The following is a 53,388-nucleotide window of genomic DNA, read 5'->3' on the forward strand; positions in this document are numbered from 1 at the left end:
ACCTTCACGGTATCAACAACAGTGACGCGCGTTAGAATGAAACATTTATAAACGATCAGCACGCCGGCATGTAGATGGGATATACTATGGCTAATTTTTTTTAACATTAAGTATTGGGCCTGCGATGAGTACAACCTGAGGTAGCGTTTTGGCATTCTATCTGTCAGTAATGCGAACTATGATTGGCTCTAGCACATCCTGTTAAGCTCGCACCTGGTGGTACTGCCGGCGTTGTGATGAACGGTTCGATGTTGTTGAACATAGGCGGAGAAAGCGATATTCGTGCATGGGTTGTCGAGGCGGATCTGGTGATCGTGAATAGTCACACTGCCGGAATAACTGTTTAATAGCAATGGAATTCCGACTTTCCTGTTGTTCTTCGCGATAGACAAAACGTGTGGCCTGGATCGATCCGGGCAAGTGCTGTTTATCGAAGTGCGTGGTTTCGGCTATCTGATGGGTCGCGCTGGACGTGCATTGACAGACGATGAAGTCGCCCGTATCGACGACACGTATCATGAATGGTGTGGGTCGAAGTCGGCGGTTGTAAAAGGCATTATCTACGGGAAAGGCTGCCAGCTATTAGCCTTGCGTTGGAAGGTGAAGCCACCAGCGCTCGCCCTGTTGGCCTGGTGGTCGCTAGTCGACAAATCACCGTGTTGGCGGTGCCGATCGCTGGAGTCCAATTCACCCAAGTGGTGTTGACCACCACCGGCTTGGCCATGGTGGGACTTATTATGGTGTGCAAGCCATCGCTGGCGGTGGTTTAACCTTGGCTCTGTACGACATGATGCGAACAACGCGTGTCGGTGTGGTGACTGCGGCGGGGAACTTGGTCGCCAGTGCGGGCGAAACACGCTGCGGAGCCCGACGGTCTGGACGCACCCATGCGAGCCGAACTGGATCGGATCATGAGGTTGGTCGTTTGTGGGAGCGAACGCTGCGGCCGTGTTGCTAGGAGCAACGCTCATCGCGCTCTGCTACATCTTGCCGCTCTTCGGCGTGTACGGGGACGCGTTGGCGCTGGCACGGTCAATAATGACCGCTATAACTCTCGGGTCGGTCCCGATGGTGTGGCTCAATGTGTTGTGCTAGTTCGCAGTTGGCATACGTTGCTCTGTGCCATTGCTAGCGGCCAGCGTCGTCGTAGTCGCAGTCAACTAGGAATCAGTTTGACCACAACGCTTGTATAGGCTCTCATGGCTGGCGTGTTTTGCACCTTGCTGTACCGAGACGATCAGTTTGCCTTGTTACTAGCGATAGACGGCTGGAATGCCCACCTTGCAACGGCTCGCAATCTCCTGGGCCTCGGCATCTCTATCTCGTTGACATACAGCTCAGAGGCCGGCTTAATTTCCCGCGTCGTGGTAATAGTGGTGTATAGGGGTTTTCGGCCCTGCCATGATTGGCCGCGTTTCAGTGTGGTAACCCGCCTGACACACATCGCCTTTCAACTCAACACCGGCCTGTTGCATGCATCGTTCATTCTGGTCAGTAGGATTCTCGGTCAGGGTAACCGAAGACGCGTCCACTAGATCGCCCCAGCCGCGCTGGTCTTTGTCGCGATCACCACAGTCATATTCGGGTTGCTTTATGTGACATCACCAGCCTGGGTGTTGCGATTATTTTTCGATCCTACTGCAGCCTCGGCAACGATGTTGCTAGCCAAGCCTTCCTGCTCTTTGCCATGGCTCGCCAGTGTAGTGGAATTCACGCAAAACATTGCCATCGAGTTGCTCCGGGGTGTCGGGAACACCGCGGCGGGACTAAAGAGTAACCACAATCAGATATTGGGTGATCGGATAGGGTATAGCGCCGTGGCCGAGACCGCGCCGCTGCGCGTGCAACTGATAGCTAAGACTGAGTTTCTGGCGCCTCCTGACGTGTCATGGACTACTGACGCTGACGGCGGTTCCGCTCTGGTCGAATTCGCCGGCCGAGCCTGCTACCAGAGCTGGTCAAAGCCCAATCCGCTCACCGCAACCAACGCCGCGTACATCAAACACATCATCGATGTCGGGCATTTTTCGGTGCTTGAGCATGCCAGTGTTTCATTCTATATCAGCGGCATCTCGATATCATGCGCTCATGAGCTGATCCGACATCGGCATTTCTCCTACTCGCAGTTGTCGCAGCGCTACGTGCCGGAAAGGGATGCTCGGGTCGTCGTGCCACCGGGCATGGAAGATGACAACGAACTTCAGCAGATCCTTATCGCGGCCGCAGATGTCAGCCGGGCCACCTACACCGAACTGCTGGCCAAGCTGGAAACCAAGTTCATGGCTGGTGAGCTTGTCGGGAACAGGGCCGTGCTCTGGCGCAAGCAGGCTCGCCAAGCCGCCCGCGCGGTGCTACCCAATGCCACCGAGACCCGTATCGTTGTGACCGGGAACTACCGGGCATGGCGGCACTTCATCGCCATGCGGGCCAGCGAGCACGCCGACGTCGAAATCCGGCGGCTGGCCATTGTCTGCCTGCGTCGGCTCATCGACGTTGCGCCCGCACTATTCGCCGACTTCGAGATCACTGCACTTGCTGACGGTACCGAAGTCGCGACCAGTCCTCTAGCCACTGATGACTGAGGTTTCAGTGGCTAACGCCCGCGAGGGTACAGCCCAGGCGGTATGTCGTTGGGTAAACACGCGCCCTCGCGCGGTTGCTGAAAGCTGGGTATCGCCAGGTAGCCTAGTACGGTGACCACCGTCGGATTCGACGTGCCTGCACGTTTAGGGACCCTGCTGACCGCGATGGTCACACCATTCGACGCTGATGGCTCCGTCGATACCGCGGCCGCGGTGCGGTTGGCGAACCACCTGGTTGATGCCGGGTGTGACGGTCTGTTGCTCTCGGGCACCACCGGCGAGTCGCCGACCACTGCTGACGACGAGAAGCTTCAACTGTTGCATGTCGTACTTGAGGCGGTAGGTGACCGAGCACGAGTCATCGCCGGCGCGGGTAGCTATGACACAGCTCATAGCGTTCGACTCGCCAAGGCCTGCGCGGCTGAGGGCGCTCACGGACTCTTGGTGGTTACCCCGTACTATTCGAAGCCGCCGCAGACCGGGCTGGTTGCGCACTTCACCGCTGTCGCCGACGCAACTGAGCTGCCAGTGCTGCTTTACGACATTCCCGGGCGGTCGGTCGTGCCGATCGAGCCTGACACGATTCGCGCGCTGGCGTCACATCCTAACATCGTTGGGGTTAAGGAGGCCAAGGCTGATTTGCGCAGTGGCGGCCAAATTATGGCTGAAACCGGCCTGGCTTACTATTCCGGTGACGATGCATTGAATCTGCCCTGGTTGGCGATGGGTGCCATCGGCTTCATTAGTGTGATTTCTCATCTGGCCGCAGGACCGCTTCGAGAGCTGTTGTCCGCCTTTGGTTCTGGGGACATCGCCACTGCTCGAAAGATCAACGTTGGGGTTGGCCCGCTGTGTAGCGCGATGGGCCGCCTGGGTGGGGTGACGATGTCCAAGGCAGGTCTGCGGCTTCAGGGTATCGATGTCGGTGATCCGCGGTTGCCGCAGATGCCGGCAACAGCGGATCAGATCAATGCGTTGGCTGCCGACATGCGTGCGGCTTCGGTGCTCCGATGAGTGAGAAGTGAGCCAAAGGGTGGCCAGCAAGTGGATGTAGACCTAGTCCCACCAGGTCCTCTGGTATCCGGTGGGTTGCGGGTCACTGCGTTGGGCGGCATCAGCGAAATCGGCCGCAATATGATGATTTTCGAGCATCTGGGTCGGTTGCTGATCATTGATTGCGGTGTGCTGTTCCCCGGCCACGACGAACCCGGCGTGGACCTTATCCTGCCGGATCTTCGCCATATCGAAGACCGGCTCGACGACATCGAGGCCCTAGTGCTGACCCATGCGCATGAGGACCACATCGGTGCGATCCCGTTCTTGCTCAAATTACGGTCCGACATCCCAATCGTCGGCTCGAAGTTCACCTTGGCTTTGGTCGCCAGGAAATGCCGGGAACACCGCATCAAACCGGTGTTCATTGAGGTCGCCGGTGGACAGAGCTCTCGACACGGCGTGTTCGAATGCGAATACTTCGCCGTCAACCATTCGGTCCCGGGAGCGCTGGCTATTGCGGTTTACACGGGTGCGGGTACAGTGTTGCACACTGGCGACATCAAGCTCGATCAACTGCCACTCGACGGCCACCCTACCGACCTGCCCGGCCTGTCCCGGCTGGGTGACGCCGGTGTGGACCTCTTCCTGTGCGATTCAACCAACGCTGAGATACCTGGCGTCGGTCCTAGTGAAAGCGAGGTAGGTCCGACACTGCATAGGCTGATTCGAGGCACCGACGGACGGGTCATCGTGGCGTGTTTTGCCTCTAATGTGGATCGGGTGCAGCAGATTATTGATTCTGCAGTAGCATTGGGCCGGCGGGTGTCGTTCGTCGGACGGTCGATGGTCCGTAATATGAGCATCGCGCGGGACCTTGGACTCCTGCGAGTAGACGATTCCCATCTGATTGATATCGCTGCTGTTGCGAGAATGGCGCCAGAGCAAGTGGTGCTCATTACCACTGGCACCCAGGGCGAGCCGATGTCGGCGTTGTCACGGATGTCGCGCGGTGAACACCGGAGTATCACGCTGACCTCGGGGGACCTCGTCGTGTTGTCGTCGTCGTTGATCCCCGGCAACGAAGAGGCGGTTTACGGTGTCGTTGATGCGCTAGCTAAAATTGGAGCCCGAGTTGTCACTAATGCCCAAGCCCGGGTGCATGTTTCGGGCCATGCCTACGCCGGTGAGCTGTTGTTCTTGTACAACGGAGTGCGGCCACGCCACGTTATGCCAGTGCACGGTACTTGGCGGATGCTTCGTGCTAACGCCGAGTTGGCTGCCAGCACCGGGGTACCGCAAGAGTTAATCTTGTTGGCCGAGAACGGTGTCAGCGTCGACCTGGTTGCTGGCAAGGCGTCGGTCTCCGGAGCGGTGCCTGTCGGCAAGATGTTCGTCGACGGACTGATTGCTGGCGATGTTGGCGATACCACCTTGGGTGAACGCCTCATCTTGTCTTCGGGCTTTGTCGCGGTTACTGTGGTGGTGACGCACGGCACCGGGCGTCCGGCCACTGTGCCGCACTTGCATTCACGTGGATTCTCCGAAGACCCTAAAGCACTTGAGCCTGCGGTCCGCAAGGTTGAGGCAGAGCTGGAGTTGCTGGTCGCCGCGAACGTAACCGATCCGATCCGGATTGCTCAAGCCGTGCGCCGAACCGTCGGCAAGTGGGCAGGCGAAACCTACTGTCGGCAGCCGATGATTGTGCCGACGGTGATCGAGGTTTGAATCGTGGGCTAGGTCTTCTCTGCGTATCCAGCTGCGACGCTTTAAGTTTGCGGCCGGCGGGCTCGACATAGTGCTGGACAAGCTCATCGGCTTCGGCCTGTTTCACGAGCTCCCAGTCGTAATCGGCGATCAACCCTGCGACCTCGTAGTGTTGTAAGTCAAAGTGCCACAATTGCCGTCGCTGTCGGATGGTGCAATATAGCGTGTGGGTGTCATACCGATTTGTCCCGTCGATGAAGTCTCGGTGGACGTAGGTAAACATTAATCGGCTGCCCGACGCGACCGTGCGTAGTCTTCCCAAGCTCTGTCGGACACCATTTTCGGCAAGGTACTCGGCCACGTTTTCGCAGGTGAAAAAGGTCTGGTCCATGTGGACCAGTGCTATAGAGCTGACAGTCCGGTTCGCTGTGTACGTCTTCGATGATACGGGTAAGGATACCGCCGGACGGCGCGACCGATTCATGATTTGTGTCATCCGCTCAGCGCCTTATCCACGCATGCCGACAATCGATTGGACGTACGGGAAGCCGCCAAACGTTGCCAGTGTGGCGGGTGGTGTAGATGATGTATTTGCGACTAAACTTGTTGTTATGGCTAGTAAGACCGTCGCCAGCCCCGGAAACCGAACGAGCAGGTCAAAGGTCACCTCGCGTGGTGCATCCCGAAATCGACGACCAACACCACCTCGCCCTAGGGTAAAAGGGCGCGCTAAGCGGCGTAGTCGGTCGCTGCTCCTGGCTGCTGGGCTGACCTGTGGCCGAGCCATGCGTGCGACCTGGTTGATGGCGGCCAAGGGCACCGGTGGTGCGGCACGTTCAATTGGGAGGGCTCGCGATATTGAGTCTGGACATCGCCGTGATGGAATCGCGCTGGCTCTTCTTAGCCTCGCGGTCGTCGTCGCCGCCAGCTCATGGCTTGACGCCGCCCGGCCGATCGGTGCTTGGGTCGACGCCGTGCTGCGGATGTTCATCGGCTCGTCTGTCATGGTATTCCCATTGGGTACCGCTGCCGTGGCGGTGGTGTTAATGCGAACTCCACCCCATCCAGATGCGCGGCCCAGGCTGATCCTAGGTGCGACCCTAATCGTGTTGTCGTTTCTCGGCTTACGGCACCTGTGGGCGGGTTCGCCAGAAACTCCCGAGGCGCGGCAGGGTGCCGCAGGCTTCCTGGGGTTTGCCATCGGGGGACCGCTCTCGGACGGATTGACGGCCTGGATCGCTGCGCCGTTGTTGTTCATTGGTGCGTTATTTGGTCTGCTGCTGTTGACCGGAACCACGATCCGTGAGGTGCCCGACGTGCTGAGTGGCATGTTCGGTACCGGACTTTTCCAGCGTGACTATGACGATCAAGATGATCAATACGATGTTGAGCGTCGATACGATGACGACATTCCGGGTACCCTGCCAGAAAACTTTTCCTTTTCCGGTGGTAACTACGGTGGCTCTCTCGGCGGGGATTTAGACGCTGACTGGGAGCTGCAGGTGTGGCCGGCGGCCCACATCGCTGAGGTTGGGTTACAGGACGACGTTCCCACCACTCCAGAGCGGGCCGTGCAGGCGGACATCGCCAAGAGTCGCTGTTGCAGCCCCCAAGCCGCAGAGGAACACCCGAGCCAGGTGCTGGACCGAGTCATCGAGGGTTCCTACACGCTGCCGTCCATGAGCCTGCTAGTTGCTGGCGATCCGCCTAAGAAACGCAGTGCCGCCAACAATCATATGGCCAGCGCTATCGGTGAGGTCCTCACCCAGTTCAGGGTCGATGCGGCCGTCACCGGCTGTACTCGCGGACCTACCGTCACTCGCTACGAGGTTGAGTTAGGGCCTGGCGTCAAGGTGGAGAAGATCACCGCACTACAGAAGAACATTGCCTACGCGGTGGCTACCGAGAGCGTGCGCATGCTAGCCCCGATTCCCGGTAAGTCCGCCGTAGGCATCGAGGTACCCAACACCGATCGTGAAACGGTGCGGCTGGCTGATGTGCTCATCGCGCCCTCGACGTGTCGTGACCACCATCCACTGGTCATTGGATTGGGCAAGGACATCGAAGGGGACTTCATCTCGGCCAATCTGGCCAAGATGCCGCACTTGTTGGTCGCGGGCTCCACCGGATCGGGTAAATCGAGCTTCGTCAACTCCATGTTGGTGTCGCTGCTGGTCCGGTCGACCCCGGAAGAGGTCCGGATGATCTTAATTGACCCGAAGATGGTGGAACTGACACCATATGAAGGCATTCCACATCTGATTACCCCGATCATCACGCAGCCAAAGAAGGCAGCAGCCGCGCTGGCGTGGCTGGTCGAAGAGATGGAGCAGCGTTACCAGGACATGCAGGCGTCGAGGGTACGCCACATTGACGTGTTCAATGAGAAGGTGCGGTCCGGGGAGATCGCAGCTCCGCTGGGCAGCCAGCGGGAATACCGGCCATACCCCTACATTCTGACTATTGTCGACGAGCTGGCCGACCTGATGATGACCGCGCCGCGTGACGTTGAGGATGCCATCGTGCGGATCACCCAGAAGGCTCGCGCGGCAGGGATCCACCTGGTGCTGGCTACCCAGCGCCCGTCAGTCGACGTAGTCACCGGGCTCATCAAGACCAACGTGCCGTCCCGGTTGGCGTTTGCGACATCATCGCTCATCGACAGTCGGGTGATTCTCGACCAAGCAGGCGCGGAAAAACTGATCGGCATGGGTGACGGCCTGTTCCTGCCAATGGGCGTGAGTAAACCGGTCCGGTTGCAAGGTGCGTTCATTACCGACGAGGAGATTCACGCCGTCGTCACCGCTTGCAAGGACCAGGCCGAACCCGAGTACACCGAGGGGGTCACCATCGCCAAGACCACCAGCGAACGCACTGGCGTCGACCCCGACATTGGCGACGATATGGATGTGTTCCTGCAAGCCGTGGAGTTGGTGGTATCTAGCCAGTTCGGGTCCACCTCGATGCTGCAACGCAAGCTGAGGGTGGGGTTCGCCAAGGCCGGCCGGTTGATGGATCTAATGGAGACTCGAAGCATCGTGGGGCCAAGCGAAGGATCTAAGGCTCGCGAGGTGCTGGTAAAACCGGATGAGCTCACGGCCACATTGGCGCTTATCCGAGGTGGGGCCAACGCTGACAGGTCCGATGAAGACTAGCTTGCACGGTCATAATACCAGAAGCATGCGGGAGTTACCCAAGGTATTTGGTTTGACGTAGCTCAGATCCAGGAATTCGGCGATCCCGATGTCGTATGACCGGCACATCTCTTCGAACACCTCGGTGGTCACGGGGGTGCCCTCGATCTCGATGAACCCGTACTGGCTGAAGAACTCGGTTTCGAAGGTTAACACGAACAGCCGCTCCAGCTGCAGCTCGCGAGCGACTTCGAGCAGTCGATTAACGATCGCGCGGCCGACTCCGTGGCCGGTTATGGTAGGGTCGACGGCGACAGTACGGATTTCGCCGAGGTCGGACCATAACACGTGCAACGCCCCGCAGCCGACCACTTTGCCCGGGATTGCGGGGTGTTCCGCCACCCAGAATTCCTGCACGGCTTCATAGAGTGTCACAAGGCTCTTTTCCAGCAGGATCTTTCCCGCATAGGTGTCGACTAATTGTTTGATCGTCGGGACATCAGAGGTTCGTGCGCGCCTGACCATCGGTAGGCAATTCTGTGTAGTTTTGGTCACGGCAACAGTATCGACATCGGGGACGCGCGAGCCGGCCAACCGTTATTCTGTTTGCCGTGTCGGGGCAGTTTCAATTGGATCCTACGATAGGTCGTGCCCGTATCGCCAACCTTGCCAATAGCCTGACTGGCTTACGGTTGCTGTTGGTCCCGATTTTTTTGGTTGCCTTGTTCGCTGGTAATGGCCATGAAATCGCCGGTCGGGTAGCGGCTTTCGTGATCTTCACGGTGGCTTGCATTACCGACCGGTTAGATGGCCTGCTGGCCCGAAACTACGGTATGGTGACTGAATTCGGCGCGTTTGTTGATCCAATCGCGGACAAGACCCTTATCGGTGCGGCGCTGATCGGTCTGTCGATGCTCGGTGACCTGCCGTGGTGGATCACGGTGCTGATCATGACCCGTGAGCTTGGGGTGACTTTGTTGCGGTTGGCTGTCGTTAACCGCGGGGTCATTCCGGCCAGTTGGGGCGGCAAACTCAAGACTGTGGTGCAGGCAGTAGCGATTGGCCTGTTTTTGCTGCCTTTGACGCAACTGTTGGGATTGTTCCATCTGGTAGCATGGGTAGTGATGGCCGCCGCGATCGTGCTCACGGTGGTCACGAGCGTCGATTATGTGGCTGGGGTGATCAGGGCCTTCCGGGAAGTTCGCCAGACAGCCAGCTGATTGCGGGAATCACGCCACGACCACCCACGTTCTGATTGGACGAAGGAGAACGTGATGGATGGTGTCATCGGTATGCAATAGTGCCGTATTCCGTATGGCGTGCATCTCAGTTATCTATCGGAGCTTGAGTGTGACCGGAAAGAGCTCTCTAGTGAGTTGCTCAACGTGATTTCCAGACGTATTGGAAGGGCCGTTATCAGAGCTGCTTACCGACACCGGCGAGTGGATGGTGTATGCGGGACGCGCGGCCCGGAGCGCGCCAAGCGACGTTACCATTGACGCCAGCACTAAGGTTGTTATTTCTCCGGTGGCGTTGTTAGCGATGGCGTGAATGCGGCCATGTGCCGGGGCCGTTGGGTCGACGTTGCCGGGGGTGGGGAAATCCGCGCTAACCCTAATAAATATCCCTATAAATATTGCAGTGTCAGGGTAAACGCTGTGTCTATTCGGCACATAAGAAATGAAGGCGGAGCTAAGTCATAGCTAGTCTGTTCCTGAAAGCGTGGAGGTATATCGTGGTACTGTTCAACGCCAAGATCGACGATCGCGCAGACCACAAGGTGCAGGTTCAGCAGGCCATTGAGGCAGTATAGCGCACCCACCAGGCGCTGATCCAACAGGCGGCGTGGGTGATTGGCAACCAGCGGCAACTGGAGATGCGGCTCAACCGGCAGCTGGCAGACATCGAAAAGCTCCAGTTCAACGTACGTCAGGCGCTGACGTCGGTGGACCAGGCCACTGCTGCAGGGGACTCCGCCAAGGTTACCGAGTACGACAACGTTGCCGGGGTGTTCGCAGCCCAGCTAGTGACCTCCGAGCAGAGCGTCGAGGATCTCAAAATCTTGTCTGATCAGACGCTCAGTGCAGCGGCTCAGGCTAAAATACTGTTGAACAAAATGCGATGGTTTTACAGCAAAAATCGCCGAGTGCACCAAACTGTTGAGTCAACTCAAGGAGGCGAAGCTGCAGGAGCACGTCAGTGTCTCGCTACGGTCGGTGAATGGGATCCCGATGCTCAGCAACATTCCGATGCTCGATGAGGTGCGGGAAAAGATCGAACGTCGGTACGCTAATGCGCTCAGTGTGGTCGACCTTGCGCAGAGTTCCGTGCAGGGTGGCATGATCGAGGTCGAACAGGCCGGCGTACGGATGATTGACCATTCGCGGCTAGAGCAGATCCACGCGTCGGTGCGCGGTGAAATTTTGCCGACGAGAGGTACAGCTGCGTTGCCCGGAATCACCCCAGTTAGTCTCGCGGACAGCCAGGCCAGCGGCGAGCACGTTGCCGAGAAACTCCTTAGTCAGCAAGCAACGCGGTCGGTTTGAGATAACGCTGAGGTCGCTGTGAATGGGGGTAAGAGTGGGCTGTGGCGCGTGTTGTTGCGGCATGGATTGGACACCGCTGCCGATTTGTTCGACTTAGTCGCCCAAAAGATCAGCGCCGTGTCGGAGCCGCGTGCCCGCCTGCTCCGCCGTCGCCGCCGCGCGCTGCGGTGGGGTTTGATCTTCGGCTTCGGGTGCCTGTTTTGGGGCGTGGTGACAGTATTACTGGCGGCCTGGGGCTGGTTCGCGTTGTTGCTGCAGATCACCGGCTTCATTGCGGTTATACAGGCTATTCCGGCGACGTTGCTGCTGTTTCACTACCGCTGGCTACGATCGAAGCCGCTGCCGACACGGCGGCCCGTGGGAGTTCGTCGGTTGCCGCCGCCCGGTTCGGCGGCTCGACCTGCGATTTCGGCGCTGAGTGCCTCCGAACGCGGGTTCTTTTCGTTGTTGGGTGTGATAGAGCAAGGTAAGATGTTATCCGTGGCCGAAATCCGTGACCTGACCGCCGCGGCTAACCAAACCGCGGTGACGATGGTGGCCACGGCTGCCCAGGTGGTGTCGATGGAGCGGGCGATGCGTTACTCTGCAGCGCCGCGGTCTTATCTGGTCCCCATTATTGATGCGTTTGCCGCGCAGTTGGGCGCTGGTGTCCGCCAGTACAATGAAATGGTCACCGCTGCAGCGCAATTAGTCTCTTCGGCGAACGGCAGTGGTAGTTCTGGAGGCGGTTTCGGTGTGGGGCTGGCCCCATGTTTACAGCAGTGCTACCGATCCTGGCCGGTTGGACACAGGCGTTCGACGAACTCGGCGGAATGCCACGGCGTTAGACAGGGTTAGTCCTTGGGTCGCAGGCCGTAACGATTGACGTATGCCTGGCGGATGTGGGCGTCGTGCTTGTGGGCGAGTTCGTCGACGAGCTCGGGGTCTAGGTTGCGCACGTCCAACATATGAAGGCGCCATGCTTTGCTGAGCATATGCGAGAAGTACACGAAACGGAATAAGGATCGGCAGTGTCATGCTCAAGTGGACGTCGGGTGTTGTTGGGGCCAACCAGAATAGTGCGAGCATCAGCACAGCCGGAACCGCGACACAGATCATCATCCGGACAACAGCGCCCTTGCCCGCCGGATCGTTGCACACCCCCCCAGTCTTGCATTGATTCAGGCAATCGTCTCCCAATAGCAATAGCGGACGTATTGTGGCGCGTTGGGCTTGGTGTAGGCGGGCTTGCCGCTCATTGTTCGGACGTTGCTTTATAGTGATGGGATCACCAGTGCAGCCACGCCTCGCACTGTCGCTTTGAACAGATCGAAGAAATCCAAGTAGTCTCGTCACAGCGTGATTCGTCTGTTGTGCACTTTGAAAAACGCCACAGACCCAGAATTGAACCGGCAGCAGGCTGACGATCATTGCGTCGGTGCGTTCGCAGAGTACGGTGTAGCCACCGGCGGCAATATTGTGGATCTTTATTCTCGAACTCTATACGGCCTTCCATCTTGCGCCATAGCGTGATCGTTCTGCTGCGGCTATGGATTGTTGTCAGTCCGACGTTCTGGTAGATGAGGTTGTCGGCCAACCCCGCATCAGCAGTTTCGTAATCCTCGTCCTGCAGAGCAGGTCAAGACAATTTCGACCGTGCGAATGTTTTTAACAACCGTGCGAATGTTTTTAACATTTTATGCAGATGTCTCGGTCAGCTCAACCATAGCTGCTAGCCTAGGGGAAACATGGTAGTAACGACGTTCTGGCGACTATGGCAAAGCGGATGTGTGTCGCCGTGGTAGCTGGGTTAGATCTCGGGTACTCGTTTTCCCGCTATCGTGCTGTGTCAACAGCTTCGCCGAAGAGGGATACATTACCTATTACTGTTTATCGGAGCGGGTAGACATCGCTCAGACCGCCGGTGTCGAGATTGCCCTGCTTGATGAGCTCGTGGCTGTCGGGGTCAGGGTCCACCGGCGTGTTGCGCAGATGGCCGTACTCAATGTGCCGGTGCTGCGCGACTTGGTGCCTGATCTGGTGGTATCCGACGTCATAACCGCGGTCGGTAATATGGCTGTTTAATTGCTGGGGATCCTGTGGGTTGAACTTAACCCGCATCCACTTTGCCTGTCGTTCAAGAGTCTGCCGCCGATAGGCAGCGGACTAGCCACCCAGGCCGGCATTCGCGGCCGAATACGATGATGTCATCATGCGGGCGCTCACCGCGCGCTCCTGGCGCGTTGGCCTGTGACAGCGAGCCGCTGTGACGACTGATCGCCACGTTGCCTGCGTTGGAAGCCCTTCGTCCAGACTGGCTGACGAAGCTGTGGGTGGTGAGTTGGTTGCATTTCGAGCCGACCAGTCGGGTGCTGCAGATCTCTGTAAGGCTCCGGGCCGGTGGTGGTCGTGGCACCGTCCACGGCGTGTAGGGCATGGCACAGACCACCTTGGACGCTCTGGTGCCCCGGGTATCCGCTGTTATCGGAGTTGCGTATGGGGTGGTGTCTCGGCTGAACGGTTCCGAGCTGGCAGTGCTGCCCTGGGCGATGGCTGGGTGGGAATACCAGGCGAAGCTGTTGACGCATACCTACGTGGTGATCTGCGGTGGAGGTCATGGTATAATAGCCAGAAAGTTGTTGGCCGGGATGCTGCTGGCAGGTGGTTACTGGCGGTTGGAATTAATGGGAGATAGCCAATCGGGTGGTGCGGCAGGGCAGTGGGCAGTTGATTTGGCCGTTGACCGCTGCGGCGTTGATGGCCGCGGTTAACGAGGTGCTGTTGTCGCCGGGACATTGCAAGGCCGCACAACGAGCCGCCGTCAGCATCGCTGGAGTCGCCGATCCAGTCCGGGTGTGTCACGAAGCGCTGGCGTTCACTGGGTAACTGGCTGGGTAAGTTTGTTGGCGTGCGGCTGGCGGAATTCCACGAACAAGTCATCCTGCGATTCGGCGCCGCGTACGGCGCGTCTGTGCTGGTCGATCATGTGTTGACCGGCTGCGGTGGCCGTACCGCCGCCCAGGCGATCGAAGACGGTGTCGAGCCACGCGACGTTTGGCGGGCGTTATGCGTCGACTTCGACGTGCCCCGCGATCAGTGGTGATTTCGTGGATTGCAGGGACGGTGTGTCGATACTTGAATCGAACAAATGTTCTTCTACTGTAGTGGTTACTCGGTGATATCGACTTGTCGGTGGCCTTCTCTAGTGTCACGGCCAACCGGCCGGTACCGGTCACTGAGCATCGACTACAGGAGAAGCAACATGGCGCAAGTTCCCGACCGTGAGAAAGCTCTTGAGCTGGCGATGGCCCAGATCGAGAAAAATTACGGCAAAGGCTCAGTGATGCGTCTCGGTGACGAGGTGCGTCAGCCAATCTCGGTCATTCCAACCGGGTCCATCGCACTGGATGTGGCCCTAGGTATCGGCGGTTTGCCGCGTGGCCGGGTAGTGGAGATATACGGTCCGGAGTCCTCGGGTAAGACCACTGTTGCCCTGCACGCGGTGGCCAACGCCCAGGCGGCGGGCGGTGTTGCGGCGTTCATCGATGCCGAGCACGCCTTGGACCCGGAGTATGCCAAGAAGCTCGGTGTTGACACTGATTCCCTGTTGGTCAGCCAACCAGACACCGGTGAACAGGCCCTCGAGATTGCCGACATGCTGGTCCGTTCCAGTGCGCTCGACATTTTGGTCATCGACTCGGTGGCGGCGCTGGTGCCGCGCGCGGAACTTGAAGGTGAGATGGGGGACAGCCATGTCGGACTGCAAGCCCGGCTGATGAGTCAGGCGCTGCGGAAAATGACTGGTGCGCTCAATAATTCGGGAACCACTGCGATCTTTATCAATCAGCTTCGAGAAAAAATTGGCGTGATGTTCGGCAGTCCTGAAACTACGACGGGTGGAAATGCTTTGAAGTTCTATGCGTCGGTGCGCATGGACGTACGTAGGATCGAGACACTCAAGAATGGCACCGAGGCGGTCGGTAACCGGACTCGAGTCAAGCTCGTCAAAAATAAGTGCTTTGCCCAGGGTACTCGGATCTTCGATCCGGTCACCGGGAGAACGCATCGCATCGAGGATGTTGTCGATGGGCGAAAGCAAATCCATGTCGTCGCTGTGGCCAAGGATGGAATGCTTTATGCGCGGCCCGTAGTGTCCTGGTTCGACCAGGGGATGCAGGATGTAATCGGGTTGCGGATTGCCGGCGGTACAACTGTGTGGGTGACACCTGATCACAAAGTGTTGACAGAATGCGGGTGGCGTCAGGCTGGGGAACTCCGCAAGGGAGACCGGGTGGCGCAACCACGGCGCTTTGAAAGATTTGGTACCAGTGCGCCGATTCCGGTGGATCATGCACGGATGCTTGGCTATCTGATCGGAGACGGCTACGTGGGAGGTAAGACGCCGATCAATTTCATCAATGTTCAGCCGATACTTAGCGACGACGTGACGCGAATCGCAGCGGCGCTTGGTCGCGTGACTCCTTCACAGGGGCATATGTCATTTGCAACCGTGCATCGACCTGGTGAACGCAACGGTGCCCTCGACCTTTACCGGCAGACTAGTACCCACGGCAAGCCCGCATGGGAGAAGACAGTTCCAAATTGGTTTTTCGAGCCGGATATCGCTGCCGATATAGTCGGGAATCTGCTCTTCGGTCTGTTTGAGAGTTATGGTTGGGTGATTAAAAAACAGACCAGGGCGCTTTGTGTCGGTTTTACGGCGACTTCCGAACAGCTCGCGTACCAGATTCATTGGTTGTTAATGCGGTTTGGCATTGTGAACTCTGTTAGAGAATACGATCCGACTCAGGAGCGGCCGAATGTCGTCAACGGTCAACGGGTTCAGAGCATGCGCCAAGTGTTCGAAGTCTGGATCTCGGGTATGGAGAACATCACGGCATTCTCGGAATCAGTTCCCATGTGGGGGCCGCGCGGTATCGTCTTGACGCAGGCGATTCTAGAAGCGATGCAGGGGTGTCGGCGCAAATCGCAGGTGATGTATTTGTCCTCGGAGATAACCGATGCAGTGCTGAATTATCTTGACGAGCGGGGCGTGACCGCGCAAGAAGCTGCTGCCGTGATCGGTACGAGTTTCGGGGATCCTCGTGGTGGGATGAAGCAGGTTCTGGGTGCTGGTCTTTTACGTCGGGATCGTGTGCAGGTTCTCGCAAACGCTTTGGACGATAAGTTCCTACATGATGTGCTGGCAGAAGAACTTCGGTACTCGGTGATTCATGAAGTGCTGCCACCGCGGCGGATGCGGACATTCGACCTCGAGATCGAGGAACTGCATAATCTTGTCGCGGACGGGGTTGTCATGCACAACTGCTCACCGCCTTTCAAGCAGGCCGAGTTCGACATCCTTTACGGCAAGGGCATAAGCAGGGAGGGGTCGCTGATCGATATGGGTGTGGACCAGGGCTTTATTCGCAAGTCCGGGTCCTGGTTCACTTACGAAGGCGAGCAGCTGGGCCAGGGCAAGGAGAATGCGCGCAACTTCTTGTTGGAAAATGCCGATGTGGCAAACGAGATCGAGAAAAAGATCAAGGAGAAGCTCGGCATTGGCGCGGTCGTGACCGATGGCGACCTCCTGCCCGCCCCCGTTGATTTCTGATCGTGGTGAGCAGGCACGGGTATTGTGTCTGCGCCTGCTCACCGCAAGGTCGCGAACTCGAGCTGAGTTATTCGGCCAGTTGGCGAAACGTGGATACCCCGACGATGTCAGTAACCAGGTACTGGATCGGCTGGCTGCCGTTGGCCTGGTGAATGACACGGATTTCGCCGAACAGTGGGTGCGATCTCGGCGCGTGAACGCGGGAAAGAGCAAGCGCGTGTTGGCTGCTGAATTGCACGCCAAAGGGGTTGATAATGACGTCATCGCCGCCGTGTTGGACGGGATCGATGCTGGTGCCGAGCGGGAGCGGGCTGAGCAGCTGGTATGGGCCAGGCTACGGCGAGAGGTGTTAGACCAGGACGACGCACGGGTGAGTCGCCGACTAGTGACGATGTTGGTGCGCCGTGGATATAGCCAGATTACGGCGTGTGAGGTGGTTGTCGCCGAGCTAGCTACTGAACGGGAGCGACGTCGGGTCTAAATAAGCTGCGGGTTAATCCGATGGGCCCCGGTCGCGTACCATATCTCCGTGACTTCGGTGGTGACATGTGATGCCACGAGCGTGGCGGACCCCAATGCCCAGGCTGGATATCCGTCGGCGCGCGCCTATCGGGTCCGCACCTACAGATGCCAAATGAACATTCAAGATTCCGAGCGGTTAGCGGGTCTGCTCAAAACCGCTGGCTACCAGTGGATGGTTGACGACTCAGATGCTGGAGATGCTGACGTGGCGGTCGTCAACACCTGCGTTGTTCATGAGAACGCCGACAACAAGCTCTACGGCAACCTCAGCCACTTGGCTGAGCGCAAGCGACACAATCCTGACATGCAATCACGGTCGGTGACTTCCTGGCTCCGAAAGACCAATACGCAGTGCTGAGCAAAGCACTGTGGGTCGATGCCGTTTTTGGCACTCATAACTTGGGATCGTTGTTCACGCGACTCGAACAGACGCTCCACAACAAGGTCGCCCAGGTGGAAATCGTCGCGGTGCTGCAGCAGTTTCCGTTAGCGCTGCCGAAATGCCTCGAATCGTCTTGTGCTGCTTGGGTTTTTATATCCTTTGGTTGTAAAAAAGTTGTAACTTCTGCATCGTTCCGTCGCTGCGGGGTAAGAAGGTTGACTGCAGTCCGGCGGACATCCTGGCCGAGGTGGGAGCACTGGTGGCTAACGGCGTGCTCGCAGTAACTCTGCTGAAGCAGAACGTCAATGCTTACGGGGTCTCTTTCACTGACCCGGCGCTGTCCTGCAATCGTGATGCTTTCGCCGAGTTGCTGCGAGCCTGCGGGCGTATCGACGGACTTAAACGCGTGCGGTTCACCTTTCTGCATCCTGCCGAGTTCACCGACGATGTCGTCGAACTGCTAGTCACCGCCGACGAAGGACGCAAAGACGTCCGCATCACGTGCAGGAACGAGGGTGCGCGACGGCTGGTTGGTGCATTTCACCTTGGACAAGCTTTGGTACACACAGGTGCGGTCCGGCGATATCATCACCGTGATGGTCACTGCAGTAGCGTCGCATCATCTGATCGTCGGTGCGGAACATGTTGACCGACCACCGCGCGCGCGTTGGGGACGCACACGTTGCCGGGCAGCGCCCGCGCAGTACCGGGCTCGGTATACCGGGTGTCGGGCGGTCTTCAGCTTCGGTCGGGCTTGTCGGGCGTGCCCGATGAGCAAAGATCGTAATGTCGCGGATTTCTTCAACGGCTTATGTGCTGAAGTTGAGGCAGCGGAGCGTCGGATCGAACGTGAAATCGAGCCCGGTGCAAGGGGTTTTGTGGTAGCGATCTTGGTATTTGTGCTGCTGGGATCGTTCATTCTGCCGCACACCGGCCAGGTGCTGGGTTGGGATGTGCTGTTCGGCAGCCACAGCGCCGACATAGCTGCGGTGGCGTTGCCTTCGCGGCTATTCGCCTGGCTAGCGCTGGTATTTGGTATTGGTTTCTCGATGCTGGCGTTGATGACACGGCGCTGGGCTCTGGCCTGGGTTGCCCTGACGGGTGCGGCGATGGCCAGCATTGTTGGTCTGCTGGCTGTATGGTCGCGTCAGACTGCGGCTGAGGGTCAGCCGGGTCCCGGGGTGGGACTCATCGTGGCGTGGATCACGTTAATTTTATTGACGTTTCACTGGTCCCGTGTGGTGTGGTCGCGCACGATCGTGCAACTCGTCGCCGAGGAGTAGCAGCGTCGAGTTGTTGCGTAGCAGTCAAATACGATGTTGGACGGTCTGGACAGCGTCAGCAACCCGGACACTAGGGTGCCGCCGGATCCCCAAGGCGGCTGCTAAAATCTGCGGGCCAGCGCATCAGCGGCGGTTTCAGCCCACTGTCGCCACTGTGCGGCATTAGCCTCGGCTTCTTTGGCTTCTTTGATCCGGCCGGCAGCCGCTGCCTTCTGGGCCTGTCGTTCGAACTGCTCGGCCCGGGTTCGGAATTGTTCAGCGCGGACCTGCGCCTGGGGGTCGGCCCAATCTGATGTGCCTGCGTCGCGTATTCTCTTTTCGACGGCGCGCAGCCGCCGCTCCAATTCGGCGGATCGTTCCCGGGGAATCCGGCCAATTGCATCCCATTTTTCGGTGATCGAGCGCAGCGCCGTTCTCGAGGCTTCGTAGTTAGCGGTGTCGAGTTTTTCCGCTTCAGCTAGCAACGCCTCTTTGGCGGTGGCATTGGCCCGCAATTCGGCGTCTTTTTCCGCTGACGCGGCATTGCGAGCCGCGAAGAAACAGTCTTGTGCCGCTTTAAAGCGGCACCACAGTGCATCGTCGATATCTCGGGTTGTACGTCCCGCCGCCTTCCATTCGGTGAGTAGCTTTCGGAACTCCGCGCTCGTGGTGGTCCACTCCCTGGAGTGGGACAGCTCTTCGGCTCGTTCGCAGAGCCGTTCTTTGTGTTGCCTGACCTCAGAACGCTCTCGGTCGAGCTCGGAGAAATGCGATCCCCGTCGCCGGTTGAAGGTTTCTCTGGCTGCCGAATAGCGTTTCCATAGCGCGTCGTCGACCTTTCGATCCAGGCCGCTGATCGTCTTCCATTCATCGAGGATCGCACGCAGCCGGTCACCGGCGACTTTCCAGTGGGTTGAGTTGTCGGCCAGATCCTCGGCCTCGGCGGCCAGCGCCTCCTTGCGTGCGGTCTGTGCGGCCCGATGCTCGTCGCGTCGGGAGCGATCCGCAACGACGATAACGTCGACGCGCGCCAGTAGGTCTGTCAACCGGGTCGCGAGTGCGTCGATGTCGCCCAATACACATGCCGTCGGCAACGCCTCGGCCAGCGCTGCCGCATTGGCCTGGATCTTGCGGGCGTCGCCGGCTCCCGTGGCCAGTCGCTCTTCCATTAGCGTGATCTCGGTGCACAGATCGTCGAATCGGCGGCCAAAATGAGCAAACGCGGCTTCGCGATCGCCGGCTTGCCAGGAGCCGACGATACGTTCACCGGCCGCGCTGATCAGCCACACCGTGCCGTCGTCATCCATGCGTCCGAATCGGTGTGGGTCGTTGGACGGGGGTGTTGCCACCAGGTGGGTGGCGGATCGCGGCATTGGCCGGGGGCCGGGACGTGGTGCCGGCTTGGGCGAATCGTTGGTCCGGGATTCGTCGGCCGTCATGCGTTGGTCACCTACCTTTGTCACCCTTCGCGCGATCGTTGTCTCGCGCGCCTGCTGCGCGTAACGGCATCTTGCACGGTCGTAGACGCCTGGTGTGACCGTGTAACTGTCATCCGACCATTAGCCGCTCCCAACAGTATTGAAGCAGCTTGACGGACTGTATGTCGCCACCATTATTGTCGGTGTTAGTCACTACCTGCGTCGGTAGCTTTCCGACGGGCGCGAGCTTTTCCACCAGCTGTAGAGCTGGTTGCGGTTGGGTCCCACTGGATCTTCTTGGACCAGACCGATCATCAGTTAGGCCCCGTTGATCTGTGCCAGCGCCGGGCTGCTGCTTTGGACCGCGCAAAAGACCATGCCGCCTAGATGGGGGTTGTCGGGGCGGTGTCAACCGGTTGATGACTTAGGATTCCTCGGGATAACTCACTAAAATGTGTTTGTGCGTAGGCTATCGTCAAATAAGTGGCACAATGTGCAAGAGTTACCCTGAACACCGTGGAGATCGCTCTGGACGAGCCGCGGGCGTCTACTATATAAAATCCTGACCAATAAAATCCTGACCAGCGTTTTTATGAGTGGTAAGAACGGTCGGCCACGTACCCTGGTCTATAGCCAAACGGCAGCAGGTTGAGTAGCCCGATCTAAGGCATCGGCGGACTCTGTCGTGGATGCGGCTGCCGGCGGGCTCGTGACTGTTGTGGGAATAGCCGAATTTATTTGGTAGAAGATCCAGCCCGCGTTACCCTCTGCTGCTAGGACGGTGAGGACTATTCAGGCGGCGCCGATCAGTAGCTATCGGCGGGGTTAGCTGCGAGTGGCGTGAGGGTGGTGCGCCAGACGGACTGGGCCAGATTGTTGGGGTTACCTAGATAGCCGCACACCGACGACGTGGAAGAGGCGGCGCAGAAACCTGTCTGGGTCGGATTGGGATGTCGGTGCGGAACATGGGAGCATTATGGAGGCTAAATAAGTAATTCCCATGTCGGCAGTTGATGCCCAGTGCAGCTCGGCTTCCTCGCTGCGTTGGAGAATGCGAAACTCTTGAGCCTGATGAAGTTTGCTGAGCGCTTGATGTGCGGCCTGTGCTACATTGCTACCGCTGGCCGTAGTGGTCCTCTGGCTTTTTGGCCATCCTGCGTGTGATCATTGCGTCGAATGTGGCAGGGGTCCCGGCCGGCAGTTGGCTGAATTGCGGTGTGGACGCTATCAGGTGGGTTGTGGTCAGCATGTCGGCGCTGTCGGTTCGGCACGCCGGGGCTCCGTTCAGACATTCGTGCAAGCACAACAGGTCAGCGAATAAACGTCGGCACAGTGGGTGACCTCAGCGTTAAAAATCACTCCGGAGCCATGGATTGCTAGGTTCCTACACGCCCTGCCGCTTTAGGTCAGCTTTTCGTCGGTGACCATGTTGGCGATCCCGCAATCCACCAAATAGACGGAGTTGTTAGTGGTGGTGAGAATGTTTCCTAGCTTCATATCGTAGCGCATTGCCCCGGCGGCGTGGGCGGCGTCCAACACCGAGGAGACTTGATGCACCAGTGTGACCGCCCACGGTGGGGTTACTGGTCCGAATCGTTACAGCAGCACTGCAAAATGGGTTCCTTTGACCAGGCGCATGTTCAGTTACAGCTGTCCGTCGGTTTCGTCGTAATCGTAGATGGGCACCACATGAGGCTCTTGTAACCTGTCGGGGTTACGGGCTTTGCGTTGCATGCGCATGCGAAACACTGGGCCTTGGCTGAGCGCCTCTGGCATCAGCTTTAGTGCCACCACCGGCTGTTGGACGGTGTCGACGGCCTTATGGACTTTGCTCATGTCGCCGTTATTTAGTTGCCGCGTGAGATAGTAGGGCCCAAACCGGGTCTCCACTCGCGAACCACGCGTGGTGGCGCTCGTCGCTGACTTCTTCAACCAACAGGCAATCACACCAACAAGGTGCCCTAGCCACCCGACCACCGACCGCACTATCCTGTTCTAGCAGCCATGATGGTGATTCTGCGCCAATTTGGGCACACGAAAAATTTCGTATCCGAAACTGTTCTGTAACTGTGGCCTAGTGCGGTGAATCAGCGGTTCGCATCTTGGCAAGAAAACCATGCTCGGTCAGCGGCAATGCGGTGAGTTCACGCGTTGTGGTGCAAGTATTTTCAGATTTGAACCGACTGCCGGTGCGGAAGTTCCAACCAATATCTGCAGTGGCCGAGCTGCAGCTGCCGGAGCCCGTCATGCGCTACGTGGCGCATTGGGCTGATACGAGCGCCGTTGCGTCAGGCTGGGATCATTTGCGCTGCAGGTACGTTGTCAAAGGGCAGGCCAGCCGGACTGTTGGGTACGTCCCCTGTCGACTTGGGCTGAAGTTGCCATGGTGGTCGTTCCGGCTGTTGCTGTTGTGCGTGGCGAATGCCCGGATCTGCTACGGTACGGAGACCTCTATCCGCGGTGCTGCTAGTGGTGGTCTTAGCGGCGACGCTGGCCGTGTTCACGGAATTGACCAAGGCAGTGGTGGAGGGGCTCGGCAAGGATTTTGCCATCCTAATTCGCACCCCAAACTGTACATTTACTTCCTGGTCTTGCCGGTTGGCGTGATACTTTGGCAGTCGTTGTTGTATGCGGGCGTGCTGACCGCTTCGTTGTCGACATCGGTCGTGGCTCAACCTTTGGGTGGATCGGTGCTGGGCATCGTTGTGCTCGGCGAAACGCTGGACAGTCGTGGGCCACGCGCGTTTATTCTGATCGTCGGGGTTTTGCTGATGGTCATCGCAACTGTGGCGTTGGCCTATGGCGAGCCTGAATCCATGTCGACGAAGGTTGCCCGGAGAAACTCTCCAGAAAAGCGTCAGGAGAAGCAACTGTGGGGGCGAAGGAGAAATCACCAATCGGCGTGGTATACTAAGATTTCATTCTGGCCTCGAGCCAACTTCTGTGGTTCGTTGCATCGTTGAAACGTTAGTTTGGTGGCGTGCTGAGCGCTATCGCTATAATTCCGTCCGCGCCGGTGCTTGTTCCCGAGCTCGCCGGGGTGGCGGCCGCCGAAGTGGCCGACCTTGGAGCTGCAGTGTTGGTGGCGGCCGCCTGTTTGCCCCCGCACTGGATCGTTGTCGGAACGGGGTACACAGACGACGTTGTGGACCCCGACGGCTACCTGGGAACCTTCGCGGGTTTCGGCGCTGACGTGCGGGTTCGACTGTCACCGCAGGCCAGTGGTGGGGCTGAGTTGCCAGTCGAATTACCGGTGTGTGTACTGCTCGCTGCCTGGGTGCGGGGCCAGGCCCAGCCGTACGCCAGTGCACAGGTGCGGGTGTATTGCGGTGACCACGATCTTGACATTGCGCTGGCCCGCGGTCGGGAATTGCGCATCGAGATTGACCAGGCACCCGATCCGATCGGAGTGCTGGTTGTCGCCGACGGCGCCACCACCCTGACGTCGAGTGCCCCCGGTGGCTATGACCCCAGTGCCGCCGATGATCAGCTAGCTCTCGATGACGCGCTGGCAAGCGGTGACGTCGCGGCCTTGACCCGGCTGCCACGTCAGATCCCGGGGCGGGTGGCATTCCAGGTGCTGGCTGGTCTGGTCGAGTCAGGGCCGCGATTGGCCAAAGAGTTATACCGGGGAGCGCCCTACGGTGTGGGGTATTTCGCCGGTGTCTGGCAGCCATGAGGCCACTCGCGATTGTCGGTCCGACGGGTGTCGGCAAGTCGGAACTGGCCCTCGACGTCATTGAGCGACTCAGCAGCCAGGTTGGCGCGGAGATCGTCAACGCCGACGCGATGCAGCTCTATCGCGGTATGGACATCGGAACAGCGAAGCTGCCTGTCGCGGTGCGCCGAGGCATCCCGCACCATCAACTCGACGTCCTAGACGTCACCGAAACCGCGACGGTCGCCAGCTATCAGCGAACTGCTGCCGCCGATATCGAGGCGATCGTAGCTCGTGGAGCAGTGCCGGTAGTGGTGGGTGGTTCGATGCTCTATGTCCAGTCGCTGCTCGACAACTGGTCGTTTCCGGGGACCGATCCGGCCGTACGCGCGCGGTGGGAGCAGCAGCTTGCTGAAGTCGGGGTCGGCAAGCTGCACGCGGAACTGGCCCGTCGTGACCCGGCGGCAGCAGCGGCAATCTTGCCTACCGATGGCCGGCGCACCGTGCGGGCACTTGAGGTGGTCGAGCTCACCGGAAAGCCCTTCGTCGCGTCCGTGCCACGCATCGGCGCTCCGCGGTGGGACACCGTCATCGTTGGGTTAGATTGTGACAAAACGATTCTCAGTGAGAGATTAGCGCGACGCGCTGATGTGATGTTCGAGCAAGGCCTGGTCGATGAAGTACGTGTATTGTTACGCTGTGGCCTGCGCGACGGAATCACCGCCTCGCGTGCATTGGGCTATGCCCAAGTGCTCACGGCACTCGATGCCGGAGGGGGCACTGGCCGTTGGAGTGAAGCGTGCCAGCAGACCTACCTGGGCCACCGACGTTACGCGCGACGGCAGCGGTCGTGGTTTCATCGAGACCACCGAGTGCACTGGCTTGACGTGGGTACAACCAATCGCAGCGGTGTCGTTGACGACGTGTTACGGGTGTGGCGGAACGTATCCTGATCTGGTGATCTGCGTCGACGACGATGCAGAGCGCAACGATGAGGAGGGGCGGCGCACGTGATCTTCGCCAAGGGACACGGCACCCAAAATGATTTTGTGCTGCTGCCTGACGTCGAGGCCGATGTGACGCTTACTGCTGCCCGGGTCGCCACGTTGTGCGATCGGCGCCAAGGCCTGGGTGCTGACGGGGTGCTGCGGATCACCACTGTGGGCGCCGCCGTGATGGCTGGCGTGCTCGATAGCCTGTCCGACGGTGTCAACGGCTCCGATTGGTACATGGACTACCGCAACGCTGACGGGTCGACTGCGCAGATGTGCGGCAACGGTGTACGGGTTTTCGCGCATTACCTGCGCGCCAGCGGCTTAGAGTCCCGCGACGAGTTCGTCGTTGGTTCACTGGCTGGCCCGCGGATGGTCAGCTTGCATCACGTCGATGCTACCAATGCGGATGTCACCGTCGACATGGGCAAGGTTAATAGGCTAGGCGCGAGTGAAGCAATCGTCGGTGGAAGGCGGTTCACCGGGCTGGCGGTGGATGTTGGCAATCCGCACCTGGCGTGTTTCGATCCGCGGCTGAAAAGCGAAGAGCTTGCGACCCTGGACATGGATGCGCCGGTACATTTCGACCGTGTGCACTTCCCAGACGGGGTCAATATCGAAGTGCTTACTGTACTGGCCGGCGGCCTGGTTCAGATGCGGGTCCACGAGCGCGGAGTGGGTGAAACCCAGTCGTGTGGTACCGGAGCGGTCGCAGCCGCGGTGGCCGCGCTGGCAAATACCGGCGTCGACACCGGAACGCTCACCGTCCGGGTGCCGGGCGGTGATGTCGTCGTCACCATCACCGACGCGACCAGCTACCTGCGCGGACCGTCAATGCTAGTGGCGCGCGGCGAGATTGCGGACGCGTGGTGGGCCGTGCTGGCGTGATGTTCTCAGTGCTGCAATTCATTCGGGTGCGCCGCTGTCCACGACTTGCCACCATCGGGTATTGGCCATGGCATTTCCAGATTAGCCTCAGATGGGCACTCTAAATTCTTCGCCCAGTGTCGGTGAACTTGCGCTCGAGGACCGATCGGCACTCCACCATGTCGCTGAGCTGTCCACCGGACTCGTCGATGTTTCCGAGGTCGAGTACCCCCAGCTGCGGTTGGAACGGGTGGTTTTGGTTGATGTGTGGACCAAGGGCGGCGCGCCAACAATCAGGCCAGCATGGCCTAACTCGTGTCCCTGGCTGAGACCGCCGGTTCGCAGGTCCTCGAAGGTCTGATCCAGCGCCGCGATCAGCTTGATCCGTCGATCTATCTCGGCTCCGGTAAGGCTGCTGAATTGCGTGCGGTAGTGCTGACCACCTGTGCCGACACTGTCATCTGCGACGATGAACTGTCTTCACGCAGCTGGCCGGGCTGGAGAAGGTAGTAAAGGTCAAGGTTATCGGCTACACCACCGCTCATTTTGACATCTTCATTGCTCAGCACGTGATCAGCTGGGAGGGCAAAGCGCAGGTGCTCTTGGCTCAGACTAGAGTATTACTACCTTGATCGCACGGTTGCGGTGAGTCGATGTCGCAGTATTCTGGTGGTCGCGCCGGTAGCAACGGTGAAGGAGTGGGCCTGTGCGGTTCCAGTGAGACCAAAATCGAAACTGACCTGGTGTCGCATGTGGGAACGGATGGTCAAGTTGCCTAGTGATATCAGCGTCATGAAGCATCGGGTGATACCCACCTCAGCCGCCGGCTACACAGCGACATGCCCTCGGTCGCTAGTGTGGGTTACACTAACACCCGCAAGTATAGCTTACTGAACGTACTGGCCAGGGTGGGGATGGGCTGGTGTAGGATATGCTGTTTGGCGCCCTCGAACCCCATCATCCGGCGCGCGGAATTTCATAACGGTGAGCCGTTCGTGCTCGCCGACACTGTGGGGTTCGTTCGTCACCTGTTCACTCAGCTGGTTGAAGTATTCCGTTCCGCGCTGGAGTGAGATCGTTGATGCCGATCTGTTGTTGCATGTCGTCGACGGCTCAGGTGCCAACTTGTTGACCCAGATCAATGCGGTCCGTCAAGTGATCTCTGCAGTTATTTACCAATCACCGGGGTGGTGGTGCGGAGGCATAGCATGAGTTGCTGATAGTTTAACAAGATCGATGCCTCATGCGCTCTGATGCTGGCCAAGCTTCGCCACAGGCTGCCAGGCGCCGTGTTCTTCTCTGCTAGCGCCGAGAAATGATATCGACGTGTTGCTGCAACCGATAGCTGGGCTTGCCGTGTTCACCGGGACACCGCTGTAGACGTGGTCGTCCTGTACGACTGTGGTAATCTAGCACTTCGCCTGTACGCTAACGGGCTAATTTAGGAGGCACAGTACAACTCGAACGGCACCCGGATTAAGGCCCGGGTTCCCGTGATGTTTGTCACCGGCTTGCAGGAGTTCTCGGCCGACTGATAGCTGTTGCCGGCCCGGCAGCACCGAGTCCGTAGTTGCCGCTGGCGGGTGACACATAGCTTAGTTTACCAGGTGGCGGGTCTGGCGACAGGCTGTTGACCAACCATTCGGTTGGTATGTGTTTGGGGGCGAAGTTTCCGTTCACCGGAGGTCGTGTTATGAGCGGTGCCTTCAAATACCAGCGCACTTTTCCAGTCTGAGCATGAATTGTTTCGTGGGTCCTACCGGGGCTTCTTCGATCGTTATGTTCCGCTGTACAACGGAGAATGGGAGAAGGTGAAGATAGTTAACCGCGGAGTGTGGCTTGAAGCCGACAAGCAGAGCTTTCTTGAGATGGCGGTTCCCGAGAGGAGTACGGCGTAAGTAACCTCGACTTCTGGTACAACACGATCATCACCGAGGAAACCAGCGCCAAAGCTACGGCAGGATCGCATTCGTCTTACACAACGACATTGTAGCCCTTTACCTGCTGAATATGGCCACTGAGGAGCAAAAGCAGTGCTGGTTGCGTTAAAAATTCTGCATCGGGGAACTGATTAGTGCGATTGCGATGACCGAACTGGGAGCCGGCAGCGACTTACAGGGCATCAATACCTGTGGGGTCAAGTAGGGGGATCACTACATAACTTAATGATACAAAGACATTCATCACCAACGGAATTAACTCGGATCTGGTGACTGTGGTGGCGCAAACCAATCCGGATAAGAGCATACGGGGTTTTTATTGTAGAATGCGATGTGGAAGGCTCCGAGTGCGGCCGCCATTTAGACAAAATCGGACTGATTGTGCAGGAGACCGCCGAGCTGTTGTTCACCGATGTGCACGTTTCGTGCTGAAACCCTGTTTGGCCAGGAGGGGATTGGGTTCCTCTACCTCATGCAGAACCTGCCATAGGGAGTGGATCTCGAGCGCTATCATGGCGGCCTCAGCTATGGAGAAGGTGCTGGAATGGACATTGCAGTACACCGAGGAGCATAAAGCTTGTGGCAAACCAATCGTCAGTTTCCAGAACCGCCGGTTCATACTGGCCGAGCTGGCGACCGAGTCCACCGTGGTGCGCATGATGGTCGACGAGTTCATCCGTCTGCACCATCGAGAAGAAGTCAATGGCCTGGCGCGCGGCCGGCGGCACTTCGGGTCCGCTAGGCGCCAAGCAGGGCAGGCAACATTCCATCGGCAGTAACGGAAGTTGTACAGGACTTCGCTGGCGGCAAGGTGCTTTTCGGCCAAGCCTCCAGTGCTAATGCGGTCGAGAGTGACATTCTGGCTAAGTACGAGTCGCTGGGCGGGCCGGTCGGCAGTGATTTGGGCCTACCCACCGCCAATGAGGGCGATGGTGGTATTGCTTCCGCCAGACGAATCGCCATGTTTTCCGCGGCCGATAAGCCGGTGATCTTCTGGACCACCCGATCACGGCACGTTTGTCGTGCGTGGAGCGATGAAAGTGACGTGGGACAAACGCAAAGGCCCTGTCGGCAAACTCGGCACACCAGTCGCAAATCAAGCGGTGGGCGGTGACATGATCTTGCAGAAGTTCACCGGCGGCAAGATCTCATGGAACAATGCCAGTAATATCTTCATCATCGCTCCGGCGAACCTGGCACCACTGTTGTCCGGATTTCCAGGTGTCTGGGTAGAACCAGCTGAGTGCGTCAGCTGTGGCGACTCCACGCCAAGAAGGTCATCTGGCATTGGTGGTTGGTGGGGGCGAACTGGTTGCGGTGATGTTTGTCTTGTTGGTGCTCGGGTGGCGTTGGCGTCGCACCGTTCACGACATCGCTGATTACACGTATGACCACGATATGGACGTTAACTTATGATGCCGCAGTTGACGGGCAGTGGACTTACGACACTGAGTTCGGTACCGCACAGTGGCCTAGCACGACCGGACTATCCGGGGCGCGATGTCGAATGCGGGCCGACGGTCAGTTGGTTGCACGGAGCACAGGACGCTATCGGCCTGGCCCAGGATGTTGCGCCTGGCAGGGCTTTTAGTAGCGAATTGTCCTCTGGGTCCGAGGAGGTTTTAGTACTCGAACAGGACTGTAGATACCGATTCCATACCGGTGGTGTCTGCCGCCGACTTTTAACTTGTCGCTTTGTCGGATGTCGATGCCACGGAGGTCATCCCCGCTTACAGTAACTTGTCGGAAGCCGCTGCTTCTGAGGCCGAGGTGACTATTGGGCGACACGCAGCCATAAATATGACGGATGTGATGGATATGCTTTATCTAGGGTGGTACTAAACTGAAGATGGCGTTGCGGTCAGGCTCGATTCTCCGGCCGACGATCCACTTGCCGCTGAATGATATCTATCAGATACCCGACGGTTACTCATTAAGGCGAAACCAAACTTCAATTTACGCTATGCCCCGGAAAGCGTGCTCTACCACGACACGCTCACCGAAGTCTGGCTAGTAAATGAAGAAGTTGCACAGGTCAACTGCTTCATTAAGGCTGACTAACAGCAGTCCGATCTGCTATGTGCGGCGCTTTTCAGCGTCTATATCTTGCGGATTACTGTGACGACCTTGCCAAGCACCGTCGCGTCGTTGCCGGGAATGGGATCGAACGCCGGATTGTGCGGTATAAGCCACACCTGACCACCCGCGCGTTTGAACGTCTTCACAGTGGCCTCACCGTCAATCATGGCTGCGACGATCTCGCCGTTGTCGGCGACGTTCTGCTGTCGTACGACCACCCAGTCGCCATCGCAGATCGCGGCCTCGACCATCGAGTCGCCGACCACTTTGAGCAAAAAGAGTGTGCCCTCGCCGACCAGTTCGCGGGGCAGTGGAAAGATGTCTTCGACAGCTTCCTCAGCGAGAATTGGCCCACCGGCCGCGATGCGCCCGAGTACCGGGACGAAGGTGGGGTTCGGTAAGGTATCGGAGCCGGCGACCCTAGTGGGGACAGCTGGCCTGGCTATCGGGGTCTCCTCGGTGCCGCGGACATCGACAGCTCGCGGACGATTCGGGTCACGGCGTAGGTAGCCCTTGCGCTCAAGGGTGCGCAGTTGGTGGGCTACCGAGGATGTCGAGGTCAGACCGACAGCATCTCCGATTTCCCGGATGCTGGGCGGGTATCCGCGGCTGGTGGCTGAGGCCCGGATGACGTTCAGAATGGTGCGTTGCCGCTCGGTGAGCCCTGAATCCACGGCATGCAAGCTGCCGTCGGAGGTGATGCCTGATGTGTCGTTGCTGTCACTCATGGTACCGAATGTAGTCCGATACCATCCAAGAACCAAACATGCGTTCGACAGATGTGTCCCGGGATTGGTCTTCGAGCTAACTGTATTGCGGACGATGGGGACCGGGGTCCCTGCTGTGACCTGAGCCGTACGCACCCTGTCGGTGGCTTGGGTTAGCGTCGTGCACGTCCGACATGCTTCGCTCACATGTTCGTTTGTCGAACATGTGAGCGACTAGTGTCGAACACACGAGCGGGAAATAGCCGACCTAAGGAACGCACATGACAGTTATCTACGCAATACCGCCGCATACTGGGAATGTACGGCGCCCAATTAGCCGACCGATCTCTGGACCTCGCTGTGGCCGCGACGAGTTGGCCAAGTCTCGAAGGCCGGCTTCGTCGAGGCCAATGGGCGCGCCGATGCGCTACTCCGGTAGCGGGGTCACGATGTCGGTCGTCCCCTATCGTGGTCGTTCCGTTTCACTCGCGAAGACGATCGGGCTGGCCCTGTTCGCTGGGATAATCACTCTGTGGCTTGGCCTGGTGGCCCACTTCAGCCAGGCGATCAACGGCTTTGTCGCCAACTCGGCCACCTCCGTTCCCGACAGGCTAGTCGTGGTCCGGGTTGAAGCCGGAGAGTCACTTCAGGACGTGGCTGCCCGGGTAGCGCCCGACGCACCGATTCGCCAGGTTAGCGAGCGCATCCGTGAACTTAACGCGCTGAACTCGCCAACGCTCGTCGCGGGCCAGACCTTGATCGCGCCGGTCGGCTGACGGCGTTGCGGTGTATTGCGGAAACCGCCCTAAGACAAAACTACCCGGCACTCGCGGTGGTGAATGCGCATGTGTTGCGGCAGTATTAGCCGTGCGGGGCAGTGCGCAGGTACTCTCGGAGTCGTTTGCGATACCTCAACGTCTTCCTGGCGAAGGAGCGGTCATGCATTGTCCGTTCTGCCGGCATCCCGATTCAAGGGTGATTGATTCGCGAGAAACTGATGAAGGCCAAGCGATTCGACGCCGTCGTTCGTGCCCCGAGTGTGGGCGGCGGTTCACCACTGTAGAAACCGCAGTGGTAGCTGTCGTGAAGCGCAGCGGCGTTACGGAGCCTTTCAGCCGGGAGAAAGTCATTCGCGGCGTTCGTCGGGCTTGCCAAGGTTGCCAGGTGGACGACGACGCGCTGAGTCTCTTGGCCCAGCAGGTGGAAGAAACCGTACGTGCTGCCGGATTGCCGGAGGTTCCAAGTCACGAGGTTGGCCTGGCCATCCTTGGACCGTTGCGCGAACTCGACGAGGTAGGTTACCTGCGTTTCGCGTCGATATACCGGTCCTTTTCGTCGGCCGACGACTTCGAGCGCGAAATCAAAGCACTTCGCGCTCACCGCCAGGTATCAACCCCACGTTGAAGGAGCGCGACGGGTGACCCGACCATATAGTTAGGCCGACTGCATGCCCTCCGACCTGTACCCTGATCTCGAAGCACTGGCACGGCTGCTTGGTTCGCTACCTCGAGGAAGTTGTATTTTACTATCTGAGTAAACCGTTCCTGACTTACCATCAGAAGGCCAGGGCAGCGATCGAATCGAAGTAGAGTTTGGTTACAACAACGATAGGGTTGTCTTCGACCGCCAAGCAGGTGACCGCACTTGGCCGCTCTTTCCGCACAATCGATGGCGACGAGCTTTTGTACTCCGGTGCAGTCGGGTAGCCGTTGCAGGATCATCTTGCCGCCGTGTTGTACCGAAAGCACTGAACTTTCGCTGTTCGGCAAGAATCGCCGCGCCGTCCTGTGATCAGGCCAGATGTGTCACACCGTCTTTGACGACCCGGCCCGCTACCTGAACCCAGCTTTCGGGATTCCAGGTGGTCGCGATTATCGATCCCTTACCCTGGATGATGATCAGATTGCGGCTGAGGTAGTCGGTCATCCGCATCGCCGCTGAGCCTGTCGCTTCGTCTTCTGGTACGCCCAGGTGGGTGGCAAACATTCGGGCACGCAGTGATCCGGCGGACCGGTCGTCCCAGGTCCACAGGTAGTGCGCTATGCCGTCAGGAAAATCGGCGGGGTCGGCGGAGCCAAGGGCATCGAGTGAGTCGAGGTTGTGGATGGCGAATTCAGGAGCCCATTCCGCGCGTGCGTTGATACCTGTAAGGTCGCCTGTTGCGCCGATGCCGTAGCTCACCTGCACGATGCTTGCCGGGACCTGCAAAGTGTTTATCGGCGTACCATTGGCGCGCAGCCACCACGACGCTCCGACCGTCGGGTGACCCGGCGAATGGGAGTTCGATTCGGGGGTGTGGATGACAGCGTACGCGGTCGTCGAGCCGGCAGTGGGAAGATCAATAAATAGCGTTTCACTGGAGCCTAATTGGGCCGCTAGGCGTTGACGGTTCTTTGGTTGGACTTGGCTCGCGTCAACCACACCGAACGGATTCCCAAAATTTCCGTCTGCATCTGTGAAAACCCGCAGCACCGTCACGTCGATACCCATGGCCCGACTGTACGGTCCTGCACGACGAGCGTGTGGCGGGGTTGCTCAAGTAGTGCTGCGTTCGTTGGAAGCGATGGCGTTTGGCAACTGCAAGGCGAATGTCGGCCGCACCTGTCACGGTTTCAATTGCCACCGGTGCGGAGCAATTCGCGAAGCACGGCTCGATCGTATTCAGCGAGGTCGGTGGTGTCGAGGAAGTGCTTAACGACATTGATTAAACGACGCGAATGATCGTGAAACAAGAAATAGCCAAGGCATTATAGAATCCCCAGGCAAGAACCAGACATCGCGGTGTGTGCTAGCCAAGTGTAATAAGTAATGAGGTTACTATATCACGTGGGTCCGAATGATCTGTGTCGGGATCGCCTGGGTCACATAACATCGATCGAGCATAGTGACGATCTGACTGGGCCAGTCTACGACTGTCCGCCAGGTGCGGCCGAACCCCGATGAGGCCATTGGTTCAGTTAGATCATCCAAAATCCGCAGTACATTCGGTAGCTTGCTACCCAAGTTCGTCATTCCGATCACCATGCCAACACTTAGCCGGCTAGCTGTACTGTCGGCAGCAACCGAAGGTAGTCGCAGCAATGCTAGAGCTTCGCTGCCGATCGGCGACGACGCACACCGGAAGACGAAGTTGACATCGTTTGGTGACGTCGTTGGTAGAGACTAGGTTGAGCCGGTCGACCAGCTGAGGGAATTGGTTAGGCGAACTGCCTTGCCACCCTGCCACCAAGCGAATGATCCACCGGGATTGCCTGCTCGATTCCAAGCACGCTGAGCAGGTCACGTACCCGTTGGCGTAGGCGGTGGCGGAGTTGTCGGCGCGTGGCTTCTCGGACTGACTGCGGCCAATTAGATCTGGGGCAATGACCTTGAACCGTTGGGCTAGCACGGCAGTGCAAGTGGTCAAATTGTCGTCGATGCAATGGATCAACAGCAGCGCTGGGCCGGAGCCGGCGATGCGAAAGACCTACTTGCAATATCACAGGGCTGTGCGGAAACGCAACGACGGCACGGTGACTTCTCGCACCGCGCGAAGATTGCGTTTTCGCGTGGTCATGTCACCAATCTGGTCAGGGTGTTCAGGTTAAGTCGCCGTCGTCGCGTTTCTTTTCTGTCTGCTGAGCGAGGAACCGCTCAAACTCTGCTCCAAGCTCGTCGCCGCTGGGCAGGTCCTGGTCGCGCCTCAGGAGTGACCTGTTCTCCTGAGCGTCGATGAACGCATCATACTGGCGCTCAAGAGCCGCTACCACTTGAGCGACTTCGGTGCTTGCCTGCACCTGCTCGTCGATCTTGGCTCGGATTTCTGCCGCCGCTTCGGCAAGTGGTAATAGCGGAAGCTGCAGTGCTCCGGTCTTGGCGACTTGCTCGAGCAGTGCTTGGGCGGCCGCTGGGTAGTCAGTTTGCGTCAGATAGTGTGGCACGTGCACGGTGAACCCAACAACCTCATGTCCGTGCTGGCCCATTCGATATTCCAGCAAGTTGGACGCACTGCCAGGGACTTGGATCTCGGTGATCCAAGGTGTGAAATCGGTGATTAGTTCCCCGTTGTTGGAGTGCGCGGTCAGTGTGATTGGCCGCGTGTGTGGAACCGCCATCGGGACAGTGCCCAGGCCGATGGTCTGCCGAACCCCCAGACGCTCGGCCAGCAGGCGCACTGCGGTGATGAAGCGCTCCCATTTCAGATCTGGTTCCATGCCGGCCAGTAAAAGAAATGGGGTGCCGATGCTGTCGCGCAGTGCGTACAAACTGAGCTCTGGATCGTCATAGTGGGTGAAGTGATCAGTCTTGAACGTCATCAGCGGTCGCCGCGAGCGGTAATCGAGCAATTCGTCGATTGCGAAGGACGCAACCAGCTCGGTGTCCAGGGTGGCCTTCAAGTGGGCAGCAGCGAGTCGGATTGCGTGGCCGGCGTCAGAGAAGCCCTCCAAAGCATGTATCAACACCGGACCGCGGCCATCGGATGCCAATAACTGTGGTGCCGGGAACTCAAGCTCGTATATGCCGGGCTGCCCTGGTTGGTAGTACTGCTCGTCATCAGGGCCCTGATGGTGGGACATCGGTGTTGCCTCCTCTCGTGCGTCTGTCCAGGGTGCCGTAACCAGTGTCCCTGCAAATCGACGGTGACCCGATAATTCGAACACTAAAGCTTACCCTGCCGACGTTTTTCGAAAGCGCATGAGTGCGATACCGCAGTTGCCGCCAACACGCGGGTGACACTCAGTTTGCCGGTGAGTTCCTGCTGCCGTGTTGAGCAGCGTCGATCTCTGGCTACCGGTGCGCGGTCAGGCATGATGAGAGTTATGTGCGAGGAGATGATGTGGGTTTGCCCGTTGGTCAACCCAGCGACGTTGCTGATGTCGTAGGGCCAGCCACTTCATCACGTAGTTGTCACCCCCGCGTCAGTGCAAGCCGAGGAGTACGCCACCACTATAGGTTAGCTGACCCGAATCCTATCCAGGTGGCCGGTTCAGTAAACCTCGATCCCCGTGTTGGTGCAATTTTTGTCGACGGCGGCGCCGTGCGCGTTTACGCGGGCTCGGTGGTGCACTCAACGGACGGCGACCTTGTGTTGACCGCTCCGCTCTGCATGTCCGGGAGCTTCCAGGTAACGTTGACTCCTGGTTTGTCCGATGATGCCGCGCCCACACGACGTGCGACAAGTCGGTCAACCCTATTTCGATCCACATTAGATCGCCACCAAGGATCCGCGCGCTGACTCCGAGTTAGCGGCGCAGAGGGTGGTGCGGTAAAAACGCATGTCGGCGCCGCGCTTTCACTAGGCGCAGTGCCCATCTCGGACAGCCGGGTCAGCGTGACGGGTATCCGTCGGCCGTGGGTGGCATGCCCATCGGCGGTGAGGCCAGAACCGGGAACACCGAGAGTGGGTTTCCCGCGTTGTGGCGTGGCATGCGAAGGATTAATCAACGGCGCCTCGTGGATGAGGCGGTTCGACGGTCATCGGCTTGGTTGGTGGTCTCCACGGTGGTGGATGTGCGCAGAACATATCGTACTCGGCACCGTTCAACGAACTACACCACGCAGCTGCTGGTGCGCGCCGAAACTGGCAGGGACGGTGATTCCGTATCATCCGAATTCGATGTTTTCTGTTCGGGGACGGCCCTGATCAGCGGCGGAACTGGCTGAGCGCACGCATCTTGTTCATCACATCCAGCGCGGCGTTCTTGTAGGCCTCAGAGAATGTTGGGTAGTTGAACACCGCATCGACCAAATACTCTACACTGCCTCCACATCCTATCACGGCCTGCCCAATGTGCACCATCTCAGTGGCGTTGGTACCGAAGATATGCACGCCGAGAAGCTTGAGATCTTTGGTAGACACCAGCAGTTTGAGCATGCCGTAGGAGTCGCCGGCGATCTGGCCGCGGGCAAGCTCCCGATACCGGGCTATCCCTACCTCGTAGGGGATTGAGTTCTTCGTGAGCTTTACCTCGGTGGCGCCGACGTAGGACACCTCAGGGATCGAATAAATGCCGATCGGCTGTAGTTCGGTGATGCCGTCTGTCGGCTCGCCGAACGCATGATACGCGGCCAGCCGCCCTTGTTCCATCGAGGTCGCGGCGAGTGCGGGAAAGCCGATGACGTCGCCGACCGCATAGATGTGTTCCACCTTGGTCTGGAACTTCTCGTCGACAAAAATTCGTCCACGATCCACGGCTTGCAGGCCAGCGTTTTCTAGGTCAAGGTGATCGGTCTGACCCTGCCGTCCCGCGGAGTACATGACCGTCTCGGCGGGAATTTGCTTGCCGCTGGCCAGAGTAGTGACGGTGCCCGCTGAACCGACATCGACCGCGGTGACTTCCTCTCCGAAGCGGAATGTCACTTCTAGGTCGCGTAGGTGGAACTTCAGTGCTTCGACGACTTCGGGGTCGCAGAAGTCCAGCATGTCGTTACGTTTTTCCACCACGGTCACCTTGATGCCCAACGCGGCAAACATCGAGGCGTACTCGATGCCGATCACACCGGCACCGACCACGACCATCGAAAATGGTAGTGACTTAAGGTCGAGGATCCCATCGGAGTCGAGAACCCTTTCCTCGTCAAACTCGACTCCAGCAGGCCGCGCCGGCTTGGTGCCGGTGGCAATGACAATGTAATCGCCGCTGACGGTGGTCTTCTCGCGGCGGTCATAGTCTTCAACGAGGATCGTGTGTGGGTCAAGGAAGCGGCCGTGTCCGAGCAGCACGTCGACCCGGTTGCGCATCAACTGATTGCGCACCACGTCGATTTCCTTGCCGATCACGTGTCGGGTTCGAGCCAGCAGGTCGGCCGGAGTGATCCGGTCTTTCACCCGATAGCTTGCCCCGTAGAGCTCACGCTGATTCATCCCGGTGAGGTACAGAACGGCCTCGCGCAGTGTCTTTGACGGGATGGTGCCGGTGTTGACACACACGCCGCCGAGCATTCGGCCACGTTCGATGATTGCGACGGACTTACCTAGCTTGGCCGAGGCTATCGCGGCTTTCTGTCCGCCAGGGCCCGAACCTATAACCACGATGTCGTACTCACGCATCGACCCCATGAGATAGACAGTAGAACGCACAGCCAGGACTTCGTCGACAGTAGGACAGCTCCGCCAGGTCGCATGAACGCCGGTTGACGGTGGCGGTCGTCAGTGTTGATGTTCATGACAAAGCATCGACCCGACTTTGAGGCGAACCGTTCCAGTGCATTGGTTGACGTGCTACCGGCTGTCCTAGTTTTCGTACCGGAAAAGTCATTAGTCCTGGTGTTAGTGGGGGCGAACTGGTTACGGTGATGCGTGTCGATCTGTTCGGTGAGCTGGCAAACTGGATAGTAGCGGGTGAACGTTGGCATTGTGTGGATAGCTCCGGTTGAAGCGGCGTGATAGAGGACACCGTTGGCGTCTCTCTATCCGCGGCGTGCTGATTTGCAGGCTGTCATCGCGGTCGAGAACCCGGCGTGCTGCGCGGAGTTGGCCCTCGTGTTCAGACAGTAGGTAACCACGTGTGAACTTCTACATCGTGCGGATCCGCTCGTTTGTTGCCGCCGCGATGTGGGAAACGCGATAACTGCTACAGTTTAGTTTGCCAACGGCGAATTGCTTGCCGACGCCGAGCTCACCGAGTTGAGCTGCGCACTACGCGACATGCAGGTACGTGACACGCTATATACCTTTGCCGTCGGGCAAGAGTGCTGCCGAAGCTGAGTCATTGCAGGGCGGTATTGGCACGTCTCCTGCCGCAGTCATGGCGGGTCGAAACGTTGGTGTTGTTGGCGTTTAGCGCGTACACTCGCGCCGACGAACCGCTGACAGTGGCATAAGGGGAGGCAAGAGTTATATCCCAATCCGGGCCATCGGATGGCGGACATGCTGGACACGGTATTGCAGTCCGGTCTGTGTCCAGAGGACATCCGCGACTTTGCGCTCGCTGGCAACCGACTGGCTGAGTGACTCATGGGTGGCTACTGCCACGCCGAGCATTTGGCCAGCGTGCAGGCTAGCCGCGATTCAGACTTTCTCTACTTTGACCGCATGCGCCATCTCATGCGGCAAAGTGACGTTCTCATGGCCGGGGATCAGGATGGTCACGCCGCCCGCTGGGCTTGTCTCCACCATCACACGTGCGTTGGGCACGACGCCGGCGTCTTTGAGCCGAGTGATCAGATCGGTATCGCCCTGGACATGTTCGGCGAGCTGGCGGACGACCACTGCGACCGGCAATCCGAACGGTAACTCGGTCAACCGGACGAGGTTGGCGTTGGCGGCGCCAGAATCCGGGTCAACGCCGAGGTCTAATAGACCTGGAATCGGGTTACCAAATGGTGATGTCGTTGGGTTGTTGAGCACCTTAACCAGCCGACGCTCCACATCCTCGCTCATTACGTGTTCCCACCGGCATGCCTCTGCGTGAACTTCTTCCCATGGCAACCCGATGACATCGACCAACAACCGTTCAGCGAGGCGATGCTTGCGCATTACGGCGATAGCCATCGCTCGGCCTTTGTCTGTGAGTTCTAGATGACGGTCGCCAGCTACCCGGAGTAATCCGTCCCGCTCCATCCGGGACACAGTTTGGCTGACCGTAGGCCCGCTTTGGTCGAGTCGTTCGGCGATCCGGGCGCGTAGCGGTGTGACGCCCTCTTCCTCAAGGTCGTAAATGGTCCGCAGGTACATCTCGGTGGTATCAACCAGGTCGTTCATTAGCACCCTCCATTGGCTGACAAGTCTACTGGGCCAGCTGTGCCAATGGTTCGCTAATGCTCCGCGGCATCAATATGACCGCCGTGTGCGTACGACGGGCCTATTGTCTGCTAACTGGCTTCGGTTGGTGGCGGCCCTGCCTGAGTGGCCTCAGAGCCCCTCAACTCGCATACGAGCGCAGCCGATCAGCGCGTTCACCGTTACGGAGTTTGCACATCACGTCTCGCTCGATCTGGCGGACCCGTTCACGAGACAAACCAAACAGCTTGCCGATCTGATCTAGGGTGCGTGGTTGTCCGTCGTCTAGACCGAAACGTAACCGAATCACTTGGTGTTCACGCTCGTCTAGAGTGGCTAGCACACTGCGGATATCGGTGTGCAGCAGTTCGGCGATGACCGTGTTTTCCGCGGACATGGCTCCGGCGTCTTCGATGAAGTCGCCCAGCGGGGCCTCTTCCTCGGAACCGACCGGCATGTCCAGGCTCACCGGGTCGCGACTGTGCTCCAGCAGGTCGTTAATCTTCTCGATCGGAATACCCGATTCGACGGCGAGTTCCTCGTCGGTAGCTTCCCGCCCCAAGTTCTGGTGCATTTCCCGCTTGATCCGGGCCAGCTTGTTGACCTGCTCAACTAGGTGCACCGGTAGTCGGATGGTGCGGCTCTGGTCGGCCATACCGCGGGTGATGGCCTGACGGATCCACCAAGTGGCGTAGGTCGAAAACTTGAATCCCTTTGTGTAGTCGAACTTCTCCATTGCGCGGATCAACCCTAGGTTGCCCTCCTGGATGAGGTCCAGCAATGGCATTCCTCGACCCGTGTACCGCTTCGCCAGCGAAACAACGAGGCGCAGATTGGCTTCCAACAGATGGCGACGCGCTACTTCGCCATCACGCATCACAGCCGCCAATTCGCGTTTGCGACCCTCGCCGAGGCGCTTGCGCGTTTCGAGCAAGTGTTCTGCGTAGAGACCAGTCTCGATGCGCTTGGCCAACTCGACTTCATCGGCGGCGTTGAGCAACGCGGTCTTGCCGATGCCGTTCAGATATACACGCACCAAGTCCGCGGCGGGGCTTTGAGCATCTAGATCGCTGTCAACCCGGCTTGTAGTGGCTTCGGCCATGGCGCCCTCCCGATCGGCTTGTTCTATACATGTGTTTTAACGGCAGGTCCGCCCTGAGAGTTCCCGTCCGGCCGTCATCTCACATGCTTTGAAGTGCGGAAATGCTCCGATGGCCTGAGAATGTCCTGAGAAGTGCGGCTCGCGGATAGCGAGCCGGAAACCTTGGCTAGCATTGGTCGTTGGGAGCCGATGGCTCCGGTTCGGGCGGTGGTCGCAATCGTGACTCGAGGGCTGGACGCTCGACCGGGAATAACGGCGTGCGCTGTTGGCCGCTGTCGAACCGCCGTGGCTCTTCGGCACGGCGAGGGGGTCGGTCGTTGGCAATCAACACGGCCATCCACGGCAACGGCACCGAGGTCGCCACGATCAGCAGCGGGATTAGACTGTTGTGCCAGGTGCTGTAGGCGACGGCAGCCAAGACCAGCGCCGGAATTCGGAAAGCCATCAAGGTCATGTACTTGCGTATCCGCGTGTGAAGCTCCTCTTCGTAAGACGGTGCGGCGGTGGTGATGAGTACCAGCCGGCTATCGTCATCGAACATGTCGTCGCCCCCCAACTCAGAGCTACGCCTCATTTCTCCACTGTCCCATACCAGATCGATTCCGGCGTGTCCGGTTTCTGGTTCGGTTTGGGGCGAGTGTGGAGGCACAATGTTAGGCATGCAGACCCAGACGATCGAACGCACCGATACCGACGAAAGCGTCGGCGACGGAACGGGCAGCGACACACCGAAATACTTCCATTACGTCAAAAAGGATAAGATTGTCGAGAGCGCGGTCATGGGCAGCCACGTGGTCGCGCTATGTGGTGAGGTATTTCCCGTGACGCGCACGGCTAAACCGGGTTCTCCGGTATGTCCGGACTGCAAGCGGATCTATGATCTGCTTAAAAAGAGCTGATCAAGTCGGCGGCTCGGCCGTTGCGATGTTGGGCTGGTTGGGTGGCAACGATGTTGTCTCCTTGCCGGCACGCAGGTGCGCTATCAGCCATGTACGCAGCCGGTGGGTGTGTGTTTTCGGTGCGGGGAATTTCTCCTGGATTGCGGCATTAAGTTCAGCGCCCAGCATTATCGCAAAACCACCGAAGAACGCGAACAGTAAGAAGGCGATCGGCGTCGCCAACGCACCGTAAGTGTAACCAGTGCTGGTGATCCATTGTAGGTAAATCCGCAGGCCCAGCGTGGTGATCACAAACACTGCTGTGGCCAGGATCGCGCCAAGGACCAGTCGGTGCGTCGGCAGCGGTACTGGCAGCGCTACCCGGTAGAGGATCATGACGGCGACCATCAGGCCCAGAATCACCGCCGGGTAGTAGCCCAAGTGCAACATGTTGGCCCAGCTATGGGGAATGAGCTTCGCTATCTTGCGTGGGCCCACCACCACCAACGGCGCGGTCGCAACCACGAATGCCAACATCACAAGGTAGAGGAACAGTGCGAAGAGGCGCTGTCGCACGGGATGACGCAACGGCGTTTGGTCATGCGCTTCTACGACTGCATCGACGAACGCCGAGATCGCCGATGAGCCCGCCCACAGTGAGATCAGAAATCCCAGTGACACCACCTCGCCGCGGGCACCGTTGTTGACGTCACGGATTGTGGGTTCGATAATCTCGTTAACGACGTTGGGGGAGAAGAAGCTGTGTGCCATCGAAATCACACGTCGTTCGATGGTGGGCAACGTGTCCCCGCCGAACAGTGGCGCGACGTAGGCTAGTATACCCAGCATTCCTAACACCAGTGGCGGCAGTGACAAAGCCGACCAAAAGGCTGCCTGTGCTGACTCTGAAAAGATTGAGTCGTCCCAGCTTTTTGACAGAGTCCTCAGGCTGATTCGCCAGATGTGGTGGCGGGTCGGCTTGGGCACCTGGTCGCTCATACCACTAGAGCATTACCGATGATTGCTTGCGTAGCTGGCATGGGGTGCGGCTCATTGAAGTGTCGTTGTGGTATGACTCGGCAGGAATGCCGGTTATCTCTGCAGCTGCCACTGCCAGGCCACAACCAACCGGGTGTTTCGTGCTGAAGTAATTGTTGGGCTCTTGACGGTCATGTAGGCCAATAGGTGGACTCCGTCTGCATGAACGGGTTGTTGTGGGCGCTGGCTCACCTGTCTCTATTGGTGTTGATGTGTATCTGGAATGTTGGTATGTATCTTAAATTCGGGCTTTTGCCGATTCCTGCTTTGACTTGCGCCGCTGAGTTTAGGCGCACGACGATCTCATCGGTAACCGATGGGGCAAAGAAAAACAAGTATCTGTGATCGGTTTGTAAGTTAGTAGTGAATTTGGTGTATAATGATTTGGTGCCACCATTTTCTTGAGGAGTAACATTATTGCGAAATCGGCGCAAGGGATCTGAGAACGTTTACCAGTCTGTTATAGTGGTTTTTTGGTTTTAGTTGGGTTCTTAGCTTGAGGTCTGGGTTGTGGCCTATTGTTTGCGGGTGTAGGGGGATCTGTATCCGTGCATGTTGTTGAACCCGCAGCCGACGTTTTTGACCTGCTTGGTCAGGTTGTTGTAGCCCGCGGTTTGTGAGTTGGTAATGCCAGTGGTGGTGAAACGGGTTGATCTTGGATCACCAAGTGTTGACGGTGCCAGCCCGGATGATCAGTTCTGGGGTGTTGGAGTCAAGGCGCCACGTCAGGAAGCGGTGCAGGCGATGTCTTGTCAGATGCGGTTCCTCGCCAAGCCGCACGATAGACGATAAGGTGTACGGTTATTTTTTGGCGATCCACGTCTAGAGGATCTCGGACGCTGGGATCCTCTAGACGTGGATCTAGTTCCATATCTTGATAAAGCGCTTGTTGGATAGTCGTTCTCGTAGAGTTGAGTAAGCGTCACTGATTGACCCACTCGGGATCAAGCTTGTCGCCGCGGCGATCCCGCAGCTCCCAGGTGACCTGGCGGAGTACTTTGGTCAGTGCATCGTTAGCGAGCGTGTCCTGATGGCCGACAACAAGCGTGGCACCCGGCAGCACGGCGTGGATCGCCGACGTGTAGCCCGCGGCCGGATCGATGGCTAAGGATTTGATGCCATTGCAAAACTAGGAACCACGTTGGGCAAACTAGTCGATGTCCGGGTTTCGCGGTGCGGCCCTACAACCTGTCCCAACAGGTCCTGATTGCCGGCCAGGTCCACAAAACCGGTTCAATCCACACGGCGCCCGTTGCAGCACAACGCTACCAGTAACCTCGCGTGCACCGCGATCAGGTCTTGCGCTACCACGCCAGGATTAGCTCTGTACCGTAGAGAATAGAAAGATCTATCGGTGAACTGCTCACATATTCCTTGGCCGGACGTGAAGACCATTCCATATCCTGGACACCCTGGCGCTGACGGCTCATTGTCACGGTGTTAGACACGCTCCACCCATAACTCCTGGCAGCCTAAACAACAATGTCATCACCCCGGTCACAACCCTTAGCTCCCTTCATCAGCTGAACACTTAGCAACACCTAGACCTCCAAAAGCCAAGGGCCCCTCACCCCATAAGACACGCCGACCAACATCAAAACACCCCTACCCAGTCAAGTAGCAAAAAACGATTAACGTTGGCGAGTAGATACACGCTAGGGCTTACGGTCGGTCTGTACTGTCCCTATCGGGGGTCCAAATTCAGGAGTTATTGGCTTATGGTGGTCGAATTAGCTGCAGCAGAAAAATTTTCACGAGTTGATGATTGATGGAGTTGTCACCCGATTGGCGGTCCCGCATGTATTCGATCGCAAGTGGTGAACAGGGCTCTGAGTGGTTGTACGGAACCAAGTTCACGCTTATGTCCGTTACGGTCAGCGGAACAGGTCAGAGTTCTCGGGTGATCCCTTGTCAACAGCTCGGTTTGCCACGCAAAGCTACCCTTAGCGTTGGTCCGGGAGAGATTTTCCAGGTATATGTACGGGTTGGGCGCTTCGACAATGGCACTTGAAGCGTAGACTCCAGTACGTAGCTGTTATTGCCAAGAGCGTTGTGCAGCTTGGGCTCGCCTTCGTTGAAGTTGTGGGTGGTGCAGAAGATCTCAGAGATGTACTCGTCGAGCACCTGACTGTGAGGTGATCAGGTCGGTGGCGCCACATGCCAGGTATGGCCCGCCCCACCTGAACGTCTCCCCGTCCACGTTGCTGAACCCGACTGCCGCCAACAACGTGTTATCCAGATTGTGCTAATGCTGATTGATGGTGTGCGTCGCGGTCACCGCACGGCTGAGGGGGCATCACACAAGTCCTGTACGGCGTTGGCGTAAATGCCACCCAGTTCCACCAACCGTTGGTTGTCAGTCCGGATTTTGGGTAGCTGGAAGTTAACGTCATCGGAGAGCACGTTGCCATCGATAAGCACGGAACCGACCTGGTCGTTCAATCCGCTGAGTGTCTTGGCAGCCGCGCTCAGTTTCAGTTTCAACTTGACCGGACCAACTTTTTCGATGATCGTTGTTAACGCCTCGAACAACGTATTCATCTCTGTGGTGGTCGACGTTGCATCAATCGCCTGGGATGGCGTGAAGGATGGCAGTGGCGTGGCCGGCGGTGAAGTGAATGACACATGCGTACCACCAAACACGGTGGCCGCCTTGAATTGACCACGACGTTTCCTGGAATTAACCCGAGATACTTAGGACCCCAGTCTATACTGCATAGTTTCTATATCCATATAGTTAGGTGACTTTCGAACCCTCAGCAATCACCAAAACCATCCGCTAAACCATCACCGTAAACTTGATCTTAGGCATCAGGTCCCTGTGAAACTGCAACTATACGCTCAAGCTGACAAGCGTCATCATCAGCGACACCAGTTCGATGGCCTTGTACTGGTGGTGGCACCTCAACGACGACGCTCCATGATTCTGAGACCATAGGTTATGGCCGCTCGTGACAGAGCCGATCCGGCAAAGACCCGGCGAGCTGTCCTTGTTATTGCGGACTGGTTGGAGGATAAAACCCGGCCGGTGCCCGACCGGGACGCTGTGGCTACCGCGGTTCGGCTCACTGCGCGTATCCTCTCGACGCTGGCCCCCGGGGCCAGCGTCGAGGTTCGGATCCCACCGTACGTGGCGGTGCAGTGTGTTTCTGGGCCCAGCTGCCCCCGTGGGAAACCACTTAATGTTGTCGAGACCGATCCGCGGACGTGGCTGTTGATTGCTACTGGGCTGATGAAGCTAGCGGAGGCGGCGGCGGCCGGTGCGCTGCACATGTCCGGCTCGCGGGCCGGTGACATCGAGGCGTGGCTGCCGGTAGTAAATCTCAGGCGCACGTAGAAGGCTGAAATGCGTGTTTAGCCGTCGAGGTAGGTTACTGGCACCTACTACGCGCCGTAGATTCGTCGACCGGGTCGCGCTGGTCGTAGACTCCGTTACGTCACCAACTGCGCCCCAGGGAGCTGCCAAATTGTGACCGTTCAGCAACCTGGGCAGGACTTCAACTCGCCTCGTGAAGAGTGCGGTGTGTTTGGGGTCTGGGCTCCGGGTGAACAAGTCGCTAAACTCACCTATTTCGGCCTATATGCATTGCAGCATCGCGGCCAAGAAGCCGCGGGGATAGCTGTCGCTGGTGGATCGCAGGTGCTGGTTTTCAAAGACCTTGGCTTAGTTAGCCAGGTGTTCGACGAGCAGACGTTGACGGCAATGGAGGGCCATGTTGCCATCGGGCATTGCCGCTATTCTACCACTGGCGAAACTACTTGGGAAAACGCCCAGCCTGTCTTTCGCAACACCGCTGCAGGAACAGGGGTTGCGTTGGGGCACAACGGAAACCTGGTCAACACCGCCGAGCTTGCCGCGCGCGCCCGCGACGCCGGGTTGATCGCAAAACGTTGCCCAGCCCCGGCTACAACGGATTCCGATATCCTAGGTGCGTTGCTCGCCCACGGTGCGGCTGATGCGACCCTAGAACAGGCCGCACTGGAACTGTTGCCAACCGTGCGGGGTGCATTCTGCCTGACATTCATGGACGAAAACACCCTCTATGCATGCCGGGATCCGTATGGAGTACGGCCGTTGTCGTTGGGGCGACTGGATCGCGGCTGGGTGGTGGCCTCGGAAACGGCCGCGCTCGACATCATCGGCGCCTCGTTTGTCCGCGACATCGAACCGGGTGAACTGTTGGCGATCGACGCCGACGGAGTGCGGTCCACTCGTTTTGCCAACCCCACGCCCAAAGGTTGTGTCTTCGAATACGTTTACCTGGCGCGACCCGACAGTACGCTAGCTGGTCGGTCGGTGCACGCCACCCGGGTGGAGATCGGTCGTCGACTTGCCCAGGAATGCCCGGTCGAGGCCGATCTGGTGATCGGTGTGCCGGAATCAGGAACCCCCGCCGCGGTGGGATACGCGCAGGAGTCTGGCATCCCTTACGGGCAGGGACTGATGAAGAACGCTTACGTCGGACGCACTTTCATCCAGCCGTCGCAAACCATCCGCCAGCTCGGCATCCGGCTGAAACTCAATCCACTCAAAGAGGTGATCCGCGGCAAGCGGTTGATTGTTGTCGACGACTCGATTGTGCGAGGAAACACCCAGCGCGCGCTGGTGCGAATGCTGCGCGAGGCCGGTGCCGTCGAGCTACACGTGCGGATTGCTTCACCGCCAGTGAAGTGGCCCTGCTTTTATGGCATCGATTTCCCATCGCCGGCCGAGTTGATCGCTAACGTCGTCGAAGACGAAGAGGAGATGCTTGAGGCGGTACGGCATGGCATTGGCGCCGACACGCTAAGCTACATCTCGCTGCAGGGCATAGTTGCTGCTTCCGAGCAGCCTGTTTCGCGGTTGTGTTCCGCCTGCTTCGATGGCAAGTATCCGATCGAGTTGCCCAACGAAACTGCGTTGGGCAAAAACGTCATCAAGCACCTGCTTGCCAACGCGGCACGTGGAGCCGGGTTAGATGATCTGGCTGCCGATGAGGTTCCAGTCGGTGCGGACGAGAATCGCGCTTGGCGCTGACAAGGCGTAGACGTAAGAGCCTTTAAGAGGGGGCGTTTGGTGGGCAGCTGTCTAGATGTAGTCTCTGATTCGGGCGGTGCGCAACACCCGGTAGTCTTTATCGCGATGACGGATCCCGGAAAAAGCCCCGGAAGCCACCCTGGCAGTCACGGCATCACCTATGTGTCGGCAGGGGTGGATATTGAAGCCGCTGACCGGACAGTCGAGTTGTTCAAGCCGATGGTAGCAAAAACTGCCAGACCCGAGGTGCGCAGCGGACTAGGCGGATTCGCGGGATTGTTCGCTTTGCGCGGTAGTTATCGCGAACCGGTGTTGGCGGCCTCCACCGACGGTGTTGGTACTAAGTTAGCAGTCGCTCAGGCGATGGACAAGCACGACACTGTCGGTTTCGACCTGGTGGCGATGGTGGTCGACGATTTGGTGGTCTGTGGCGCCGAGCCGCTGTTTCTGCAGGACTACATTGCCGTCGGTCGGACGGTGCCAGAGCGACTGAGCGCGATCGTCGGCGGTATCGCCGAAGGGTGTATGCTGGCGGGCTGTGCTTTGCTGGGTGGCGAGACCGCAGAACACCCTGGTCTGATGGAAGCCGACCACTATGACCTTTCGGCAACCGGCGTCGGTGTGGTGGAGGACGACGATATTCTGGGTCCAGACCGCGTTAAACCCGGTGACGTAATCATCGCGCTGGGATCTTCGGGGCTGCATTCTAACGGATACTCACTGGCCCGCGCGATCCTACTTGAGATCGATCGGATGAACCTGGCCGGTTATGTGGAGGAATTCGGTCGCACATTAGGTGAGGAGCTATTGGAGCCCACCCGGATCTACACCAAAGACTGTCTGGCATTGGCTGCCGAAACCCATGTTCGCACGTTTTGCCATGTCACCGGCGGTGGGCTGGCCGGCAATCTGCAACGCGTCATCCCGCACGGACTGGTGGCCGAAATCGACCGCGGTACGTGGACACCCGCGCCGGTGTTCTCCATGATAGCCCAGCGCGGCCGGGTAGTGCGAGAGGAGATGGAAAAGACGTTCAACATGGGCGTCGGTATGATCGCGGTGGTCGCGCCTGAAGACACCGACCGCGCCTTGGCCATACTGACCGCACGTCACTTGGACTGCTGGGTGTTGGGCACCGTCTGCAAAGGCGACAAAGAAGGCCCGCGGGCGAAACTGGTGGGGCAACACCCGAGATTTTAAGGAACTCACCTAACTCGAACCACCAAAGTACTGATGTGTAATGCATCAGCACGGGAATTCTAGCGGCGCCAGGTATCTTCGTCGTCCCATGAGTCGTCACGCAACTGATCATCTTCGGCCAGCTGGCCGGAGTCGTTGGTGCCCGTCCCTGATAGCTCGCGCTGAAGCCGCTGAAAGTCGGTCTGCGGGGAGCTGTATTTAAGTTCTCGAGCAACCTTGGTCTGCTTTGCCTTAGCACGGCCGCGGCCCATGGGGGAACCCCCTCGCGAAATAACGGAGCGGCCTAACGAGTAGACGGCTCTGAATCTCTTAGTGTCGTTATTGTCCTGTAGACAGTTTACCGTGTCTTGCGGCAGGGCGGTTAGCGCCCCTCCCCGCTGTGGCGGATGCCTCGACTTTAGTACTCAGTTTGCCGCCTTGCGTAACCGCTCGACGGCCTGTCGTCCCGCGCCAATCTCGTCGGCAGCTGGCAGCGAATCGGCGTCGATTACCGCAGCGACTAACCCCCGCCCTGGGCTTTCCGGCTCGATAACCAATTCGGTTTCGGTCGGCAGTCCGCGTTTCAGCAGCGCCAGCGCGACTGGACCCAGGTCCACGTGCTCGACTACGGTTCCGAGGTGTCCGACAGTGCGATTGTTTGCCAACACTGGGTCGCCCGTTGAGGGCCGTTCCACCGAGCCGTCGAGATGCAACAACACCAGCATCCGAGGCGGTTTACCCAAGTTGTGTACTCGTGCGACGGTCTCTTGACCACGGTAGCAACCTTTGTCTAGGTGGACGGCGCCTTCGCCGGGACCACCGATCCAACCCACTTCGTGCGGAATGGTGCGCTGGTCGGTGTCGACGCCGAGTCGTGGGCGCAGCGCTGCTACGCGGTGGGCTTCATAGGTCCACACCCCGGCTAACCGGACGCCCGCCTCCGTCAAACGGTGCTGCCAGTCGGCCGACTTACGACGCGGTACCAGCAGGTTCAGTTCGATGTGGTCGGCACGGGTACCGTGTATCCTGCGCACGAAACCTCCGCTGGTCAGCGGAACTGCTGTCAATTGGGTAGGTAGCGCATCCAGGTGAAGCGCATTGAGCACCGCCGGTTCATTCAGTCGTGGACCTAGCAGCGACAGCACGGCCATGTCGGCGTTGCCCGGGGTTACCTCTGACCAGAACACCATTTTGCGCAGGTACTTCAGCAGCGGTTCACCCCGCCAGGGTTCGGTATCGAGATAAGTGGTACCCGCTAGCTCGGTCTGGATCCAGTGGTCCTCAACCCGGCCTTGACCATCAAGGCTGAGATTCTGCGTGCTGGCACCATCGGGGAGTTCGCTGACATGCTGGGTGGAGATACTGTGCAGCCAGGTTTGCCGGTCGCTGCCGATCAACGTGAGCACCGCTCGGTGTGAGAGGTCCACTAGCACAGCATCGGTTTCGGCCGCTCGTTGTTCGCCCAGTGGATCACCGAAATGCCAGATTGCGCCAGCGTCGGGTCCTGGATCAGGTGCGGGAACTGCGTTCACGCTTCAACTCTACGGACCGTCGACGAACGTGAAGCCAACTTTACGTTCGTCGACGAGCGCGCGGCTGACCGCACTTTCGCGGCGTCGGCCATTTAGACTACATTTCTCATGTCGAGTGTGATCCGTCACCCGGGACGACGAAATCCATACGCCGAGGACGCTGTTGTTGCACGCTTACGACCTCGCCGCAGTTCGCAGTGATGGCGTTTTTGACACGCTGCTGGCTTGCGACGGAAAAGCCTGTTTGGTCGAGCCGCATCTGCAATGGCTCAGCCAGTCGGTGCAATTAGTGGATCTACCTGACCCGGTCCTGTTGCGCTGGAGGCATGCGATCGACGTAACTGCATGACGATGGACTGTGATTACTGTTGACGAAAGCGCGCTGCGCTTGGATCTACATCCGCGGTCGGGAGATCGGCTTAGCGCCGACAATTTACGTGATGTGATGGCCGACCCTCTCCCTGATTGGGTGGCGGCGGTGCGTTGCGATGGGCTCGTGGCGGTCACATCGGACCAGCGGGTTGCCCGCCACCAGTGCAGCGCCACTCCTTGGCTGCTGGACAGCGCAAAAACACTGTCGTACGCAGTGAACATGGCAGCCTTGTGACACGCCGCTCGGGTAAGATGCCAGTGCATTATTTTTGTCAGCTCGGACGGCTATGTCCTGGAAGACCCGCGCTCGACGGTGGTGATAGCCACGAATTCTGAAGACGGGACGGGTAGTAGCCTTTGCCTGCTGACGCCGCCGTGGCATCCGACCCTGCATGTTAGCATAGCCTAGGTCCCCTTTGAGGTTGCCCGTGTGTCCACTCTTGACAGCCGACGACTGACTCACTCCCCAATGGCTGCAGACTTCGTCGAACAGGTCGACACCGCCATCATCAGCGACTGCTGAGCCGCTTAATTCCGTTGTGCCAAGACCGGAAGTGCGGGTACGGTCAGAGCCGTACACAGGGAAGTGAGGTGGTTCGTGAAATTCATAGCTTCATTAAAGATGCGAGGTAGCTGCGCGCTAGCTGCATCGGCTTCCGAAGAGCTGGCGTCAGCGCGCTGGTGAATTTCCGGTATTCACCTAGTCTCCGAACTCCTGATCTTGTCCAACCAGGAGAACGCTTGGGAGCCGCTCCATGTTATGGCACCCATTGGGGTGCGGGCGGGGCTATTGCGTGACGCTGGCGCATATCATTTTGGGCGGTCTGGCTGCTCTGGTCGGCGACATTCGCAGCGCACCTCTCGAGGTCGAAGACAACGTTGGACAGCGTACTAAGCGCGGGTTGGCAGGAGCAAGCCAACCGCCGACACGACCCCCGCGCTACGGGCGACGTATCCAGCCGACTTCCCGTTCCTAGGGATATCGACAGCTTAGACGCCAGACAGCACCACAGCATGATCGTGCGTAGGTGTCTTTCCCGGTAACCATGCTGCTACCCGGCGAATCGGGACAGTCTCGCTGATAGATGTGGTACCAGCTCTCCATCGGCATCCACTCGTTCTTCGACGTAAGCAAGATCGCCTCTTTCGATGATCCCGCAAAGTCGTTTGGCGCCACCGACGAGCACGCCGGATTTACTGCATGCCAGTGCATCGGTGACCAATTCCCACGATGACGCGTTGAGTGGCCGCCCGTAAAATAATTCGACGTAACCAGCTGAATGGGCTAACAGCAATTCGATCGGTTGAGATTCAGTCGAGTCATAGGGATCGCTGACAAAACGCCAGAAACCTGTCTCACGTAAGCCAGCTTCCTGGTACTTGCCGGCATTATTGAGCCGCCAGGACCGAGCTTCCCAATTCAGGTAATCACCACCGTCGTGCGAGACCACGATCTGCTGGCCGAAGTGGTAGTCGCCGTCGGGTCCGCGGCCTTCACCTTCGCCGCGCCACACGCCAACCAACGGCAACAGTGCCAGCAAAGTGTCTTTGAAGTTAGCGCCTTCGCGCAGATTCGCGGTATCGGAGGGAACTGGCAAGTCGTCGAAAGTCGGGATGTTTCGGGCTGCGCTCACCGTAGATCGCTCGGCCGCTTGAAACATCCCAGCAGTCGCACCCTCGCCAGATTCCGCGGGACCGCCAGGCCTGTCATGGATCTCGTCGGAAGTCACGTGCGCCGTTCTTCCCCGCGCGCAATAGGTTGTCCCACTCTATGGCTGCGCTCTGCATCGTCGCCGACGCGGGTCACGACTCGTCAGTAATGAGTCGGTACAGAGTATAAAGAGCAAACCACGAGATGACCACCACGGCCACGATCAACATGATCTCAAAGAAGAGCACCATGGGACCGAGTCTATTCGTCTTATCGGTCGGTGGTGGTTTCCGAACCAGGTCTGTCGGGCTAGTCAAGTGATCTTGATGTCGACCTCGTGAATGCCCGCGCTCGGTGGCGACACCACGGCGTCGCCATTACCGACTGAAGACAGCGCGCGCAGAGTCCAGGATCCCGGCGCGGCGAAAAACCGAAATTCACCGGTAGCCGAGGCAACCACCTCGGCTGTGAACTCGTTGGACGAGTCCAGCAGTCGAACGAATGCGCCACCTATTGCTCGACCTTCGCGGTCGACTACGCTACCGGTGATCACCGTTTCCTTTTCGAGGTCGATGCTGGCCGGCAACGGTAGTCCTTGTTTCGTCCCAGAGCACATATCAGCTTCCCAACTCGATCGGGGCACCCACCAGGGAACCGTATTCTGTCCAACTGCCGTCGTAGTTTTTGACGTTTTGATGTCCGAGTAACTCGCGTAACACGAACCAGGTGTGGGATGACCGCTCACCGATCCGGCAGTAGGCGATCGTCTCCTTCGTCCCATCTAGACCGGCGTCTGCGTATATCTTGGCTAATTGCTCGTCGGATTTGAAGGTGCCGTCCTCATTGGTGGCCTTGCTCCAAGGTACGTTGATTGCACTGGGGATGTGACCGGGTCGTTGGCTCTGCTCTTGTGGTAGGTGCGCAGGAGCCAGAATCCTACCGGAGAACTCTTCGGGGGAACGTACGTCGACGAGATTTTTGATGTTGATGGACGCTATGACCTCGTCGCGAAAGGCCCGGATGGTGTTGTCCGGTGCAGCAGCAGTGTAGGAAGTTGCCGGTCTGTTGACGGTGTCGGTGGACAGTGGGCGACCGTCGAGTTCCCACTTCTTGCGGCCGCCATCAAGCAATTTGACTTTGTCATTTCCGTACAACTTGAAATACCAGTAGGCGTAGGCGGCGAACCAGTTGTTGTTGCCACCGTACAGGATCACAGTGTCGTCATTGGAAATGCCGCGGTCACTCAGCAATTTGGAGAATTGCTGAGTGTCGACGAAGTCGCGCTTGATCGGGTCTTGCAAATCCGTGCGCCAGTCCAGCTTGATGGCGCCGACGATGTGGCCACCGTCGTAGGCGCTGGTGTCCTCGTCCACTTCGACGAAGACGATGTTCATGCTGCCGAGATTGCTCTCGGCCCAATCGGCGGAGACCAGAACATCAGAGCGTGTCATGCGTATCCTTTCCTTGAAGTTTGTAGTTGCAGTTACTTCGTGTTGTTACATTGTGCTGTGGCCTTGGTGGGTCGGGTGAGGCAGT

General features: G+C 58.5%; 42 protein-coding genes and 17 pseudogenes. 35 read left to right on the plus strand and 24 right to left on the minus strand.

Features of this window, described 5'->3' with window-relative positions:
• Positions 1-372 precede the first annotated feature (372 nt).
• The 6 genes and pseudogenes from MUBE_RS18070 to MUBE_RS09990 form a co-directional block, all read left to right on the plus strand.
• Positions 373-474, plus strand: a pseudogene (locus MUBE_RS18070) (hypothetical protein); the annotation flags it as partial.
• A 47-nt stretch (positions 475-521) separates the two neighbouring features.
• The gene (locus tag MUBE_RS18075) at positions 522-770 is read left to right on the plus strand and encodes a hypothetical protein (RefSeq protein WP_243632991.1); all 249 of its coding nucleotides are present in this window, start codon (positions 522-524) and stop codon (positions 768-770) included.
• A 157-nt stretch (positions 771-927) separates the two neighbouring features.
• On the plus strand, positions 928-1,095 hold the full coding sequence (locus MUBE_RS15880) for a hypothetical protein (protein ID WP_165849801.1): 168 nt from the start codon (positions 928-930) through the stop codon (positions 1,093-1,095).
• 722 nt (positions 1,096-1,817) lie between these two features.
• Positions 1,818-2,582, plus strand: a complete 765-nt coding sequence (gene thyX, locus MUBE_RS09980) for an FAD-dependent thymidylate synthase (RefSeq protein ID WP_116540444.1) — start codon at positions 1,818-1,820, stop codon at positions 2,580-2,582.
• Between the two features lie 111 nt (positions 2,583-2,693).
• On the plus strand, positions 2,694-3,596 hold the full coding sequence (dapA, locus tag MUBE_RS09985; protein ID WP_116540401.1) for a 4-hydroxy-tetrahydrodipicolinate synthase: 903 nt from the start codon (positions 2,694-2,696) through the stop codon (positions 3,594-3,596).
• Positions 3,597-3,626: 30 nt separating this feature from the next.
• Positions 3,627-5,303 carry a ribonuclease J gene (locus MUBE_RS09990; protein ID WP_116540445.1) on the plus strand — a complete coding sequence of 559 codons (1,677 nt, stop codon included), beginning with the start codon at positions 3,627-3,629 and terminating at the stop codon, positions 5,301-5,303.
• Positions 5,304-5,328: 25 nt separating this feature from the next.
• On the opposite strand, the pseudogene MUBE_RS19480 reads toward MUBE_RS09990, so the two are convergent.
• Positions 5,329-5,667, minus strand: a pseudogene (locus MUBE_RS19480) (SAM-dependent methyltransferase); the annotation flags it as partial.
• Positions 5,668-5,800: 133 nt separating this feature from the next.
• Here MUBE_RS19480 and MUBE_RS09995 point away from each other — a divergent pair.
• Complete coding sequence (locus tag MUBE_RS09995; RefSeq protein ID WP_424399078.1) at positions 5,801-8,437, plus strand: FtsK/SpoIIIE family DNA translocase; 2,637 nt, start codon at positions 5,801-5,803, stop codon at positions 8,435-8,437.
• A gap of 9 nt (positions 8,438-8,446) precedes the next feature.
• Here MUBE_RS09995 and MUBE_RS10000 read toward each other — a convergent pair whose 3' ends face one another.
• Positions 8,447-8,941, minus strand: a complete 495-nt coding sequence (locus MUBE_RS10000) for an amino-acid N-acetyltransferase (RefSeq protein WP_424399076.1) — start codon at positions 8,939-8,941, stop codon at positions 8,447-8,449.
• 86 nt (positions 8,942-9,027) lie between these two features.
• On the opposite strand from MUBE_RS10000, the gene pgsA reads away from it, so the two are divergent.
• The 4 genes and pseudogenes from pgsA (at position 9,028) to pspM (ending at position 11,789) form a co-directional block, all read left to right on the plus strand.
• Entirely contained in the window at positions 9,028-9,636 is a 609-nt protein-coding gene (pgsA, locus tag MUBE_RS10005; protein ID WP_165849802.1) for a CDP-diacylglycerol--glycerol-3-phosphate 3-phosphatidyltransferase, read from the plus strand.
• 181 nt (positions 9,637-9,817) lie between these two features.
• Positions 9,818-9,967, plus strand: a complete 150-nt coding sequence (locus MUBE_RS15885) for a hypothetical protein (protein ID WP_165849803.1) — start codon at positions 9,818-9,820, stop codon at positions 9,965-9,967.
• 325 nt (positions 9,968-10,292) lie between these two features.
• Positions 10,293-10,962 (plus strand): annotated as a pseudogene (locus tag MUBE_RS10010) (PspA/IM30 family protein).
• A gap of 18 nt (positions 10,963-10,980) precedes the next feature.
• Positions 10,981-11,789, plus strand: a pseudogene (pspM, locus tag MUBE_RS10015) (phage shock envelope stress response protein PspM).
• Positions 11,790-11,795: 6 nt separating this feature from the next.
• On the opposite strand, the pseudogene MUBE_RS10020 reads toward pspM, so the two are convergent.
• Both MUBE_RS10020 and MUBE_RS10025 read right to left on the minus strand, forming a co-directional pair.
• Positions 11,796-12,200: pseudogene (locus MUBE_RS10020) on the minus strand (DUF5313 domain-containing protein).
• A gap of 15 nt (positions 12,201-12,215) precedes the next feature.
• Positions 12,216-12,626 (minus strand): annotated as a pseudogene (locus MUBE_RS10025) (limonene-1,2-epoxide hydrolase family protein).
• Positions 12,627-12,727: 101 nt separating this feature from the next.
• Between MUBE_RS10025 and MUBE_RS10030 the strand changes: the two are divergent.
• The 6 genes and pseudogenes from MUBE_RS10030 to MUBE_RS10055 all read left to right on the plus strand — a co-directional run.
• Positions 12,728-13,827, plus strand: a pseudogene (locus MUBE_RS10030) (glycosyltransferase).
• Between the two features lie 22 nt (positions 13,828-13,849).
• Positions 13,850-14,044 (plus strand): DUF3046 domain-containing protein, encoded by a 195-nt coding sequence (locus MUBE_RS10035; RefSeq protein WP_116540402.1) that lies wholly within the window; start codon positions 13,850-13,852, stop codon positions 14,042-14,044.
• A 159-nt stretch (positions 14,045-14,203) separates the two neighbouring features.
• Entirely contained in the window at positions 14,204-16,555 is a 2,352-nt protein-coding gene (recA, locus tag MUBE_RS10040) for an intein-containing recombinase RecA (protein ID WP_116540403.1), read from the plus strand.
• The gene (recX, locus tag MUBE_RS10045) at positions 16,521-17,036 is read left to right on the plus strand and encodes a recombination regulator RecX (protein ID WP_116540404.1); all 516 of its coding nucleotides are present in this window, start codon (positions 16,521-16,523) and stop codon (positions 17,034-17,036) included. The genes recA and recX overlap by 35 nt, the downstream gene beginning before the upstream one ends.
• A gap of 57 nt (positions 17,037-17,093) precedes the next feature.
• Positions 17,094-18,233 (plus strand): annotated as a pseudogene (locus tag MUBE_RS10050) (hypothetical protein).
• A pseudogene (locus MUBE_RS10055) lies at positions 18,230-18,739 on the plus strand (Rv2732c family membrane protein); the annotation flags it as partial. The pseudogenes MUBE_RS10050 and MUBE_RS10055, both read left to right, overlap by 4 nt.
• Before the next feature lie 104 nt (positions 18,740-18,843).
• Here the strand turns inward: MUBE_RS10055 and MUBE_RS10060 are convergent.
• The 3 genes from MUBE_RS10060 to MUBE_RS16365 all read right to left on the minus strand — a co-directional run bounded on the left by MUBE_RS10060 (position 18,844) and on the right by MUBE_RS16365 (position 22,125).
• Positions 18,844-20,160 carry a DUF349 domain-containing protein gene (locus tag MUBE_RS10060; RefSeq protein ID WP_116540405.1) on the minus strand — a complete coding sequence of 439 codons (1,317 nt, stop codon included), beginning with the start codon at positions 20,158-20,160 and terminating at the stop codon, positions 18,844-18,846.
• Between the two features lie 1,380 nt (positions 20,161-21,540).
• Entirely contained in the window at positions 21,541-21,696 is a 156-nt protein-coding gene (locus MUBE_RS16360; protein WP_207801688.1) for a hypothetical protein, read from the minus strand.
• A gap of 87 nt (positions 21,697-21,783) precedes the next feature.
• Positions 21,784-22,125 (minus strand): protein kinase family protein, encoded by a 342-nt coding sequence (locus MUBE_RS16365; protein WP_207801689.1) that lies wholly within the window; start codon positions 22,123-22,125, stop codon positions 21,784-21,786.
• A 152-nt stretch (positions 22,126-22,277) separates the two neighbouring features.
• On the opposite strand from MUBE_RS16365, the gene MUBE_RS10070 reads away from it, so the two are divergent.
• From MUBE_RS10070 to MUBE_RS16370, 7 genes and pseudogenes are all read left to right on the plus strand, one after another.
• Complete coding sequence (locus MUBE_RS10070; protein WP_133297100.1) at positions 22,278-23,102, plus strand: DMT family transporter; 825 nt, start codon at positions 22,278-22,280, stop codon at positions 23,100-23,102.
• A gap of 17 nt (positions 23,103-23,119) precedes the next feature.
• Positions 23,120-23,818, plus strand: coding sequence for a class III extradiol ring-cleavage dioxygenase family protein (locus tag MUBE_RS10075; RefSeq protein WP_116540407.1), 699 nt, complete (start codon positions 23,120-23,122; stop codon positions 23,816-23,818).
• Positions 23,815-24,750, plus strand: a complete 936-nt coding sequence (gene miaA, locus MUBE_RS10080) for a tRNA (adenosine(37)-N6)-dimethylallyltransferase MiaA (RefSeq protein WP_116540408.1) — start codon at positions 23,815-23,817, stop codon at positions 24,748-24,750. The genes MUBE_RS10075 and miaA overlap by 4 nt, the downstream gene beginning before the upstream one ends.
• A gap of 57 nt (positions 24,751-24,807) precedes the next feature.
• Positions 24,808-25,677 (plus strand): diaminopimelate epimerase, encoded by an 870-nt coding sequence (gene dapF / locus MUBE_RS10085; protein ID WP_116540409.1) that lies wholly within the window; start codon positions 24,808-24,810, stop codon positions 25,675-25,677.
• Between the two features lie 91 nt (positions 25,678-25,768).
• Positions 25,769-27,191: pseudogene (gene hflX, locus MUBE_RS20360) on the plus strand (GTPase HflX).
• A 158-nt stretch (positions 27,192-27,349) separates the two neighbouring features.
• Positions 27,350-28,282, plus strand: a pseudogene (locus tag MUBE_RS10095) (acyl-CoA dehydrogenase family protein); the annotation flags it as partial.
• A gap of 13 nt (positions 28,283-28,295) precedes the next feature.
• Positions 28,296-28,988, plus strand: a pseudogene (locus MUBE_RS16370) (LGFP repeat-containing protein); the annotation flags it as partial.
• 707 nt (positions 28,989-29,695) lie between these two features.
• Here MUBE_RS16370 and lexA read toward each other — a convergent pair.
• Positions 29,696-30,403 carry a transcriptional repressor LexA gene (gene lexA / locus MUBE_RS10105; protein WP_116540410.1) on the minus strand — a complete coding sequence of 236 codons (708 nt, stop codon included), beginning with the start codon at positions 30,401-30,403 and terminating at the stop codon, positions 29,696-29,698.
• A 260-nt stretch (positions 30,404-30,663) separates the two neighbouring features.
• Here lexA and MUBE_RS10110 point away from each other — a divergent pair, with 260 nt between their 5' ends.
• The 4 genes and pseudogenes from MUBE_RS10110 to MUBE_RS20370 form a co-directional block, all read left to right on the plus strand.
• Positions 30,664-31,158, plus strand: a complete 495-nt coding sequence (locus MUBE_RS10110) for a LysM peptidoglycan-binding domain-containing protein (protein ID WP_116540411.1) — start codon at positions 30,664-30,666, stop codon at positions 31,156-31,158.
• Between the two features lie 163 nt (positions 31,159-31,321).
• Positions 31,322-31,786 (plus strand): transcriptional regulator NrdR, encoded by a 465-nt coding sequence (gene nrdR / locus MUBE_RS10115; RefSeq protein ID WP_116540412.1) that lies wholly within the window; start codon positions 31,322-31,324, stop codon positions 31,784-31,786.
• Between the two features lie 43 nt (positions 31,787-31,829).
• Positions 31,830-31,954, plus strand: a pseudogene (locus MUBE_RS20365) (fatty acid-binding-like protein); the annotation flags it as partial.
• Positions 31,955-31,971: 17 nt separating this feature from the next.
• Positions 31,972-32,088, plus strand: a pseudogene (locus tag MUBE_RS20370) (fatty acid-binding-like protein); the annotation flags it as partial.
• A gap of 85 nt (positions 32,089-32,173) precedes the next feature.
• On the opposite strand, the gene MUBE_RS10125 reads toward MUBE_RS20370, so the two are convergent.
• The 5 genes and pseudogenes from MUBE_RS10125 to sthA form a co-directional block, all read right to left on the minus strand.
• The gene (locus tag MUBE_RS10125) at positions 32,174-32,872 is read right to left on the minus strand and encodes a PhzF family phenazine biosynthesis protein (protein ID WP_116540413.1); all 699 of its coding nucleotides are present in this window, start codon (positions 32,870-32,872) and stop codon (positions 32,174-32,176) included.
• 45 nt (positions 32,873-32,917) lie between these two features.
• Positions 32,918-33,938 (minus strand): annotated as a pseudogene (locus MUBE_RS10130) (alpha/beta fold hydrolase).
• A 22-nt stretch (positions 33,939-33,960) separates the two neighbouring features.
• Positions 33,961-34,938, minus strand: a complete 978-nt coding sequence (locus tag MUBE_RS10135) for a proteasome assembly chaperone family protein (protein WP_116540414.1) — start codon at positions 34,936-34,938, stop codon at positions 33,961-33,963.
• Between the two features lie 469 nt (positions 34,939-35,407).
• Complete coding sequence (locus MUBE_RS15895; protein WP_165849791.1) at positions 35,408-35,806, minus strand: hypothetical protein; 399 nt, start codon at positions 35,804-35,806, stop codon at positions 35,408-35,410.
• Between the two features lie 199 nt (positions 35,807-36,005).
• Complete coding sequence (sthA, locus tag MUBE_RS10150; RefSeq protein ID WP_116540449.1) at positions 36,006-37,412, minus strand: Si-specific NAD(P)(+) transhydrogenase; 1,407 nt, start codon at positions 37,410-37,412, stop codon at positions 36,006-36,008.
• A gap of 114 nt (positions 37,413-37,526) precedes the next feature.
• Between sthA and MUBE_RS20375 the strand changes: the two are divergent.
• Positions 37,527-38,365, plus strand: a pseudogene (locus MUBE_RS20375) (DUF4192 domain-containing protein).
• 7 nt (positions 38,366-38,372) lie between these two features.
• Here MUBE_RS20375 and MUBE_RS10160 read toward each other — a convergent pair.
• From MUBE_RS10160 to MUBE_RS10170, 3 genes are all read right to left on the minus strand, one after another.
• The gene (locus MUBE_RS10160) at positions 38,373-39,065 is read right to left on the minus strand and encodes an iron-dependent transcriptional repressor DtxR (protein ID WP_116540416.1); all 693 of its coding nucleotides are present in this window, start codon (positions 39,063-39,065) and stop codon (positions 38,373-38,375) included.
• Between the two features lie 160 nt (positions 39,066-39,225).
• Complete coding sequence (sigB, locus tag MUBE_RS10165) at positions 39,226-40,212, minus strand: sigma-70 family RNA polymerase sigma factor SigB (protein ID WP_279386712.1); 987 nt, start codon at positions 40,210-40,212, stop codon at positions 39,226-39,228.
• A gap of 139 nt (positions 40,213-40,351) precedes the next feature.
• Positions 40,352-40,759 carry a DUF3099 domain-containing protein gene (locus MUBE_RS10170; protein ID WP_116540450.1) on the minus strand — a complete coding sequence of 136 codons (408 nt, stop codon included), beginning with the start codon at positions 40,757-40,759 and terminating at the stop codon, positions 40,352-40,354.
• Between the two features lie 85 nt (positions 40,760-40,844).
• Here MUBE_RS10170 and MUBE_RS10175 point away from each other — a divergent pair, with 85 nt between their 5' ends.
• Positions 40,845-41,084 (plus strand): DUF3039 domain-containing protein, encoded by a 240-nt coding sequence (locus MUBE_RS10175; RefSeq protein WP_207801690.1) that lies wholly within the window; start codon positions 40,845-40,847, stop codon positions 41,082-41,084.
• On the opposite strand, the gene MUBE_RS10180 is transcribed toward MUBE_RS10175, so the two are convergent.
• From MUBE_RS10180 to MUBE_RS10200, 3 genes are all read right to left on the minus strand, one after another.
• Complete coding sequence (locus MUBE_RS10180; protein WP_116540419.1) at positions 41,085-42,062, minus strand: YihY/virulence factor BrkB family protein; 978 nt, start codon at positions 42,060-42,062, stop codon at positions 41,085-41,087.
• Positions 42,063-43,023: 961 nt separating this feature from the next.
• Complete coding sequence (locus MUBE_RS10195; RefSeq protein ID WP_116539437.1) at positions 43,024-43,218, minus strand: transposase; 195 nt, start codon at positions 43,216-43,218, stop codon at positions 43,024-43,026.
• A gap of 1,157 nt (positions 43,219-44,375) precedes the next feature.
• The gene (locus tag MUBE_RS10200; RefSeq protein WP_165849804.1) at positions 44,376-44,726 is read right to left on the minus strand and encodes an MCE family protein; all 351 of its coding nucleotides are present in this window, start codon (positions 44,724-44,726) and stop codon (positions 44,376-44,378) included.
• Positions 44,727-45,042: 316 nt separating this feature from the next.
• Between MUBE_RS10200 and MUBE_RS10205 the strand changes: the two genes are divergently transcribed.
• The 3 genes from MUBE_RS10205 to purM all read left to right on the plus strand — a co-directional run bounded on the left by MUBE_RS10205 (position 45,043) and on the right by purM (position 48,318).
• Positions 45,043-45,438: a sterol carrier family protein gene (locus MUBE_RS10205; RefSeq protein WP_116540422.1), complete on the plus strand. Its 396-nt coding sequence runs from the start codon at positions 45,043-45,045 to the stop codon at positions 45,436-45,438.
• Positions 45,439-45,570: 132 nt separating this feature from the next.
• The gene (gene purF, locus MUBE_RS10210; RefSeq protein ID WP_165849805.1) at positions 45,571-47,118 is read left to right on the plus strand and encodes an amidophosphoribosyltransferase; all 1,548 of its coding nucleotides are present in this window, start codon (positions 45,571-45,573) and stop codon (positions 47,116-47,118) included.
• Between the two features lie 105 nt (positions 47,119-47,223).
• Complete coding sequence (purM, locus tag MUBE_RS10215; protein ID WP_116540451.1) at positions 47,224-48,318, plus strand: phosphoribosylformylglycinamidine cyclo-ligase; 1,095 nt, start codon at positions 47,224-47,226, stop codon at positions 48,316-48,318.
• Positions 48,319-48,377: 59 nt separating this feature from the next.
• Here purM and MUBE_RS10220 read toward each other — a convergent pair whose 3' ends face one another.
• Together MUBE_RS10220 and ygfZ are read right to left on the minus strand one after the other, a co-directional pair.
• Positions 48,378-48,569, minus strand: coding sequence for a DUF3073 domain-containing protein (locus MUBE_RS10220; protein ID WP_116540424.1), 192 nt, complete (start codon positions 48,567-48,569; stop codon positions 48,378-48,380).
• 153 nt (positions 48,570-48,722) lie between these two features.
• Positions 48,723-49,829 carry a CAF17-like 4Fe-4S cluster assembly/insertion protein YgfZ gene (ygfZ, locus tag MUBE_RS10225; RefSeq protein WP_116540425.1) on the minus strand — a complete coding sequence of 369 codons (1,107 nt, stop codon included), beginning with the start codon at positions 49,827-49,829 and terminating at the stop codon, positions 48,723-48,725.
• Between the two features lie 142 nt (positions 49,830-49,971).
• On the opposite strand from ygfZ, the pseudogene MUBE_RS18095 reads away from it, so the two are divergent.
• A pseudogene (locus MUBE_RS18095) lies at positions 49,972-50,724 on the plus strand (aminotransferase class IV).
• A gap of 271 nt (positions 50,725-50,995) precedes the next feature.
• A complete protein-coding gene (locus MUBE_RS15900; RefSeq protein WP_165849806.1) occupies positions 50,996-51,178 on the plus strand; it encodes a hypothetical protein in 183 nt (60 codons plus the stop codon).
• Positions 51,179-51,253: 75 nt separating this feature from the next.
• On the opposite strand, the gene MUBE_RS10235 is transcribed toward MUBE_RS15900, so the two are convergent.
• The 3 genes from MUBE_RS10235 to MUBE_RS10250 form a co-directional block, all read right to left on the minus strand.
• Positions 51,254-51,862 carry a heme-binding beta-barrel domain-containing protein gene (locus MUBE_RS10235; protein WP_165849808.1) on the minus strand — a complete coding sequence of 203 codons (609 nt, stop codon included), beginning with the start codon at positions 51,860-51,862 and terminating at the stop codon, positions 51,254-51,256.
• Between the two features lie 303 nt (positions 51,863-52,165).
• The gene (locus MUBE_RS10245) at positions 52,166-52,468 is read right to left on the minus strand and encodes a DUF1416 domain-containing protein (protein ID WP_116540428.1); all 303 of its coding nucleotides are present in this window, start codon (positions 52,466-52,468) and stop codon (positions 52,166-52,168) included.
• 1 nt (position 52,469) lies between these two features.
• The gene (locus MUBE_RS10250) at positions 52,470-53,303 is read right to left on the minus strand and encodes a sulfurtransferase (protein WP_116540429.1); all 834 of its coding nucleotides are present in this window, start codon (positions 53,301-53,303) and stop codon (positions 52,470-52,472) included.
• Positions 53,304-53,388: the final 85 nt, after the last annotated feature.

Origin of the sequence: Mycobacterium uberis, assembly GCF_003408705.1 — a bacterium.
GTDB classification, from domain to species: domain Bacteria; phylum Actinomycetota; class Actinomycetes; order Mycobacteriales; family Mycobacteriaceae; genus Mycobacterium; species Mycobacterium uberis.

Bases quoted from the DNA above. Each gene is read 5' to 3' on its own strand.
- MUBE_RS10250 (WP_116540429.1), bottom strand. From the start codon at position 53,303: ATGACACGCTCTGATGTTCTGGTCTCCGCCGATTGGGCCGAGAGCAAT.
- MUBE_RS10220 (WP_116540424.1), bottom strand. From the start codon at position 48,569: ATGGGCCGCGGCCGTGCTAAGGCAAAGCAGACCAAGGTTGCTCGAGAA.
- miaA (WP_116540408.1), top strand. From the start codon at position 23,815: ATGAGGCCACTCGCGATTGTCGGTCCGACGGGTGTCGGCAAGTCGGAA.
- MUBE_RS18075 (WP_243632991.1), top strand. From the start codon at position 522: ATGGTGTGGGTCGAAGTCGGCGGTTGTAAAAGGCATTATCTACGGGAA.
- MUBE_RS10060 (WP_116540405.1), bottom strand. From the start codon at position 20,160: ATGACGGCCGACGAATCCCGGACCAACGATTCGCCCAAGCCGGCACCA.
- recX (WP_116540404.1), top strand. From the start codon at position 16,521: ATGGCGACCTCCTGCCCGCCCCCGTTGATTTCTGATCGTGGTGAGCAG.
- MUBE_RS10175 (WP_207801690.1), top strand. From the start codon at position 40,845: ATGCAGACCCAGACGATCGAACGCACCGATACCGACGAAAGCGTCGGC.
- sthA (WP_116540449.1), bottom strand. From the start codon at position 37,412: ATGCGTGAGTACGACATCGTGGTTATAGGTTCGGGCCCTGGCGGACAG.
- purM (WP_116540451.1), top strand. From the start codon at position 47,224: ATGACGGATCCCGGAAAAAGCCCCGGAAGCCACCCTGGCAGTCACGGC.
- MUBE_RS09995 (WP_424399078.1), top strand. From the start codon at position 5,801: ATGCCGACAATCGATTGGACGTACGGGAAGCCGCCAAACGTTGCCAGT.
- MUBE_RS10000 (WP_424399076.1), bottom strand. From the start codon at position 8,941: ATGGTCAGGCGCGCACGAACCTCTGATGTCCCGACGATCAAACAATTA.
- MUBE_RS10125 (WP_116540413.1), bottom strand. From the start codon at position 32,872: ATGGGTATCGACGTGACGGTGCTGCGGGTTTTCACAGATGCAGACGGA.
- MUBE_RS10205 (WP_116540422.1), top strand. From the start codon at position 45,043: ATGGCCGCTCGTGACAGAGCCGATCCGGCAAAGACCCGGCGAGCTGTC.
- recA (WP_116540403.1), top strand. From the start codon at position 14,204: ATGGCGCAAGTTCCCGACCGTGAGAAAGCTCTTGAGCTGGCGATGGCC.
- MUBE_RS10235 (WP_165849808.1), bottom strand. From the start codon at position 51,862: ATGTTTCAAGCGGCCGAGCGATCTACGGTGAGCGCAGCCCGAAACATC.
- nrdR (WP_116540412.1), top strand. From the start codon at position 31,322: ATGCATTGTCCGTTCTGCCGGCATCCCGATTCAAGGGTGATTGATTCG.
- MUBE_RS10170 (WP_116540450.1), bottom strand. From the start codon at position 40,759: ATGAGGCGTAGCTCTGAGTTGGGGGGCGACGACATGTTCGATGACGAT.
- MUBE_RS10160 (WP_116540416.1), bottom strand. From the start codon at position 39,065: ATGAACGACCTGGTTGATACCACCGAGATGTACCTGCGGACCATTTAC.
- MUBE_RS10180 (WP_116540419.1), bottom strand. From the start codon at position 42,062: ATGAGCGACCAGGTGCCCAAGCCGACCCGCCACCACATCTGGCGAATC.
- MUBE_RS10135 (WP_116540414.1), bottom strand. From the start codon at position 34,938: ATGTCCCACCATCAGGGCCCTGATGACGAGCAGTACTACCAACCAGGG.
- MUBE_RS10245 (WP_116540428.1), bottom strand. From the start codon at position 52,468: ATGTGCTCTGGGACGAAACAAGGACTACCGTTGCCGGCCAGCATCGAC.
- lexA (WP_116540410.1), bottom strand. From the start codon at position 30,403: ATGAGTGACAGCAACGACACATCAGGCATCACCTCCGACGGCAGCTTG.
- MUBE_RS10110 (WP_116540411.1), top strand. From the start codon at position 30,664: ATGACAGTTATCTACGCAATACCGCCGCATACTGGGAATGTACGGCGC.